We start from the raw sequence: 56367 nt of genomic DNA on the forward strand, positions 1-56367 counted from the left end.
AGCGCGCCAGGTACTGCGATTTCAGCGCCGCCGGATCGCAGCCGCGCGCAATGTCGGCAAAGAGCGCACGCTCGGCCTGACCGTAGAGATCGGCGTAGGCGCCGAGTGCCGCATCCAGCGTCCCATCGGGATCGTCAAGGCGCGTTTGGTAGGTGCGCTGGAGTTTAGCCGGGCGCTTGCTCACGCCTCAACCTCCGGGTCGTTCTGGCACTGTGCGACCAGCCGTTTCGCCCGGTTCGCTGCCGAGCGCCGACCGTAAAGCCGTGCGCAAAAGGACGTCAGCACCGCAATCATGTCGGCAACCAGATCGTCGGTGAGCTCCTCAGCATCGACCACCAGCAACCGCGCCCCGCGCGCGGCCAGAGCCGCCTCGACATACTCCGCACCAAAGCGCATCAGCCTGTCGCGATGCTCCACCACGATCACATCCACCTTGGGATCGGCCAGCAAGGCGAGCAGCTTCTTGCGATGCCCGTTCAACCCCGAGCCGACCTCGGTGACGGTCTGTACCACACTCAGGCCAGCGCCATTGGCAAACGCCAGACAACGGGCAATCTGGCCATCCAGCTGCGGCTTTTGATCGTGGCTGGAGACGCGCGCATAGAGCGCGGCCCGCCCAGTCTGCACCTCGTCGTCCACTTCGACTAGGATGGTGCCCGTGGGCGTTTGATACGCATGCGCCGGCAATCGCCCGGACTTGTACCAGTTCCAAGCCGTGCGGTACGCAATCCCCTTCTGTTTCGCCCACGCGCTTAACTTGGTACTCTTCATGCGGAGAATATTGGCATAGACAAGCATGTTCGTCTATCTATTTTTGCAACTGTTTGAACCCCGATCCTGGCGCTAACGACCGAGAGCCAACAAAGCAAGCGCGACGAGGCCAAAAAACTGGGGGCAACCGGTTGGCTGGTCAAACCGGTCGGCGGTTCGGAACTGGTTAAGGTCATTAAGCAGGTTTTACCGGGGGCCTGACGTGGCGACGACGCACGATGCTAACCTCAGTGAGCGCCGCCGCCGCTTGGCCGAAGCCTCTTGGCGTCAATCACGCCTGCTGCAGCGGAATATGGCGATCGCGACGGTAGCCGGCACCCTCTTTCTCACCCTCTTGATCTACTTTACCCACCACTGGCCGGCCGCCATTGCAGAGTGGCTGGGGTGGCATGAGCCTGCTGTCCAAGCGCTTTTGGTCGGCTTCACCTTGCTGGCGACTAACTTGTCGGCAAGTTTGATCCTGTTTCGCTCCAGTCGTCGCGATACGGGTGCCATCAGCCACTCCATGGCCGAGATGGACCTTGAGCTGATCAGCACGGAGTACCAACTCGAGGCGGGCCGCAGCGCCCTCATGGCCTCGGCCGAACTCGACCAAGCGGTCAGTGAGAATATCGGACGCACCGTCCGCTACAGCGAAGCCTCTTCGCTCCATCTCATTGAACAGGCCGGCGACCTCCACCACGCCGCCGACCGGCTGGTGAACTACCTAAACAACTCCACGGCCAACGCCGACACCATGGCTGACGGGATCAGTGAGAGCGTTCAGGATCTCGATAAAATTGCCGGCTTTATTCTTGAGATGCCCGATAAAATCCGCAAGGACACTCATGTCATCCACGATATTCTCTCAGAAGTCAAACAGCTGGAGGGGTTCGCAGGGGCCATTAAAGAGATCAGCGAGCAGACCAATCTGCTGGCACTCAACGCTGCCATTGAGGCCGCCCGTGCCGGTGAGTTTGGTCGCGGCTTCGCGGTGGTGGCTCAAGAGGTCCGCACCCTAGCAACCCGCGCTAAAGAGACTGCGGATACCATCGAATCAGGGCTTAATAAAGCACTACACGCAGTCGATCGCAGCCTAGCTGACAGTGAGCTGAGCGACTCTCGCCACCATTTGGAAAAGGCCACTCAGGCAGTCGAAGCCTTTCAAAAGGTACAACACAGCTATGAGGATATGCAGCAGTTTTATAAAACGCTGCTGCATGTTGTCACGCGCCACAACGCCGATTTGGCTCAGCAGATCTCTGATATACTCGGCGCCATTCAGTATCAAGATGTCGAGAGTCAACAGCTGACCCGCATTCAGCAACTCATCATGAAGCGCCACGATTGCTGTGCCAACCCGGGCCACGACGACATTCCCGAATTGCAGGCGGCGATGCGCACCCTACTAGCCGATTACCTTGAGGACGAAGCCAAACACCAAATGCCCACTCCGACAGACCAAGCAGTCGACGGCAGCAGTTCGACGGCGGCTAGCAATAACAGCACGACCGGACCACGTATTGAGCTATTCTAAATCGCTGGCTAATCAAGGAGGACCCAAAGTGGCCACTGTATTGGTTGTCGATGACGATGAGACGCTGCGCACCATGCTGGAAGAGATGCTGAGTCGAGACGGTCATCAGGTCGTCACCGCCTGCAACGGCAATGAAGCTTTGGCCATGCTGCAATCTCGCCAGCCGGATTTAATCATCACCGATATCCTGATGCCGGGCGGTGATGGCATCGAGTTAATCAACACGCTCAAGGAGCAGGAGAACACAATCCCGCTGATCGCCATGTCCGGTGGGCGGCGCTCTATCACCTCTGCGTTTAATCTCGAATCGGCCTCACTGATGGGGGCAACGGCTACACTCGTTAAACCCTTTACCCGCGATCAATTGCGCCAAGCCGTTACCGGCTGCTTATCCCGATGACTGCCACCGACGCCAACTCCACCGACGCCACAGCCGACGCCACGTCCAGCCCCACACGCTGCCCCGTCATTGTCGTCAGCAACCGCAAGGGCGGCACCGGCAAGACGACCACCGCGGTCAACCTAGCCGCTGAGTGCGCAGCGGCGGGCAGTACCACCCTGTTGATCGATCTCGACACCCAGAGCCACTGCGCTTTGGGGCTTGGGGTCGCGGTAACCACTGAGCGCCCCGCCGTCCATCGGCTCTTTGACACTCCCGGTACCTTGCTTTCGGCGACGATTCACCCGACCGCTTATGAGGGCCTAGAGATCGCCCCCGGAAGCACCGACTTCCAACACGGTGCGACCCCGGATGATGACCAGATTTTGGCCCGTGCGCTCGCAGATCCGGCGCTTATAGGGCGCTACGATGTGGTGATTATCGACTCGCCGCCGTCGCTCGACCGACTGCTGCTCAACGCCCTCTCCGCCGCCACCCTAGCACTGATCCCCTTTGTTCCCCACCCATTGGCCGGTGAAGGCGTTAAACAGCTGGCGCGGGTCTTTTTCCGGGTAGCCATGAGCAGCAATGCGAATCTGCGCCTACTCGGTCTGGTGCCGATTATGGTCGACCCGCGCATCGGCCAGCACCGCCGGGTCTGCGAACAGGTCGCGCAGCAGTTTGGGGCTGAACGGCTGCTCGGGAGCATCCGCAGCGACATCAAGCTAGCGGAGGCCTTCGCTGCCGGTGAACCGATCCGCACCTACGCTCCCCGTAGCCGCGGCAACCAAGACTACCACGCCCTGAGTGAAACGGTGCGCCAGCGCCTAGCTAAGAGCTAAGAGCTAAGAGCTAAGAGCTAAGAGCTAAGAGCTAAGAGCTAAGAGCTAAGAGCTAAGAGCTAAGAGCTTCTCAGAGCGCTCAACCGAGGAGGAGTCATTGCATGCCTAGCTGGTATAGCGACAACGCGGCAGCGATCGGTAACACGCCTCTGGTGCGCCTCAACCGGCTGACAGAGGGCGCTCATGCCACCGTGCTGGCCAAGATCGAAGGCCGCAATCCGGCCTACTCGGTGAAGTGCCGCGTCGGTGCCGCACTCATCTGGGACGCCGAACAACGCGGGCTGCTCGGCCCCGGTCGAGAGCTGGTCGAACCGACGAGCGGCAACACCGGCATCGCGCTGGCCTTCGTCGCCGCCGCCAAAGGCATCCCGCTGACCCTGACCATGCCGGAGAGCATGAGCCTGGAGCGGCGCAAACTGCTGCTCGCCTTCGGGGCCAAGCTGGTCCTCACCGAGGCCGCCAAGGGGATGGCGGGCGCCGTCGCCAAGGCCGAGGAGATCGCCGCAAGCGAGCCCGATCGCTTCGTGCTGCTGCAACAGTTCGACAACCCGGCCAACTCGGCCATCCACGAACGCACCACCGGACCGGAGATCTGGCAAGCGACCGACGGCAACGTCGATCTTTTGGTCTCGGGCGTCGGCACCGGCGGCACCCTAACCGGCATCGCGCGCTACTTTAAGTACGGTCGCAGCCGCGCCCTCCACAGCATCGCCGTGGAGCCGGCGGAGAGCCCGGTGCTGTCGCAGACCCTCGCCGGAGAGCCGGCGCAGCCTGCGCCGCATCAGATCCAGGGCATCGGTGCCGGCTTCGTCCCCAAGGTGCTCGACCTGTCGCTGGTCGATGCGGTCGAGAGGGTCGAAAGCGGCGAGGCGATCCACTTCGCCCGCCGCCTCGCTCGCGAAGAGGGAATCCTTTCGGGAATCTCTAGCGGTGCCGCCGTCGCCGTCGCTGTAGCACTCGCGCAGCGGGAGGAGAACGCCGGCAAGACGATCGTGACGATTCTGCCCGACTCAGGCGAACGCTATCTGAGCGGCCCGCTCTTCGAAGATCTCTTTGACGCCTCGGGGGCACCGCGCTAGGGGGCCGTCTGTCAGCGCGGCGGCCAACAAGGCAGGCAAGGGTACTGAAGGGAGATTGGTCGGGGCGGCAGGATTTGAACCTGCGACCACCTGCACCCCATGCAGGTGCGCTACCAGACTGCGCTACGCCCCGTGTCGTGGAAGGTTATGCTACCGATTCCCGGCGATGAAGGCAAGGCAGGGGGGTGGTGAGGACTGAGGATCGAGGCGCTGGGTTTTGCAGGTCGAGGTTCAGGGGCAAGTCGCTGCCCAGCAGGTGTACCGCGCATGGCGGGCTGGGCGGGCGGACTGGCTTCGGCTGCTGACTAGCGCTTCAGGATAGCAAGGATACCTTCGAGTTCGGTGCGCAGCTGCCGGATGATCTGCTGACTCTCGCGCGCATCCTCGCGCTCTTCATCGCTCTCGAGTTTCTGCCGCGCCCCGCCGATGGTGAACCCCTCGTCGTAGAGCAGGGTGCGGATGCGACGGATCAAGATGACGTCTTGACGCTGGTAGTAGCGGCGATTGCCGCGCCGCTTCACCGGGCTGAGCTGCGGGAACTCTTGCTCCCAGTATCTCAGGACGTGTGGCTTGACGGCGCAGAGATCGCCGACCTCGCCGATCGTGAAGTAGCGCTTCGCGGGGATCGGCGGGAAGTCATCGCTGCTACTCTTCTCGGGCTCCGACATGACCCTCGACACGGCTCTTTAGCTTTTGACCGGGGCGGAAAGTAACCACGCGCCGGGCGGAGATCGGGATTTCCTCTCCGGTTTTCGGGTTGCGCCCAGGGCGCTCGTTCTTATCACGCAGCTCAAAATTACCGAAGCCGGAGAGTTTGACCGGTTCACCGCTCTCGAGTGCGACACGAATCTCCTCGAAAAAGAGCTCGACCAGCTCCTTCGCTTCGCGCTTATTCAACCCCACTTCAGCAAAAAGCCGCTCTGCCATATCCGCCTTGGTCAAAGACATCCTACTCCCCTCTTAAACTTGCCTGATACGCACTCTGTAGGCAGTCGACGACGCAGCGCATCGCCTGCTCCACGTCCTCGTCCCTCAGCGTGCGTGAATAATCCTGTAATATCAAGCCCATGGCAATACTTTTCGACCCCTCCGGGACCCCTTGGCCGCGATAGACATCGAAGAGCACGGCATCGACGGCGAGCGATCCGGCGGCTGCCTGGGCCGCTTTGAGGAGTTCTCCTGCCGGCACCGTATCGGCAACGACGAGGGCGAGATCACGGCGAATCGCCGGATAGCGCGAGATTGGACGGAACGCCGGCAGTTCGGCCTCGCTCAGCGCCTCAAGAGCGATCTCAAAAAGGACCGGCTGTCCTTGCAGTTCTAAGGCTGCGGCGTGCTCCGGGTGCAAGGTGCCGAGCCAGCCGACCGGCCTCCCGGCGCGCTCGATACGCGCGCACTGCCCCGGGTGGAGCGCCGGATGCCGAGCGCCCTGGAAGGTGAATTCGGACGCGGCACCGGTGCGCGCAATCAAGGCTTCGAGGTCGGCCTTAAGATCGTAGAAATCGACGCCGCGGCGTGAGCCGTCCCACTGCTCCGGGTAGAACGGGCCGCAACAAGCGCCAGCGAGCATGGCCGGCTGCTGCAACTGATCGAGGCTGCCGCGAAAGACACAGCCGTGCTCAAAGAGGCGCACCCGCTCGTGCTGCCGGTGCTGATTGTGCTGCATCGCCTTAAGCAGCCCCGGCCACAGCGAGGTGCGCATCACCGCCAACTCGCTCGACAGCGGATTGGCAAGCGACAGCGGTGGGCACTCGGGATCGAGACGCTGCTGCAGGGCCGGATCGACGAAGGCGTAGGTGATCGCCTCGAAGTAGCCGCGCTCGACCAGAGTTTGGCGCAGATCTTCGCTGCCGAGTTGTTGTTCTGGAGCGCTTGCCACATGCAGCGGCGCCTGCAGCGGGTGCTCAGGGATCGCATCGTAGCCGTAGAGACGGGCGATCTCCTCAATCAGATCGACCTCGCGAGCCAGATCGAAGCGCCAGCTCGGCGGCTGCGCCCGCCAGCCGAAGGGTGTCTCCTCGGGCTCCGTACCAAGTCGCTTGAGCATCGCACTGACCGTGGCTGGCTCTAGCGACCAGCCGAGGAGCCCTTCTAGACGCTCCCGGCGCAGCGTGATCGGTGCACGCTGCGGCAATTCGCTCAGCTCACTGGTCTCTTGCAACGGCCCCGGGACGCCGCCGCAGATCTCTATGATGAGGCTGGTTGCGCGCTCACAGGCGTGGCGGGCGATGGCAAAATCGACGCCGCGCTCGAAACGGTGCGATGCATCCGTATGCAGACCGAAGCGCCGGGCGCGCCCAGCAACGGTAGCCGGGTTGAAAAAGGCCGCCTCAAGAAAGACGTCGCGCGTCTCATCGCTGACCGCAGTCGAAGCCCCGCCCATGACGCCGGCGAAGGCGATCGGACCACTGCGATCGGTAATCACCAAGACCTCCTCATCGAGCGCCACCGACTCACCGCCGAGCAGCGTCAGCGACTCGCCGGAGCGCGCCCGCCGCACCACGACTGGCGGCGCTAAGCGCCCTAAGTCGAAGGCGTGCATCGGTTGCCCGAACTCAAGCAGGACATAGTTGGTGATATCGACCACCGCCGAGACGCAGCGAATCCCCGCCCGACGCAACCGCTCGCGCATCCACAACGGAGTCTCGGCACGGGCGTTAATGGTGCGGATGACACGGCCGCAGTAGTGTGGGCAATCAGGCGCGGCGGCCAATTCAACCGCCACGCGATCCTCGCAGCCAGCGCCAACCGCCGGAGGCCGCTGCACGTTCAGCGGCGCCTCCGTGATCGCTGCGACCTCACGCGCAACCCCGATCATACCGAGACAATCGGCGCGGTTCGGTGTCAGATCGATCTCGAAGACCGTATCCTCAAGCCCCAGGGCTATGTAGAGATCGGTCCCAGGCGGCAGATCGCTCGGCAACTCCAGCAGCCCACTGTGATCGTCGCCGAGCCCCAGCTCAGCCGCCGAGCAGAGCATCCCATGAGAGACGACACCGCGCACGGTCGCAGCCTCGACCCGACGCCCCTCGGCGATCTCCGCTCCCTCTAAGGCGAGCGGCGCGCACAGGCCGAGGCGCGCATTGGGTGCCGCGCAGACGACCTCGACGGGGGGGCCGTCGCCGCCAGCATCGACCTGGCAAATCTGCAGATGATCGCCCGCCGGATGGGGCGCGCAGGCGACGATCTCGCCGACGACGACACCGCGCAAGGGCGGAGCCGCCGGTTCAACGGCGTCGACCTCAAGCCCGGCCATGGTCAAGGCGCTTGCCAGCTCCTGAGTGGTCAGGCCCGGATCGACCCACTCACGCAGCCACTGCTCACTTACACGCATGGGGCTTCCTTACTGCAGGATCAGGGTTAGCGAAATTGGCCAAGGAAGCGCAGATCGTTATCGAAGAAGAGTCGCAGATCGTCGACGCCGTAGCGCAGCATGGCCAGTCGCTCGACGCCCATACCAAAGGCATAGCCCGTCCAGCGCTCGGCATCCAGCCCGGCGTGCTCAAAGACCGCCGGGTGAACCATGCCGCAGCCCAGCACCTCCAGCCAACCGGAGTTTTTACAGACGCGACAGCCGCCGCCACCACAGATCACGCACTCAACATCGACCTCGGCGGAGGGCTCGGTAAAGGGGAAGTAGGAGGGACGAAAGCGGATCGCCACTGCACGCTCGAAAAAGGCGCTGAGAAACTCATGAAGCACGCTCTTAAGATCAGCGAGGCTGACGTTACGATCGATCAGCAGCCCCTCGACCTGGTGAAACATCGGCGTGTGAGTGAGATCGGAGTCGCAGCGATAGACCCGCCCCGGGGCGATGATACGAATCGGCGCACCTTCGCGCTCCATGACACGGATCTGCACCGGCGAGGTGTGGGTGCGTAGCAGCCGCGTGGCATCGAAGTAGAAAGTATCGTGCATCGCCCGCGCTGGGTGGTGAGCGGGGATGTTCAGCGCCTCGAAGTTGTGCCGATCGTCCTCGACCTCGGGGCCTTCCGCGCTGCGGTAGCCGGCACCGGCGAAGATCGTACCGATGCGCTCTAGCGTTCGCGTCACCGGGTGCAGGGCGCCGCGCTCCAGGCCGCGTCCCGGCAAGGTGACATCGATGCGCTCAGCACTGAGGCGCCGCTCCAACTCGGCGCGCTCTAACTCAGTGCGCCGCTCTTCGATGTGCTCAGAGAGCCGCTGTTTGGCGGCGTTGATCGCGGCACCGGCGGCCGGACGCTGCTCAGCAGGCAGCTGACCGAGCCCCTTGAGCAGAGCGGTCAGCTTACCCTTCTTTCCGAGATAAGCAACGCGCGTAGCGTCGAGCTCGGCGAGCTCGGAAGCGGCAGCCACCGCCGCTTCGGCCTTGCGCGTCAGTGCTTCGAGATCGTCTGGATGCTGCTCAGCGCCCATCTTCGCGCGGCCCGCCGTTAGCTGGCGGCAGCCAGGGCGCCCTGCGCCCGCTCCGCCAAGGCGGCGAAAGCCTGCGGCTCGTGCACCGCCAGGTCGGCCAACTGCTTCCGATCGACCTCGATACCAGCTTGGTGCAACCCGTTGATCATGCGGCTGTATGAGAGACCATGCAGGCGCGCCGCGGCATTGATCCGCTGGATCCACAGCCGCCGAAAGTCGCGCTTGCGCTGCCGGCGATCACGGTAGGCGTACTGGCCCGATTTGATGACCTGTTGCCGGGCGATACGAAACGACTTACGGCGCATGCCGTAGTAGCCCTTGGCCGCCTTCAGAACCTTTTTATGCTTGGCGCGACTAACCACGCCCCGCTTGACTCGTGCCATGATGAAGCTCCCTTCACTTCACTTTCATTGATGCCGTGCGCTGCTGCGCGCCCCGCCGGCTTCGCCGGCTCCTTACTCCGCGAGCATGCGCCGCACCATGGCCACATCGCTCGGGTGGACCTCGGTCAACTCGCTGAGCCGGCGCTTCCGCTTCGGATCTTTCTTCGTCAGGATGTGGCTGTGGTTGGAGCGGGCGCGAACGATCCGCCCCGAGGGCTTCACCTTGAAGCGCTTCGCTGCGCCACGGTTGGTCTTGAGCTTGGGCATGATCTGCCTCCCGTAAAACGAAAAAGAAGCGAGCGCGCCGCTGTGGAGCGGTGCGCGCCCGCCGCTGGGTTCATCGTCGCGCTACTACTTGCCCTTGCGAGGGCTCATCATCATCACCATCAACCGCCCCTCCATGCGGGGGCGCTGATCGACGACCGCGATATCTTCAAGTTCCTGCTCAATTCGATCGAGCAGACGCTTGCCGAGCTCTTGGTGAGCCATCTCACGACCGCGGAAGCGGATGGTGACTTTGGCCTTATCGCCATCGTCAAGGAAGCGCCGCAAGTTGCGTAACTTGACCTGGAAGTCGCCCTCGTCGGTCCCCGGTCGGAGTTTGACCTCCTTGACCTGAATCTGCTTTTGCTTCTTGCGCGCTGCCTGTTGCTTCTTGCTCTGCTCGAACTTGAACTTGCCATAGTCCATGGCGCGACAGACCGGCGGATCGGCATTGCCGTCGATCTCGACAAGATCGAGCCCCTCCTCTTCGGCCTGTGCCAGCGCCTGCTCTGTCGGAATAACGCCGACCTGTTCACCATCACCGCCGATCAAGCGGACCTGAGGCGCAATGATCTGTTCATTGATCCGGCGGTCGTTGCTTCCGCCGCTGGTGCGCTGACCGCGTTTCGCTCTAGTTGCGATCCTCTAATCCTCCGTATTACGGCCGGGGTGCGAGATCTCATCCTGCATTCGCACCGCGAACTCCTCAAGGCTCATGGAGCCGAGGTCGGTTCCGTCACGCAGGCGCACGGCAACACTCTCCGTATCCAGTTCTCGGTCTCCAAGCACAAGCATGTAGGGCACCTTCTGCAAGGTATGCTCGCGGATTTTATAGCCGATCTTCTCATTCCTCAAGTCGGCATGGGCGCGAAATCCGCGTTCACGCAACGTTGCGGCAATTTGTTGCGCATACTCACTTTGACGATCGGTGATATTCAGCACGACGGCCTGGGTCGGTGCCAGCCACGTCGGCAGAGCACCGCCGTAGTGCTCGATCAAGATCCCGATAAACCGCTCAAGCGAGCCGAGAATGGCACGATGGAGCATCACCGGCGTGCGCCGCTCGCCCTCCTCGTCGACAAACTGCGCCCCGAGCCGGCCCGGCATCGAGAAGTCGACCTGAATGGTGCCGAGCTGCCAGACGCGCTCCAGGCAATCGCGCAGCGAGAACTCGATCTTCGGGCCGTAGAAGGCGCCCTCGCCCGGCTGTAGCTGGTAATCGAGGCCGTGTTCGTGCAGGGCGTCGGCCAGTGCTTGCTCGGCCTTATCCCAGATCGCATCGTCGCCGACGCGCTCATCGGGGCGGGTCGAGAGGGCCACGATAATGTCATCGAAGCCGAAGTGACGGTAGGCCTGAAAGACCAGGTCGATAAAGGTCCGCACCTCGCTCTGAATCTGCTCTTCGGTGCAGAAGATGTGGGCATCATCCTGGACAAAACCGCGCACGCGCATCAGTCCGTGCAGCGTACCCGAGGGCTCGTTGCGGTGGCAGGCGCCGAACTCGGCGAGCCGCAGCGGCAAGTCGCGGTAGCTCTTAAGCCCCTGTTTGAAGATCTCGACGTGGCAGGGGCAGTTCATCGGCTTCACGGCGTAGTCGCGCGACTCCGACTCGGTAACGAACATGTTCTCGGCGAACATCGCCCAGTGCCCGGAGCGCTCCCACAGGCTGCGATCGACAAGCAGCGGCGTGCGCACCTCGTGATAGCCGTTATCGCGCATCAGGCGGCGGATAAAGCCCTCGACCTCGAGATAGAGGCGCCACCCCGGCGGGTGCCAAAAGACCATCCCCGGCGACTCTTCCTGGACGTGGAAGAGATCGAGCGTGCGGCCGAGGCGCCGGTGATCGCGCTTCTCGGCCTCTTCGAGGCGCTTGAGATAGGCCTTAAGCTGCTTGCGATCGGGCCAAGCGGTGCCGTAGAGGCGCTGCAGCATCTCGTTGTTTTGATCGCCGCGCCAGTAGGCGCCGGCGACCTTCGTCAGCTTAAAGGCCTTGAGCTTGCCGGTGCTCGGGACGTGCGGGCCGCGGCAGAGATCGACAAAATCGCCCTGGCGGTAGAGGCTGATCGTCTCGCCCGCCGGCAGATCGTCGATGATCTGCACCTTGTAGTGCTCGCCCTGCTCCTGAAAGAAGCGCCTCGCCTCATCACGCGCCCAGACCTCGCGCTGCACTGGCTGATCGGCCTCGGCGAGCTCGCCCATGCGCTGCTCGATGGTGGCCAGCTGCTCCTCGGTCAGGGTGTGCTCAGTGCCGAAGTCGTAGTAAAAGCCGTTATCGACCGTCGGACCGATGGTTACCTGCAGCTCCGGGTGGAGCTGCTTAACGGCCTGAGCCATCAGGTGAGCAGTCGAGTGGCGGATCACTTCGAGCCCGTCGGGATCGTTCACGGTGATGATGGCCACCGTGGCGTCGTCGGTTACGGGGTGGCTTAGGTCGACGAGCTGGCCGTTGACGCGGCCGGCGACCGCATCCTTGGCGAGCTTACGGCCGATCGACTCGGCGATCTCGCGAACAGTGACGGGGTGATCGAACGCTCTTTGTGAACCGTCTGGGAGGGTGATACTGGGCATGGGGTGCAACGCTCTCCAACAGTGGTGGCCGATACGAGGGGCCACGTGCAACGCCCGGCGCGCCTAGCCAAGGCCGGCATGAAGGCCGATGGCCACTGCGACGGGGTGCGGTTAGCCTGCTGCGCGGTGATCCATTGGGATCGCTAGGACCGGGGGTCTAGGACCAAGGTAAACTTATCTGCTGCCACAGTGCTGTCGCCACAAAAAAGAAAGGCCGCCTTGCTGTCGCCACGGCCGCCGCGCGGCCGTAAGCGGAGCACTGCGGCGCAGTCTGGTAGGCGCGAGTGGACTCGAACCACCGACCCCCACCATGTCAAGGTGGTGCTCTAACCAGCTGAGCTACGCGCCTGCTTACTGTGCCGCCGCATTGTACAGGCTTCCAGCCTCGTGTCAAGGGCAACAGAGAGCCAAAAGAGAGGGCCAACAAGCGGCCCGCCGCCCCTCTCTCCACTACCCCTGCAGAATCAACTCAAGGACGAACTTCGAGCCGAAGTAGCCGAGCATCAGCGCACCAAAACCGATCAGCGTCCAGCGCACCGCGGTCTGCCCGCGCCACCCCCAGAAGGTGTGCCCGATGAGCAAAACGCCGAAGGCAATCCACGAGGCGATCGATAACGAGGTCTTATGGATCATTCCGCCCTCGACAACCTCCTCGAAGAAGAAGCCGAGCCCGGTCGCCAACGAGATGGTCAAGGCACTGAAGCCGACCGTGACCATCCAAAAGAGCTGCTTTTCCATGGTGCGCAGCGCCGGCAAGCGCCGCACAAAACCAAAGCCGACCGGGCGACGGTGGCGCAACCGGTAGTCGAGCAGCGCGAGCACCAACGCCTGCAGTACGGCGGCGAGCAGTATGGCGTAGGCGGTCATCGAGATGACAATGTGGGTCGTCAGCAGCGGATCGCGCGTAACGGTCGGATCGGGGCTAGAGAAGAGAGTACCCAGCACCGCCCCAGCAGCCAGCGGCCAAAGCAACACCCCAAGGTGCTCGATGCGCTGGCGCAAGCTAACGACCACCACGCCGGCACAGGTGATCCACGAGACCAGCGACAGGGCATTGAAGAAGCAGAGGTTCAGCTCGGCACCGACCCAAGTCGTCTCGGCGACGACCACCGCATGGATACCGACTGCCGCAGCAGCCAGCGCCAAACCGGTCGAACGGGCCGGGCCACGCTCCTCACCGTAGAGGATACGCGCACCGATCGCACCAGCCGCAGCCAGATAGAGCAGTGCCGTAATAGTCGTTAGGGCGAGTTCGTACATAATCCTCGCATCATCGCATACTTCCCGAGCGTCGCAAAGCCTATTGCAATAGCCTATTGCAAAGCTCCGCTTCTGCCGAGGCGCTCTTGACCCGTATAATAGTGGCGATCACTGGTATCCTGACCGGCGTTCCACCGCCGCCAACCACTCAGCGCCCGTTGGCTCTCTGAGAACTCAAAGACTTAGGCAGCGCATATGTTCGATAATCTTAGCGGTCGTCTCGATTCTGTTGCCCAGCGCATGCGCGGGCAGGGCCGGATCACCGAGGAGAACATCCAGGAGACCGTGCGTGAAGTCCGCATGGCCCTGCTCGAGGCCGATGTGGCTCTCCCGGTGGTGCGCAGCTTTACCGAAGAGGTCAAAAAACGCGCCCTGGGGGCGGAGGTCGCCAAGAGCCTGACCCCGGGCCAGGCCTTTATCAAGATCGTGCAGGATGAGTTGGTGCGGGTCATGGGTGAGGCCGCCGTACCACTCAACCTCAACGTCCAACCGCCGGCGGTGATCCTCATGGCCGGCCTGCAAGGCTCCGGTAAGACGACCTCGATCGGCAAGCTGGCGCGCTACTTGACCGAGCGCGAGAAGAAAAAGGTGCTGGTGGTCAGCTGCGACGTCTATCGACCAGCGGCCATCGAGCAACTGGCAACCCTGGCTAAGCAGGTCGGCGTCGAGGCTTTCCCGGTCAGCTCCGGGGGCGATCCACAGCGCATGGCACGGCAAGCGGTCGATCACGCCCGCCGCCACTACTTCGATGTCGTCCTCGTCGATACCGCCGGGCGGCTGACCATCGACGAAGCGATGATGGATGAGGTCAAGCGGCTGCACCGGGCCGTCGATCCAGCCGAGACGCTCTTCGTCGTCGACGCCATGACGGGTCAAGATGCCGCGAAGACAGCGCAGGCTTTCGGCGAAGCGCTGCCGCTGACCGGCGTTATCCTGACCAAGGCCGATGGCGATGCGCGCGGCGGTGCGGCCCTCTCCGTGCGCCAGATCACCGGAGCGCCGATCAAGTTTCTCGGCATCGGCGAGAAGACCGACGCGCTGGAGCCGTTCCACCCCGATCGCATCGCCTCGCGCATCCTCGGCAAAGGGGATGTCGTCAGCCTGGTCGAAGAGGTGGAGCGCTCCGTCGATCAGGAGAAGGCGAAGCGGCTGGAGCAAAAGCTGCGCAAAGGCGGCAAAGGGTTCGATCTGGAGGACTTCCGCGAACAGATGCTGCAGATCAATCAGATGGGCGGATTGGGCAGTCTGGTTGATAAGATGCCTGGGATGGGACAACATGCCGATCAGATTAAAGATCAACTCGATGATCGCTTTGTGCGGCGGCAGCTCGCTATGATCGACTCCATGACCCCGGCCGAACGCACCCGCCCCGACATCATCAACGGCTCGCGCAAGCGGCGGATTGCCGACGGCTCGGGGGTGCCGGTGCAAGATGTCAATCGGCTGCTCAAGCAGTTTAAGCAGATGCAAAAGATGATGAAACAGATCAAGAAGAAGGGGGGCATGCAACGTCTGGCACAGCGGCTGATGGGCGGCGGTGGCGGACCGGGTGCCGGCGGGATGCCTCCGGGGCTCGGGCGCTAGCGGCACCGGGTTGCGCTGACAAACATAAGGCTTAGAGGTGCTTTAATGAAGGGGCTGCTGCGACGTATCCACGACGTGAAGATTTGGATCCGTTTGTTGATCGCGATCTGGGCGATGCTGGTATTGACCTGGACGCTGATGATCGCCTATGCGTCGTGGGAGCAGCGCAATGTCGCGGTCGATCAGGCCGTCGAGTTCACCGACACCATGAACCAGATGACCATGGCCGGCCTCACCGCAATGATGTGGACCGGCACCATCGATCAGCGCGACGCCTTCCTCACACAGATTCGCGAGCTGCCCAACGTCAGCGGGCTGCGCGTTGTCCGCGCCGACGCCACCCGCGAGCTCTACGGCGAAGGGCCGGCGGAGCAACGCGCCCAAGATGAGATTGAGGAGCGGGTGCTGCGCACCGGCGAGCCGCATATCGAGCAAATCGACGGCGGGCAAGCGATTCGGGCGGTGCTGCCGAACTTCAACGAAGAGGACTTTCTCGGCAAGAACTGTGTCGACTGCCACGGCGAGCACCTGCGCGGCGCGGTACTCGGTGCGGTGACCATGGAGATCTCGCTGGAGGACGTCAACACTGCGGTCGTTGGCTTCGGCATGACGATGTGGGGGATCGCTGTGCTGCTCAGCCTCCCCTTCCTGTTGATTGTCTACCTCTTCATTCAGCGTTTTGTGACCTTCCCAATTCGGGAGATGACCGATAGCCTTAACGCCATCGCCGGCGGCTTCGGCGACTTACGCCACCGTATGAACGATCAGCGCAAGGATGAGATCGGCGAGGTCGCGAGCGCCTTCAACTGCTCGATGGCCGTCTTCCACGACTTGATCGCACAGGTGATCGACTCAGCCGATCAGCTTAACACCGCGGCCGAACGGGTCTCACAGGTCACCGAACGCACCGACGATAATATCGAGCGGCAACGCTCGGAGGTCGAACAGGTCGCTACCGCTATGAATCAGCTGACCTCGACAGCACAGGAGGTCGCACGCAACGCTCAGCACGCCGCCGAGGCGACCCGCGCCGGCGAAGAGGCGGCCCAACGCGGCAAAGGAGTGGTCCAGCAGACCGTCTCCGGTATTAACCACTTGGCCGACGATGTCAGCCGGGCGGCCCAGGCGATCCAAAAACTCGCCGATGACAGCGCGCAGATCGGCACCGTCATCGACCTGATTCGTGAGATCGCCGAGCAGACCAATCTGCTCGCCCTCAACGCCGCTATCGAGGCGGCGCGTGCCGGCGATCAGGGCCGTGGCTTCGCTGTCGTCGCCGACGAGGTGCGCAAGCTTGCGACCCGCACCCACGAGTCGACCCAGCAGATCCAGGAGATGATCGTCAGCCTGCAGGAGGAGACCGACAGCGCTCGGCTGGCCATGGAGCAGGGCCACCAGCAGACCGAGGAGACGGTCGAACAGGCCTCGCAAGCCGAAGCCGTGCTCGACGAGATCCAAGAGGCGGTCGGCACCATCACCCAAGTCAACACGGAGATCGCCAGTGCGGCTGAGGAGCAGAGCCAAGTCGTCGAGGAGATCAACCGCAACATGACCACCATCAACGATGTGGCCGAAGAGACCGCGCGCGAGAGCAGCGAGACGCGCCGGGCGGGCGATGAACTGGAGCGGTTGGCACGCGATCTGAAGCGTCTGGTCGGCCAGTTCCGTGTCTAATAACCGCGTCTAAACCGGGGAGGCTGCTGGAGACTGTGGGTTTAGCTGCATGAGCGCATCGCTGCGACGCTGGATCGGTTTAACACTGGGGCCGCTGGTCGCCGTCTCGATGCTGTTAAGCGGCACACCGGAGGGGGTCGACCCGCTCGCTTGGCGGGTCGCCGCTCTGACCGTGCTGATGGCGATATGGTGGGTCACCGAGGCGCTGCCGATCCCGGTGACGGCGCTGCTGCCGGCCGTCTGCCTGCCGCTACTCGGTGTCGCAAGCCCCGAGGAGGCCGCCGCCCCCTACGCCAACCCGATGATCCTGCTCTTTCTCGGCGGCTTTTTGATCGCTATGGCGATCCAGCGCTGGGGGCTGCACCGGCGCATCGCGCTGGTGATTTTGCGTGTCGCCGGGGGGCGCGACGATCTGCTGGTCGCCGGCTTCATGGGGGCGACCGCTCTGCTGTCGATGTGGGTCAGCAATACGGCGACCGCGGCGATGATGCTGCCGATCGGCCTCTCGGTCGTTGCCCTGGTGGAGGATAACTCAGGGGAGAAGAGCCGACGGTTGACCTTGGCACTGCTGCTCGGGATCGCTTTTGGCGCCAATATCGGTGGTCTCGGCACCCTGATTGGCACGCCGCCGAATGCCTTTTTGGCCGGCTACATGGGGGAGCGGTTCGACATTCAGGTGGGCTTTGGCCAGTGGATGTTGATCGGCGTGCCGGTCAGTCTGTTGATGCTCGCCTTTGCCTGGGTGACGTTGACCCGCTGGTCGTTCCCACTACCGCGCCAGCCGATTCCCGGGGTGGCCGACTTGATCGAGCGTGAGCGGCGCCAGATCGGTCGCCTGACGACCCCCGAGCGGCGTGTCGCAGTCATCTTTCTGCTCACCGCAGTAGCGTGGGTTTCGCGACCTTGGCTTGAGGGGATCGTGCCGGAGGGGGTTATTCTCAGCGACGCCGGGATCGCCTTGATCGGCGCCCTCGCCCTCTTTTTGGTCCCCGCAGAGGGGTTAAAGCTGCGCTTTTTGCTCGATTGGGAGGATACGCGGGCACTGCCGTGGGGAGTGCTGGTGCTCGTCGGTGGCGGCTTGAGTCTCGGTGTAGCGATTGAGGGCAGCGGCTTGGCCGGCTACTTGGCCGGTTTGCTGAGCGATTTGGGGGCGTGGCCGATTCCAGCACTGGTCCTGATCATTGCCGGTTTGGCCGCTCTGATGAGCCACGTCACCAGCAATACGGCGACGGCGGCAACGCTCCTGCCACTGGTCACGGCACTGGCGCTGCAGATCGACGTTCACCCGCTGCTGCTGGCGATCCCAGTCGCCTTGGCCGCCTCGGCCGCCTTCATGCTGCCGGTGGCGACCCCGCCAAACGCCATCGTCTTCGGCAGCGAGCGCATTACCGTCCCCGACATGGTCCGGGCCGGCGCCCTCTTGACCCTGGCAGGGGCGATCGTGGCGACCGCCGCCGCCTACTTGATCGCGCCCTGGGTCTTGGGGTTTAGCATCAATTGATGGCAGGTTGACGACGGATCGACGGCGGACGGCGAATACCGACACCCAACCTAAGAGATCGGAGCGAAGGCTGACGCCGACGCCCTAATAGTCAGGCTCGTTCCCTGCCTTCCACTTGATGTTGCAACCAATACTCGGATATTGCGGCTGCGGTGGTGGATCGCCGCGCAGCATCGCCTCAAGCGCCCCGTAGAGGTCGGTACCGGTGATCGGCCGACCGTTCTTCGGTGTGCTCTCATCGAAACGGCCCCGGTAGTAGAGCTTACGCTGGGCATCGAAGAGGAAGAAGTCGGGGGTGCAAGCGGCCCGATACGCCTGTGCCACCCGCTGCTCGCCATCGAAGAGGTAGGGGAAGGGGTAACCGGCGTTGGCCTTCTCTTCGGCCATCTTCTCCGGACTATCGGCTGGATGGGTCTCTGGATTGTTGGCGCTGATCGCCACCATGGCCACGCCGCGCTCGGCGCACTCATGGCCGAGGCGCGCCAACTCCTCGCGCAGATGGAGCACGAAGGGGCAGTGGTTGCAGATAAAGGCAACCAGCAGCCCATGGCGGATCGGCAGATCGTCCGGGGTTACGGTGCGCCCTTCGGTGTCTGGCAGGGCAAAGTCCGGCGCCTCGGTGCCCAACTCCAGCATCGTCGATTCAGTCTGTACCATGCGATCTTCTCCACATTAGCGCGCACTGTTCTGGCACTTCTGGCGCTACTCACAGTGCCAGAAGGTGCCGGGCAATGCCGGGGACTACTCCGCTTCGGCCGCCTCAACGGCGTCAAGCAGCTGGGCCAGCAGACGCTCGGCGCGGCTACCGACATCGGAGGTAAAACGGGCGCGCAACGGGCGCGCCAACTCCTTAAAGACGGCGCGCTCCTCGTCGGTCAACTCGATAAGCTCGGTATCGGAGTTGGCCTGGATCTGCTCAAGCCGTTCGGCATTCACCCGCTGCTGCACCTCATGCGCCCAGGGGACCAGATCAGCGGTGATCTCACGCAGCATCTGCTGCTCTTCTGCGCTGAGGCGATCAAAAAAGAGCGCACTGGCCATAAAACTGGCGATGAATTGCGCCTGGCGCGCCGAGATTAGATAGTCCTGGACTTCGTAAAAGCCCATCTCCTGGTGAGCAAAGAAGGGCTGTATCGCCGCATCAACGACGCCTTGCTGCAAGCCACTGTAGAGCTCGCCGTACTCCATCGGTGTCGGGTCGGCCCCGTAGGCGCGATAGGTCTCACGCAGCAAGCGATTGTCCATGGTGCGAATCTGCACCCCCTCGAAATCGCCCGGGGCACGGATCGGAGTGTTGGCACTCCAGACTTGCCACCCCTCCGGCACTAAAGCGAGCAGTTGCAGACGCCGCTCCCGGTAGGCCTGCTGCAGATCGTCACCCCATAAAAATTCGGGGTCATTGAGGGCGCGGGCATTGATCCACTCATCGTCGCTGAGCACGAAGTTGAGGCTAAAGAGCTGACTCTCCGGCACTGTTGAGCCCAGCAGCCCCGAACCGAAAGCGAAGTGTACAGCGTTGTTCTGCAGCTGCTCGTAGATATCATCGATATCTCCGATGACCCCATAGGGGTAGATCTGCACCTCGACCCGACCGTCGGTGCGCTCTTCGATCTCCTCGGCAAAACGCTTAGCGTATTGGTGCTGGATGCTGCCCTCGACCTCCTCAAGCGCGATGCGCCATTGGCGCGTCTCGTCACTATCGGCACAGCCGGTGAGAGCCAGCGCGCTGAGGGCGACGATCAGCAGACCGCCGAAGAGGGTGGAGCGGGCGCCGCTGGTGCGGAAGACAATGGGCAAGGCTACTCGATGGGCTACTCGATGGGCTACTCGGTGCATGGCTGACACCTCCCCCGCGCTACAGACAGTGGGATCTTTGGAGTTTACCGTACCACAAGGGGGACAGGGGGGGACAGATTTGAAATCTGTCCCCGAAGGCTGCAAGAATGAGCCCCCGAACCTCGCCCAAGGGGGCTGCTGATGGCCGCTACGCGCTACCTTCAGCGCATCGACCGCGGGATCGCCGGGCTCGAATCATTCATTCTAGCCGCCGGTGTACTGGCGCTAGCGGCAGTCTCGATCACCAATACGCTGCTGCGCAACGTGCGCGGCACCACCCTCCCCGGCGCCTCGGAGCTGACCGAGATCTTGATGATCTGGATCACCTTCGGTGGTTTGGCCTACGCCGTGCGCCACGCCCGCCACATCGCCATGACAGCGGTCTACGATCAACTGCGCGGTCGGCTGCGCAAGGGACTATCGCTGCTCGTCAGCAGCGGCACTGCCCTCTTGCTCGGCTATCTGGGCCTCTACGCCACGCTCTACGTGATCGATGTCTACCAGGGCGGGCGGGTCACCACTGCGCTCAATATCCCAGTCTGGATCGGCTACCTCATCGTGCCGATCGGCCTCTGGCTCGCCGCCCTGCAGTACGCCTTGACGACCTGGCGCAATCTGAGTAGTGCTGAACTCTACCGCTCCTTTACCGAGCGTGAGCGCTACGAGGAGGTAACGCCGCGCAGTGGCTGCGACGACGGGGGGCACGACCCGCGCAGTCACGGGGCGAATGGTCGCGGGGTGAATGGTGGCAGCAGCCGGAAGGCACCCCCTGCCGACAGCGACGAGGATCGGCCGCGATGATGACGGCGCTGATTCTAGCGATCATGGTGCTGCTGCTGCTCGCCGGTTTCCCGCTGAAGGTGCCGCTGATTGTCGGCGCGCTGCTGGTCATCGCCATCGAGCTGCCCTTTCTCGATGCCAGCGACTTGATTCGGCAGATGATTACCGGCGTGCAGCCGGTAGTGCTCTCGGCCGTACCGATGTTCATCCTCGCAGCCGATCTAATGACCCGGGGGCGCACCGCCCACACCCTGCTCGATCTGGTCAGCACCACCCTCGGCCACCTGCGCGGCGGTCTGCCGATCACCACCGCCGTCAGCTGTACCCTCTTTGGCGCCGTCTCTGGCTCGACCCAAGCGACCGTGGTGGCGATGGGCTCACCGCTGCGCCCACGACTGCTGCGGGCCGGCTATAAGGACCCCTTCACCCTGGCACTGATCGTCAACGCCAGCGATGTCGCGCTGCTGATCCCGCCGAGTATCGGCATGATCGTCTACGGCGTGGTAGCACGCACCTCGCCGGCTGAGCTCTTTATCGCTGGGATCGGCCCGGGGCTGCTGATCATGCTGCTGATCAGCCTCTGGTGCTACATCTACACCCGCTGGCACGGCATCCCGGCGGAGCCGCGCGCCGCGTGGGGGGCACGCGGGCGGGCGCTGCTGCGCGCGCTGCCGGCTCTTGGGATGCCGGTCATCGTCATCGGCGGGATCTACAGCGGTCTCTTTACCCCGACCGAGGCGGCGGCGATGTCGGTGCTCTATGCGCTGGTGTTGGAGTTCGTGATCTACCGCAGCCTACGGCTTGCTGATCTCTTCGCGGTAGCACGCTCGACCGGCCTGATCACCGCTGTCGTCTTTATCCTGGTGGGGGCGGGACAGGCCTTCGCCTACGCCATCTCGTTTGCGCAGATCCCGCAAGAGCTCGTCACGCCGTTGATCGGCTGGGTCGGCGATCACCCCGAACTGGCGCTGCTGACGATCGCAGCGATCTACTTCGCCGGCTGTATGTTCGTCGACCCGATCGTCGTGATCCTGATCTTTACCCCGATCCTCGCCCCTCTGGTGGCGAGCGCCGGCCTCGATCCGGTGCTCGTCGGGACGGTGGTGGTGCTGCAGGCAGCGATCGGCTCGGCCACCCCGCCCTTCGGGGTCGATCTCTTTACCGCAATGGCGGTCTTTCGACGACCTTACCTGGAGGTGATCCGCGGGACTCCGCCCTTTATCGTCATCATGCTGATCGCGACGATCTTAGTCATCTTCTTCCCGCAGATCGCGCTCTTTTTGCGCGATATTGCCTATATCTAGCGGCCATATGGCCTTTATCTGGCCGGCATCTGGCCTATATCTGGCCGCTAGCAGCCTGTCGGGCTTAGATTGCAACCCCCCTGATCGACAAAGGTTTTTTTTGGCCCGAATCTAAAATTCTTTATGATCAACGATTTTCAAATAAAGACCGACAGGCTGCTAGCCAGCAGGAAGAGATATCTGGCACGAGGAGGCGTAGCGCTCAGCGCAAGCGGAACTCGATCGGCACCGTTAACGCCAACCGGCTCACCCCCTCCTCTTCGGGAATCACCGGGAAGCGGACCGCCTCAATCATCCGCTCGACCTCCTCATCAAGCAGCGCGTGCCCGGAGCCTGACTCGATCTGCCAGCTCGTTACGCGCCCCTCGGCGTCGATCTCGAAGGTCAGCTGCACCACCCCTTCGAGGCGCCGCCGTTCCGCAGCCCGCGGATAGCGCCGCTCCTGCTGCAGGGCACGGTGGATGGCGGCGAGGAAATCGTCGGTGACATCCCCAGCGGTGCCGGGCTCGGCGGCCTGCTCTCCCTCGATGAAGGTATCGGCCTCGGGCAGGTCAGGCAGCGCCGCCGTCTCGGCCAGGGCCTCGGCGGGAAGCACTGGCTCGGCAGCGGTCTCTGGCTGCGGTTCGGGTTCGGGCTCGGGTTCGGGCTCAGGTTCAGGCTCGGGCGTTGGTCCTGGTCCGGGTAAATACTCTTCGATTTGCAAGAGATCGGGGTCGTTTTCCGTATTAAATCCTTGTGACGATGAGGGCGAGCCTGCCTCCGATTCTTCGGTTGGTGGAGGGAGGGCGAATGCCAAAGTGGCCCCACCAGCGGTGGCGGGAGGCGATACTCCTGTGTCGGTCTCCTCGTCGGAGGGAGGGGAGGCACCATTTGCGAAAGCGGCGTCCTCATCCACGTCCTCGGCACTGCTTTCGTCATGCTCAGAAGGGCCGAGAGCCCCTGTGGAGGAGCCATTTTCGTCCTCGTCGAACTCCTCTTCCAAGCCCTCCAACTCTCTAGGTCGCATCGGCAACAAACGAGGCGGGGTGTCGGCATCCGCTATATGGTAATAATCGCTCTCTTCACCTTCACCGACGTTGACACGCTCACCTACCGCGCCCTTGTTTTGCGCCCAGCCGCCACCGCTCGGGGTGCCGCCCATCGTGCCAAAGTCTGAGTCGTGAGCGACATCGGAAGTTGTGCCGCGGATACCGATGATGGCGACCGGTGTCTCGATGGAGTAGTTTTCCTCGCCACTGATGGCCCCAGAGATGGCGCGCATGCCGCCCTCAAGAAGAGATTTTCGGCTCTCGCCTGCACCCTGTTCGGCGTCAAACGAATAGCGCTCAAACCGCAGGCGGGTGTTCTCCCGGAGAGTTAGGCTTTGGTCGTCGTTAAGGCGGATCTGTATACGCCCGTCGGCGCCCGTGATGACCTTATCGCCGACAAAGATTGGATCGCGGCGCAACAATACTCGACTCTCCTCTTCGCGCTTCGCCTCGATCTCGCCGCGGGTCGCTAAAACGATGCCGATTGGGTCGCCAGTGCCGGCGAACAGAGCAGCAGGTGATGAGCAGAGGCCGATCATCAGAAGTGTGGCGGGGCCGTTCAGCGATCGTGTTCTGGTCGGAGAGGGGGCTGTGGTCATGGCTCTGTGGCCTCACTTTATTCCCAATCGTGGCGCAACGAGAGGGTAACCTGGTTGCGATCGAACTCTAGAGGGGTAATATTCGCGCGTTTGCGGAGGTGGGAAGCGGTTGTGTGGACGCTCCAGCCACTCGATGCAAAACTGAAACTATAGCCCGCCGTGGCCCGAATCAGGCGCGAGCGTTCGGTCGATTCATCGCCGCCGCGAGCGATCCAGTGGGATCCATCTTGACGCGTAGCAGCTTGATCGTAAAACTGGTAGCGCAATCCTGCCGAGGCCATTACTGCTTGCGACGGGGTCAGCCTCAGCTGGAGGTGGCTGCTGAGGTCGGCGGCGTTTTGTGAGTAGAGGTCGTAGTTGGCCTGTTCTCGGCTGAGTCCTAGACGGTTGAAGGAGACAATGCCCAGCGGAGAGTCGAAAGCGTGTACTATCCCCCCGGCAGTGCCCAACTTCCACGCGTTGCGGTCTTCATTTTGGGCGTGGTGGGTGTGGCTGAGTGCCGCTTCGATACGAAGTTGGGTGCGTGCGCCGAGGCGTCGGTGGAGCCGAGGCGAGAGGCCAAAGCGGGACAAGAAATTGTCGCCGTCGAGGCGAACATGCTGCACCTCACCGCCGAAGAGGTAAAGGCTGCGTTCTGAGGCATTCACAACGCGAGAGCCGTGTAGTTGGAGAAAAGTTTGGTCGTAATCGGTGAAATCGCGGTAGCGGCGGTGCTGAAAGTGGCTACGAAGTCGCCATTGTCGATCAGCAACCCACGGAGTGTGGTAGGCGCCGCCGGCATGTCCGGCATAGAAGTAGTCCGATTCGGCCTTGTCGAGGATGCCGATAGGACCGAGCACGGTAAAGAGCTGGATTAAATCGTCACTGGCGGCAGTAACGTTGCTGTCGTAGCCGACTTGACCCTCTACCCAGAAACGGGTCGTCGGACTCCGCGCCGCCAAGCGTCGATCGATCGCTGCAATGAATTGCTGAGCTCGCTCTGCTACCTGAGGCGGTGGTGAGCGGTCGATCACGCTGCTGAATTGGGTTCGTGCGGCGGTGAGTTCGCCGCTCAAAAAGAGGGCACGTCCTAGCTCCAAGCGGGCACGGTCGTGAGTCGGTTCGACGATGACTATCCGCTCAAAGGCGCGCGCCGCAAGCTGTGGATCGCCGGCGTTTAGATGGGCCAGTCCGGCGGCGAGATCGAATGCAGGAATGCCGGCAAAATCGTCCGTAGCCGCGCGTGCTAACTCATTCGCTGCAGCGTAATCGCCGCGTTGCTGTTTGTCGTAGAGCCGCTCAATGGTCTGCTCTAGGTGGTCTTGCGGTTCATGGGCGAGGAGGGGGGCGACAAAAAGAGACCCCAGCAGTATCAGCACTGCTAGTATCAACGAGCGTACCTTAAGGGGGCTGGAGGCACTGAGTTGGGACAAGGTGCTGGTCTCGGTAATATCTATCGCACGGATCCGCTGAGAAGTTTCACACTGTTTGCAGCCCCTCCCAATGAGAGAAAAGGCAACATTCGCAGCGGGTTTCGCTGTCTCCTCCGGGTCTCTGGTGCTGTCCTGGTCTCTGGTGCCTTATAGGGCGTGCTCCGCCGGCACTGGTTAAGTGACAGAGTCGTAGTTGGTTGCCCTGAAACTTGGGAACAGCGGCCTTTTCCGCTCCTTCAGGCGCCAGTACAGACCGGCTGCCAGTATAGACCGACTTGCCTCACACGGCATCGGGAGTCGTCCATGGCGTTGCCAGCAGTCGTCGCGAGGAGCGCCTGTTTTTGTTGGTTACTCATTGAAAATCAAGCTCAGAGATATGTGCGTGGGGTGTGCAGCCACGGCCAAAGTGCAGCTTTTCGCCGCAGCGCAGGTAGCGGATGCGCTCCGTAGGCAGAACTTCCGCCAACTCGAAGGCGATTTGTTGCGCTTCACTCGGTTTGAGGTGGCTAATCCAGACGGGGATCTCCGGTGCGAGATGTTGTCGTAAATCTTTTGCCAGCAAGCGCGGTGTGTAATGGCCGATCTGTACGGCTAAACGCTCCAATCTATCTGGCAGGGCGCACTCAATGATCAGGCCGTCGAGGTGTTCGAATTGCTGCAGTGCGGTCCAAAGTTCCGGACATGGGCCGGTGTCACCACTAAAAGCGACGCAGGTCTCGGCGGTGCTGATCGCAACCCCCATCGCCGGGATGGCGTGTTGGGCTGGTAGGGGGGTGATGTGGTGAGTGCCCAGGGTCAATCCTTCTGTCCGGGCGACGGGGTGTAGCGACAAAACGGGGGCCGTGGGAGAGGGCAAGGCTGTAAAGTCAGGCCACAGCGCGTCATTAAAGAGGTGCTCGCGCAGCACCTGTATGGTCTCGGGCAAGGCATGGACGCGCAGCGTCGGGGCGACGGTGCCAATTCGAGCATCGGCCATGAGCGCCAGGAAGCCTACGTGATCGAGGTGGGCGTGGGTCAAAACGACATCCGTGATCGCGCAGAGCGCGTTCAGGGACAAATCGCCAACGCCGCTACCGGCATCAATCAGCAGTGTGTCGTCGATCAGCAGGGCGGTCGTCCGCATCCCTGCACTAATGCTGCCGCTGGCTCCGAGCGCTCGTAGTTCCATGCCGTTTGCTTCTCTCCTTCGGATGCGATCTTTGTGGTGTAGTATTGCTGTCGATGCAGATCAACTCCACTCGGGGTCTTCCGTCATGTCGCACTCGCCCGATTCGTCGTCCGCAAAGTCGATGCCCGTATGTAACGGGGATGAAGGCGACGACCGCCTTGAGCGACTGCTCGAGATCGGTACCGCGCTCTCCGCTGAGACCGATCTCGATGCGCTCTTAGAACGCATCCTCGACGGTGCGCGTTATCTGACCGGCGCCGATGCCGGTACGGTCTACCGCGTCGCCGGCGATCAGCTCCGCTTTGCTACAGTTCACAACACTACCTTAGGTTTGCGACTTGGCGGACGCAGCGGCGTTCCGGTTACCTTTCCCGATCTGCCCCTCTATCTGGAGGACGGCAGCCCCAATCGTAAAAACGTCGCCGCTTACGTCGCCGTCTTCGGTGAGACGGTGCGCCTTGAGGATGCCTATTGCGCCGAGGGCTTCGACTTCTCCGGCACCCGACGCATCGACAGTCAGACCGGTTATCGCTCGCGCTCCTTTTTGACCATACCGATGCGCGATCATGAGGATACGGTCATCGGTGTGTTGCAGCTCATCAACGCGATCGACCCAGCAACGAAAGAGACCATCTCCTTCTCGGAGCGCGATGCACGCATCGCCGGTGCCCTAGCTTCGCAGGCAGCTACCGCCCTAACTAAACAAACTCTGATTGATGCCCAGCGCGAACTCTTCGCCGCGTTTACCCGGGTCATCGCCAAAAGCATCGACCGCAAAAACCCCGTGACCGGCAAGCACTGCGAGCGGGTTCCGGAGCTCACCCTGATGATCGCCGACGCAGCTTGCGCCACCTGCCAAGGACCGCTGGCCGAGTATCAGCTGAACCGCGACCAGTACGATGAGCTTCGGCTTGCTGCTTGGCTCCACGACTGCGGGAAGATTACCACACCTGAAGCTGTGGTTAATAAATCGACTAAATTGGAACGTCAGAGCGACGCCATTGCCGAGATCGCAACGCGCGCCGTAGTCGTCTGTCGTGAGTACGAGCTGCAGTGGCTCAAGGATCCGTTAGCGGCTGTGGCGGCTGGTGGACAGAGATGCAGTACGCCGCTGGAGGAGCATATACCTGGAGCGGCCGACGGTGCAGCGGATGTTGCATTCGCCGCGCAGCTGCGCGCCTTCCATGGCCAGTTGGAGGCCGATTTGGCCTTTTTGCGCAGAGCGAATCTCGGCGGCGAGTTTATGGCAGACGATCTATGCGAGCGTGTCGATGCAATCGCGACCCGTTACACGTGGACCGATCTCAACGGTGAACGACGCCCGCTGTTGAGCGCCGAGGAGGCCGAGCTGCTCAAGATTCGACGCGGGACGCTGAGTGCAGACGAGATGAAGATTATGCGCCAGCACGTCGAGGTCACGCGCGAGATGTTAGAGCAACTGCCTTTTCCTAAGCACTTAGCGCGTGTTCCCGAGATCGCTGTACAACACCATGAGCGCATCGATGGGGCCGGTTATCCAGACGGTATTCCGGGGAAGCAGATGTCGATGCGGGCGCGCATGATGGCAATTGCCGATGTGTTCGAGGCGCTGACGGCGGCCGATCGCCCCTATAAGTCGGCTAAGAAACTCAGTGAGGCGGTACGGATCATGGGGTTTATGACCAAGGAGGGGCACCTTGACCCGCAGCTCTTCGATCTCTTTATCCGCGAAGGCGTCTATCGGCGCTATGCCGAGCAGTTTATGCGCTCGGAACTGATCGATACGGTCGATGAGCGTGACATCCCTGGCTATCAGCCGTAAGTGAAGAGCGTTGCTGCAGGTCTTGGGGAGGGCTTGGGGCGCAGGCCGAGTGACTGGGATCCACGGGGCGGTCCCCTGTGGATGGTTGTGCGTTGTGCGGTTCCCTGAAACTGCTTACTGATCAAAGGGAGAACTCAGGCAGATGCTCGCACGCCTCCGTGCCCGCCTCACCCCATTGAGCCTTGGTATGGTGGTGTTGGCCGTCACCCTCGTCGCAATCCACACCGAGCGCGAGCCGCTCTATAGCGCCGTTGTTGCCGCGCAAAACTTCTTCTACGATCAGCGTTTAAACTGGACGCAGCCGGGGCCACCGGATGACCCGCAGGTAGTGATCGTCGATATCGATGAGCGGAGCCTGAGTGCCGTCGGTCGCTGGCCGTGGCCGCGTGAGCGGGTCGCCGATTTGGTCGCAGCTATTCAGGAGGCGGGAGCGGCCGTCGTCGCCTTTGACGTCGTCTTTGCCGAGGCAGAGCGGAACATCGCCGAGCGTGTTGCGCAGGCCGTTGGGGACGATGCCGACGCCGCGATGCGACAGCGAATCGAGTCGCTGATGCCGGCTTTTGACGGTGATCGGCGCCTTGCAGAGCAGCTCGCTCGCGGCGATAGCGTGCTCGGTTATATCCTCCATAGCGATGTCACTGGCGAGCACGACGGGGTCTTACCGGAGCCGCTGCACCCTTCGCTGACGATCGACGGCCTGCCACTGAGCGTCCTGCAAATGCCGGCCTACACCGGCAATCGGCGTCAGTTTCAGGAGGCAGCGCACGGCGCCGGTTTCTTCACGGTGCTCGCAGATGGCGACGGTGTGGTTCGGCGAGTGCCGATGGTTCTTGCCTACAACGGCGCGCTCTATAGCGCGTTGTCGGTCGAGGCGGTGCGTGAACTCCACCTGTTGCCGGCGCTGCAGCTTGATACCGCGCCGCTGGGGCAGCGCCTGACGCTTGAAGGGGTGCGTCTCGGCAGCCTCTATATCCCAACCGATCACCAAGGGCAGGTGCTGGTGCCCTTTCAAGGACCGCGTGGCAGTTTCCCCTATATCAGTGCTGCCGATCTGCTCTCACCCGAGGTCGATTCGCCGCGCTCGCTCGAGGGCTCGATTGCGCTTTTAGGGACCAGTGCGCTAGGGCTTTACGACATTCGCCCGACGCCTCTCGATCGTGCCATGCCGGGGGTCGAGGTCCATGCCAATATCATCCACGCCATGCTAGAGGGCTCCTTTCCGCGGCGTCCTGCATGGGTCGAGGGGGCCGATTTGGTCAGTGCTATAGCGCTCGGCGCGGTCGCCGTGTTGGCGTTGCCTTTCCTCTCGCCGTGGCTGGGTTTGATTTTGGCCGCTCTCCTGATCGCCGGCTTTACCGCTTGGAATCTGTGGGCGTGGGTTGAGTTGGAGTTGGCCCTTGGCTATGTGTCGGTTGTCGCTGGGGTGGTAGCGGTGACGGCAACGAATTTCATCTGGGGGTTTGCCTTCGAGCATCGGCGCCGCAACCAACTCCGGCAGCGCTTTGGCGAGTACGTGCCGCCACAGTTGGTCGAGCAGATGGCCGAGAACCCGGCGGCCTACAGCCAAGAGGGCGAAAACCGCGAGATCACGCTGCTCTTTTGCGATATTCGTGGCTTTACAACGCTCTCTGAAAAGCTCGATGCAGCCGATGTCAAGGCGGTTCTCAATCGCTTCTTTACGCCGATGACCCGGATCATCTTTGAGCACCACGGCACCATCGATAAGTACGTCGGCGATATGATCATGGCCTTTTGGGGGGCGCCGATGGACGATCCCGATCAGCGGCGCCACGCCGTACAGGCGGCGTTGGCGATGCTCGAGGAGGTCGATCGTCTGAAAGTGGTCTTTCGTGCCGAAGGACTGCCTGAGATCGATATCGGTATCGGCCTGAATACCGGTTTGGCCAATGTCGGCGACATGGGCTCCGACTATAGGCGCGCCTATACGGCAATCGGCGATGCGGTCAACCTGGCGGCGCGAATCGAGTCGCTGACCAAAGAGTACGGCTCGCGGCTCCTGATCAGCGAGCACACCCGGGCCGGAATCGAGACCGAGTGGCCGCTGATCGAGGTCGACCGGGTCCAGGTGAAGGGGCGTAAGGAGCCGGTCACGCTCTATCGGGTCGATCTGTGAGGCTTCGATCCTTCCTTAGCCGTGTGAACGCCGCCATGCTTCAGCCGTATGACAGAGTCCCGGAGGCCAACGGTCAGAGCTCCCGGCTGATCGCCATCGCGCAGAAGCGCGGCCCGCACATGGAGCAGAAGGCCGCCTCCTTGTGCGTCTCCTTCGGCAGCGTCTCGTCGTGGTAGGCGCGAGCCCGTTCCGGATCGAGCGAGAGGTTGAATTGATCCTCCCAGCGAAACTCGTAGCGGGCCTTCGAGAGGGCATCGTCGCGCGCGCGCGCGCCGGGTAGGCCGCGGGCCAAATCAGCGGCGTGTGCAGCGGCCTTGTAGGTGACGATGCCGGTGCGCACATCGTCGGCGTTCGGCAGTCCAAGGTGCTCTTTCGGGGTGACGTAGCAGAGCATCGCGGTGCCGTGCCAGCCGATCTGAGCCGCGCCGATCGCCGAGGTGATGTGATCGTACCCAGGGGCGATGTCGGTGACGATCGGCCCGAGGGTGTAGAAGGGGGCCTCGAAACAGGCCTCGCGCTGGGCGCGCATGTTTGCCTCGATCTGATCCATCGGGATGTGTCCCGGTCCCTCGACAATCACCTGTACATCGCGATCCCAGGCGCGCTGGGTCAACTCTCCGAGGGTGCGCAGCTCGGCCATTTGGGCGGCATCAGAGGCGTCGGCAACGGAGCCGGGGCGCAGCCCATCGCCGAGCGAGATGGTAACGTCGTAGCGCGCTAAGATTTCGCAGATCTCATCGAAGTGTTCGTAGAGGAAGCTCTCGCGCCCGTGCGCCTGGCACCAGCGGGCCATGATCGAGCCGCCGCGCGAGACGATCCCGGTCAGTCGCTGGCGAGCCAGCGAGACGTGCTGCTGGCGGACTCCGGCGTGGATGGTGAAGTAGTCGACCCCCTGTTCGGCCTGCTCAATGAGGGTGTCGCGGAAGCGCTCCCAGCTTAGCGCCTCGGGGCTGCCGACCTCCTCCAGCGTTTGGTAGAGCGGCACGGTACCGATCGGCACCGGTGAGTTGCGCAGCAGGCAGTCACGGGTGGCATGGATTGCCTCGCCGGTGGAGAGATCCATGACGGTATCGGCCCCCCAACGCACCGCGTGGATGAGCTTTTCGAGCTCATCGGGGATATCGGAGCCCAGCGGCGAGTTGCCGATATTGGCGTTGACCTTGACCTTAAAGTGTCGGCCGATTGCCATCGGCTCGGCCTCGGGGTGGTGGGGGTTGGCCGGAATGACCGCGCGCCCGCGGGCGATCTCATCGCGGACAAAGTCGCTGCTGAGCCCCTCGCGCAGGGCGACGTACTCCATCTCCGGCGTGGTGATGCCGGCACGCGCATAGCTGAGCTGCGTCGGGGCGTTGGCGCCGCGCTCAGCGATCCACGGCGCTCGGATCGGCGCAATACCGCGAATCGGATCGAGCTCGGCTGCGGCGTCGGTGTAGGGGCCGCCGGTATCGTAGAGTCGCAGCGGCGAGTTCGGGCGCGGCCCTTGCGGCGTCGCCGTTGCGGTCAACTCGACTTCGCGCGCTGCTACACGCAGATCGGGGCGGCTGCCCTCGATGTAGATCTTGCGTGAGGCAGGGAAAGGGCCGGCGGCCGCAGCAGCGCGTTGGCGCAAGGCCTCGGCGAGCAGGCAGTCGTCGGTTGCGGCTTCAGCTGCAGCGGCTTGAGTGGTTGTTGCGACCGCGGTTGCGGCATTGCTAGTGCTGTGATCGGTACGCTCAGTCATCTTTCAAGATTCGGCCGTTAAAAATGCACTACTGGTGGCAGTCAGGTTGGCATCGAGTTCGTAGACCAACGGGACCCCGGTCGGGATCTCGACCTGCATGATGGCCTCATCGGAGAGCCCGTCGAGGTGTTTGACCAGGGCGCGTAGGCTGTTGCCGTGGGCGGCGATCAGCACGCGCTCATGACGCTGCACTGTTGGGGCGATCTCTTGCTCCCAGTAGGGCAAGACGCGCTCTAGGGTGAGCTTGAGCGACTCGGTCGCCGGCAGCTGCTCGGGGCTGAGCTCACTATAGCGCGGATCGAAGCGCGGGTGGCGCGGGTCGTCTTCGGCAAGTGGCGGTGGTGGCGTATCGTAGCTGCGCCGCCAAATGTGGACCTGCTCATCGCCGTGCTGGGCAGCGGTCTCGGCCTTATTCAGACCGGTCAAACCGCCGTAGTGGCGCTCGTTCAGCCGCCAGCTCTTGATCTCGGGGATCCACATCCGGTCAAGCGGCTCAAGGGCCAGCCAGAGCGTGCGGATCGCTCGCTTGAGCACCGAGGTGAAGGCGATCTCGGGCGCTAGATCGTGTTGCCGCAGCAACTCGCCAGCAGCGCGTGCCTCGCGCACCCCCTGCTCGCTAAGGTCAACGTCTTGCCAGCCGGTAAAACGGTTCTCGAGGTTCCACTCACTCTGCCCGTGGCGCAGTAGAATCAACTTCGGCATAGGGGCCTCTCCAATGGCATCTTCGGTGCGGTGAGCGCGATAGTGTACGGTCTTTTGCGCTGCGAATGTAACCGGTCTGCTGGTGGTGCAGCGGAGCGCGGTTCGACTACCGCTAGGGGGTGTGTTTGACGGGCATTCGCCCAGCTCGATACCATGAGCCGCTTGGTCTTCGGATATAAACTCGCTGGAGGATCAAACACTCAGCTCATGATGATCAGACCGATCGGCGCGACGGGCTATGCCCTCTTGGGTGCAGGGCTCATCGCCATCGCCTACGGGCTCGCCCGCTACGCCTACGGGCTCTTCGTCCCCGCCATGCGCACGGAGCTTGGCCTCTCGGCCGATGCAATCGGCGTCGTCGGTGCGATGGCCTTTGTCAGTTTCTGTCTAGCCAGCGTGGTCGCACCGCTGATCGTCGATCGGCTCGGGCCGCGCGGCTCAGCGGCCCTCTCCGGAGGCTTCGCCTTCGCTGGTCTCGGTCTGATCAGCCAGGCCGGGGACGCCGTCACGCTGGGGACCGGGGTCTTCGCCTGTGGGATTTCAACCGGTTTGATGATGCCAGCGCTCTCTGCCGGCGCGCAACGGGCGGTTCGCGCCGATCTCCGCGGGCGTGTCAACGCCGTGATGAACGCCGGGACGAGCTTCGGTCTGATCGTCTGTGTGCCGGCTGTGCTGCTGCTTAGCGGGGCGTGGCGCCTTGCTTACGGCTCGTTCGCAGCGCTCGCTGCCCTCGGGGTGATCGCCGCGCTGTTGCTGATCCCGAGGTCTGCAAAGAAGCGCGGCGAGCAACGCGATCAGGGGAAGAAAAAACCCGCTGCCGCGCCACTCGACTCCGCTCGGCGCTTAAACGTCTTGAGCTTGACGCTCTTTAGCTTTGCGATGGGGCTGAGCGCTACGGCCTACTGGATCTTCGCCCCCGATCTGGTCGTCGAGCTCGGCGGAGTGTCGGAGCGGCTGACGGGCATGTTGTGGCTCACTGTTGGCGTTGCCGGCTTGGCGGGGGCGTGGGCAAGCGATCTCGGCGATCGCATCGGTGCACCCGCTACTCAAGCGCTGGCCCTCGTGGCCCTGGGCGTGGCCACGCTGCTGATCGCGATTGCCCCCGGGCAGCTGGAGGTCGCGCTTCTCTCGGCCGCCATCTTCGGCTGGGCCTTTATGACCCTGACCGGCCTCTATTTGGTGACCGGCATTCGCGTGCTGCGCGATCGTCCCGCGATGGGGCCGGTTGTTCCCTTTCTGGCGATCACGGTCGGGCAGGCGGTCGGCTCGCCGCTGGTCGGCTGGACGATCACCGCGACAGGCTATATGGAAGCCTTCGCCGTCTTTGCGACGTTGGCCGTGCTGATCGCGTCGGCCTCGTTTCTTTTCCCTCGAACAACCAGTGACGCCGTCGCTGCAGCGGCTGCGACTGAAGCGGCATCCACACCGCCGTCGCCGAACCCTGAGCCAGCGCCTCCCCCTAAGGTGGAGAGACGGTAGGGAGTGTGCTAAGGCTGCTCATCCTCGGCGGCACGACCGAGGCAATGGCTCTGGCTCGGGCGTTAGAAGGCGATCGCCGCTTTGCACCGACATACTCTGTGGCCGGACGAACCGGTACCCCGCGCTTGCCCGGTGTGCCCTGTCGCAGCGGCGGGTTCGGCGGAATCGACGGTCTGGTCGAGTGGCTGCAACGGCACGCGTGCCAAGTGGTTGTCGATGCAACGCATCCCTTTGCGGCGCAGATCTCGGCCCATGCGGCTGCCGCCGCCGAGCGCAGTGGAGCCAGGCTGCTGGTTTTGCGCCGCCCGGCTTGGAACGCCGGACCGCACGATTGTTGGTACAGAGTGGCTGATATGGCGGCTGCCGCTGCAGCGCTCGGCGAGGCGCCGCAGCGCGTCTTGTTGACCATCGGTAGATTGGAACTCTCTGCCTTCTGCAGCGCTCCACAGCACCACTACATTGCCCGTTTGATCGAGCTGCCGGAGCAGCGCCCCCCACGCTGCGATTTGCTGCAGCAGCGCGGCCCCTTTCGCCTCGAAGATGAACTGGCGCTGTTCGATACCCAGCGGATCGATCTTCTGGTGACCAAGAACGCCGGCGGAACAGCCTCCCAGCCGAAGCTTGAGGCGGCGCGCCGGCGTCGGGTACCGGTCATTATGGTCGAGCGTCCGCCCGTTGCCGCGGTCGCCGAGCAGGTCAACACGGTTGAAGAGGCGCTGTGCTGGCTGGGTGAACCACTCCCGCCGAGCTTGCGCAGCCCGCTGGTCGGGAGTGGTTGATTGCGGGTGCAGCCTTGGCACGAGCGCTAGTCCAGCGTAGTTGGTCCTATCGAGATTCGGCTTACGGCATAACGGCTTAAAAGGTTCTCAGTGATGATGGTGATGATGGTGATGATGGCCATGCCCTGCGGCCGCCTTGCGATGTGGGCAGCCGTCGCACTCAAGCATTGCTGAGCCGTCCCAGGCCTGCTGCACTCGTTCATCGATCACTGCATAGATCTCCGGCTCAAAGCCGATGTAATCGCCCAGCGCAAAGGCCATCTGTGGATACTGCCGGCGCAGTCGCTCAACCTGACTGTTGATGCGCTCGATCAGCCTGCCCGTAAAGAGGTAGAAGGGGAGAACGACCTGCTGTGTCATGCCGAGTTGCCAGTGGCGCTGTACAACACGCTCCAGACGAGGGTGGGTGACTCCGGTAAAGGCCACGTCAATCAGCTCATGGTCACTGCCTTCATAGAGCAGACGAGCGATGCGGGCGACTTCGCTATTCGCGACTCGATCAGATGAGCCGCGCCCGAGCACAATGACTCCGGTAGTGCGTGGATCGGGCACATCGAGCATCAGCATCGCCTCGCGCAGGCGCCGCTCTAGGATTCGCAGTACCGGTTCGCTGGCACCGATGTGCCGGGCGCAGCGAAACTCAGTATGGGGATTGCGGGCACGAGCAGCCGCAATGTGGGCAGGAATCTCCAGCTTCACGTGGCCGGCCGCGTTGAGAATAAGGGGGACTGCGGTGACTCGCTCTGCTCGCGCCGCTGCCCGGTCCAGCCCGGTGTCGAGTAGTGCCTCATCGAATTCGATAAAACAGGTCTCGATCTGCCAGTCAGGGTGCTTCTGTTGCCAGCTCTCCGCAAAGCGGCGAATCTCTTCGTTGCCCTCTTTTTGTCGAGAGCCGTGTCCGATCAAAAGTATGCAGTGATCCATAAGAACTCATTGCTCTCGTTTGCTGGATAAGGCGTTGATGGTGGCTACAGCCATGGCACTGCCGCCCTGGCGGCCGTGCACGATGATCGACTCTAGTTCAGGGCGCGCGGCTAGAGCCACTTTAGACTCAGCCGCGCCGACAAAGCCGACCGCCATGCCGATGACTAGGGCAGGTCGAGGTGCGCCTGCATCGATGAGTTCAAGCAGGCGGAATAGTGCAGTCGGGGCGTTGCCTATGGCAACAACGGCGCCGTCGAGTCGATCGCCCCACAGCTCCAGGGCGGCTGCGGAACGGGTGGTGCCGATCTCCCGGGCAAGTTCCGGAACGTGCGGGTCGCTGAGGGTGCAGATGATATCATTGGCAGCCGGTAGGCGATCGCGAATGATGCCGTGGGCGACCATCTTGCTATCGCACAGAATCGGTTTGCCGGCGCGTAGCGCATCCTCGCCAGCCCGTGTCGCAGCGGTGGTGAATGCGAGTTGATCGGCGATCTCAACCATGCCGCAGGAGTGGATGACTCGGAGCGCAACGCGGCTCTCGTCTACGCTGAACCGGTCGAGTTCTGCCTCCTCACGGATGGTCGCGAACGATTTGGCATAGATGGCTGCGCCGTCTTTGAGATAGTCGCCGTCAGGGGGCATAGGGTGCAATCTCCAGGGGTCTAATGTTCATTCTCTATCCGGTAGCCGATCACGAAAGGCAGCCCGGCGTGGCTTGTCATGTTGACTTCGACTGCGTAAGCGGCACGAATATGATCGTGGGTGATCACCTTATCAGGTGGGCCCTCAGCGACTATTCGGCCACCCTCCAAGAGGGCGATGCGGTCGGCTAGCTGGACTGCTAGGTTGATCTCGTGGAGCACGATGAGTATCCCTTGATTGTGCCCGCGGCTATGCCGGCGCAGGATTTGGATGGTGTCGCGCTTGTGTTTCATGTCAAGGTGGTTTGTTGGTTCATCAAGCAATAGAAAGGGCGTCTCGCGGACTAGCGCCCGGGCGATCGCTGCCTTCTGCCGTTGGCCGCCACTGAGTTCAGTGAGCAGCTTATGACTCATCGAATCGAGCCCAAGCTGTTCCAGCGTGCTGGCTACTTTGGCCATGTCGCGTGCCGAGTAGTGCCAGCTGCCCCGGCGCAGCCCCAGCATCACACTCTCGAATACGGTCATTGGATAGACGATGTCGGCTGCTTGGGGGACGTAGGAGACCCGCTCGGCAATCTGCCATTGCCGCAACCGACGCAGGTCGTCGCCGGCGATATCAATGGTGCCGTTACGGGTGCGCAGCAACCGATTGGCGCACTTGAGCAGCGTGGTCTTGCCCGAGCCATTGGGGCCGATAAGCGCGACGATCTCACCACGGTTAATCTGCAGGCTGACTTCATCGAGGACCTTTGCTTTGCCGTAAGCGAAGGAGAGATTGCTGATGCTGAGCTTGCCACGCTCAGCCTCATCGCCACCATTCCGGCTATTGGCACCCGCCTTAGGCATACCGTGTCCCCTTACGCTCACGTCGCAGCCCCCTCGCGACGACGCAGAATCAAGTAGATGAATAGTGGTGAGCCGATGAATGCGGTAACCACGCCCACTGGCAGGATCACCGAGCCGAAGGCGTGGAGTGATACCAGATCGGCCAGTGCGAGCAGCAGCCCACCCATCAGTGCCGTAGCCGGGATTAAGAAGCGGTGATCGGTGCCAATCAGCAATCTTGCCAAGTGGGGGGCAACCAGGCCAAGGAAGCCGATGCCGCCGGTGAATGCGACCACCACAGCAACCAGAAACGCGACCAACAGCATGAAGGCGATCCGTAGCCTCTCCACAGCCATCCCGAGGCTCTTAGCGGTATCGTCGCCAAGGAGGAGACGGTTCAGGTCGTTGGCGCGCCAGAGAAAGGCCGGTAATGTGAGCAGCAAGGCTATGCCGATAAAGGCCAGACTCTCCCAGTTGGCGCGGCTGAGGCTGCCGACAGTCCAGAACATGACCTCGCGCGTGGCGTAAGCGTCGGAGAAATAAACGATCAGGGTGGTGGTGGCGCCGAAAAAATACATCTTTTGAGGGTGTTTTCAATGCCGTCAAAGGCGCGTGCCTCGATGGTCTTGTCCTCGGAGAAGCGCGAACCGAACATGTCACTGGGGATGCCGACGAGTTTTTCGTCGGCATCAAGGTGGAGTGTCATGCGAAAGGCATCGACGTTGACGGTGGCAACCCGTTCGATCTCTGCGGGGATCTCGACGTTGCGTCCGAGCATGTCTTCAACGGTTTGGGTTTCAGACGGTGACGCTACGTCCCCGGTGGCTTGCTCAGTGGGCTGGAAATTATCGCAGCCGGTGTTTGCCCAGAGCAAGAGTAGGGTGCCAACCGGTATGGCTATCCAGCTCGGAAGTCGGCGTTGTTTAGGCTGCATAGGTTGATCTCACTGTGCTGTTAATCTGGCGACGCTGGGGCATCGCCGGGGCATTGCTGGGGCGTCGCCGGGGTCCGGCGAGCGGGCTTTTAACCCGCTAAAAGCGCAGTTCGGCGGTGATTCGCACATCTCTGCCAGGCTCGCTGCGGATGTGATAATGGCCATTATCATCTGCCCAAGCTAAGGATGTGTGCTCGGCATAACGGGTGTCGAAGAGGTTGTTGATGGCTAAGCCCAGCTTTAGCTCTTCGCCGCCGCCCGGGAGTCCAGAGGGGCCACACGGCAGCCACTCAACTTGGATGTCGTGCAGATCGTAGCCGTCGCGCTCTGGCTCGTCATCCGGGACGTCCGCATGGTTGCCGACCCAGGTCAGCGTATAGCCTAATGTGATTTGCTCGGATGCCGCCCAGCGGTTATCCCATACCAGGCGATCCCCGCCGATGCCGCCGCGGCGTCTGGATACTCCCTGCGGGTCGCCGTCCTCGTTGACCGTTTCGGCGCTCATGAAGCTAAGTTGCGTGTCGTAAGTGGCGTAGCCCCAGGCAGCGCGGATCTCGAAACCGCGGGTGATTAGGGTGTCGTCGCGGTTGATGATCCCCTGCAGGCCATTTGCAGGAACCGATCCTCCTCCTTGGCGATCGATGCTGTTGTCGATGTGGGTTGCGAATAGGGTGGTCTTGAACTCGAGACTGTCGTGCTCGCGGAGCACATCGCGGGCATCGAAGCTCAGACCGCCCTCCCAGCGTGTGGATTCCTCGGCCTTGAAGGGCTCGCCATCGTTTAGGTTGGTGTCGACCGGTTCCCCAGCCCGGGGGCCAATCTCGATAGCCCGATCAATCCACGCCATCCAGCCAATCGGGATAATCCCGCTGCCGCTCACCGCCTCGCCATAGCCGGCGAAGGCTGTCCAGCTTTCGCTCAAGTCGAACTCAGCGCTTAGATTGGGGGATAGGGCGTTACCTGATACGTCCTGATCTGCGAAGTCGCTGTAGTAGTCATCAAAACGTGCCCCTAGCGATACCCCCAAGCGTCCGTAACGCATCCGGTTTTGTAAGAAGAGACCGAGATTGCGTGATTCGTGGCTGAGATCAGGCCTATCAGGGTGGTTGTTTTGGCCATCCTCCAGGTAGTAGTCAGCCCCCGCGGTCAACCGATGTTCGCTATCCCCGAGGTGAAAAGTGAAGGTATTGCGCAGATTGGCGCCGTGCTCCAGGGCACGGGTCTCGCTCTCATCATCGAGGCGTTTGAGGCGGTTGTCATTGCGGTAGATGTTGAACCGCCACTCTATATGGTTAGCATCCGGGTCGTAGTGATGCGCGAAGGTCCAGGTGTCACGCTCGCGCTCTTGTCGAACCTCGTCCTGCCGGGTGTAGAGTTCGGGATCGCCAAAATCACTGCCTATGGAGCCGTAGGCGTGGTCGCCGACGAAGGTATTGCGCTGGGCGCTCAAGCGCAGCTCGTGGTCGTTGAAGCGCGACTCGCCGCCGTTTCTCTCCGGTATCCGGCTGAGCTTAAGCATGTAGTCGCGGTCCCGTCCCCCCGAACCGGGCATAGTGCCGCCTTCGCCCATGCGATAATCGTCGCGGTTTGCGGCGCTGATGTGAGAGAGGATGCCGGTGTTGTGGCTCAGCATGGCGTAGGCGGTGGCCGAGCCGCGATACGATTGATCAGCACTGGCGGAGCCGGTTTTGGCCCGAGCCCCATGATTTTGATCGGGCAGCAGTAGATCCTGAGCATCTTTGGTGGTAAAGCGAATGCTCCCGCCAAGTGCGCCTGCGCCTTGGTCGGCGGCGGGGCTTGGGTCAATGTCGACCGCTTTAAGAAGGTCCGGGTCGATGCCACTCAGACCACCGCGGTGCTGGTGCAGATCGCGCCCCTCGCGTGCCCCATCGATCGTCACGTTTAAATTGTTGGCCTCAATGCCCCGCAGATAGAGGCGTTGCGCGTTGCGGCTGCCGCCGCCGACGCTCGCCGCTGCCTCGCCGCGAAAGATCTCGCCGCTATGGGATGCCTGACGACGTTGCAGTAGCTCACTGCTGATACTGCTAGCACCGCCCGCAGCGCCGGCTTCGATGGTGACCGGTGAGAGCAAGGTTGTGCCGGTGGCTGAGCTGGTGGCGATGGCTGAGCTGGCGGCGATGGCTTGGCTATCCTGGTGCCCGGCCAGCAGGGTCTGGGGGTAGAGGGCCGATAGGGACAGTAAGCCTAACGATCCGAGTGAAAATCGTCTTAAATGATGGGAATCAAACCTTAACATTCAGCGCTCCTCATCCTCTGATGGGCGCTGGCGACAGTTACTGGGGGAAGGGCGGTGTGCTGGCGATACAACAGCGCGCGGATACGCTACTGTACGATTACAGACAGGCCTGCGCCCCCAGGCGCGCCGCCCGCACGCCGTTACATGGGTTGTGGTGGGACGGTCTCCGGGCTCGTGGGTCAGCCAGATCGACACCAACTCTGTCTGCTGTCGACCTGCTGAACGGATCGCCTTCCCACGGAGGCCGCCTGAGCGACGGCTGTTCCGCAGTGGCCTTTCTGCCTGCTCCGTATGGGGTTGCCTTAGCTACGCCCGTATGGGAGCACGCTGATCCGCTATACCCACCTACCGTTGCGGGGGCAGCGCCGGCTTCACTGCCAATTGCAGCTGTACCGGACTTCCCGTTTCCCAACCAGTGGTTACAAGACTCAAGGGATATCCCTTTGAGGCGGGGCATGCTAGCAGTGGTTGAGAAGTAAAAGCAAATTGCCGTCGCTAGCCGCTCTGTTTCGCCTTTCGACGCTTTACGGCGAAAGGTGGTGCGAGTTCGATGATGCTAGCGAGGCGCCGACTTGCTGGCCTTGGCGGTCGAAGATCAGCACTTCAAGCTCCGGCTGATCGGCGCCGAGCATCGCCCGAGCTTGCTCGTGAGCGCGCGCGGCGATCGCATCCCCCAATGGAAGGGCGGCTCGACGGGCGCGGCCGAAGGCCTCGGCGACCGTGTTGGCCGCGCTGATCTCCTGCTGGCACTCGGGCGAGGCGCCGATTTCGGCGGCCACGGCTGCTAACTGCGCTAGATCGGCTTGGCCGCAGCGCGAGTGCAGATCCATAAAGCCCTGGGCCAGTTTGGTGATCTTGGCGACGCCGCCGGCGATGGTCAAAAAGGGCACCGGGTGGCGGCGTAGATACTTCAGCACGCCGCCGACGAAATCGCCCATATCGATCAGCGCTGCATCGCTCAATCCGTAGTGAGCCTGCACGGCTTGCTCGGAGGTGCGCCCGGTGCTGGCGGCGATGTGGCGGATGCCGGCAGCGCGAGCGACATCGATACCGCGCTGGATGCTGTGAATCCAGGCTGCACAGGAGAACGGGATCAGGACACCAGTGGTCCCGAGCACCGAGAGGCCGCCGACAATCCCCAGGCGCGGATTGAGTGTGTGGGCGGCGAGGGAGGCGCCGCCACGAATCGCGATGTGGACCGTTAAGTCGCTCCCTGGGGGGGCAATGTCGTTGACTGCCTGGGTGATGTAGCGGCGCGGTTCGGGGTTGATCGCAGGCTCGCCGATGGCAACGGGCAGGCCGGGACGCTCGACCGTGCCGACCCCCTCGCCGGCGCACAGCCGGAGGCCGGTATTCGGTTGGCCGTGTGCGACGGTGGCGATGATTGCCGCGCCGTTGGTGATATCGGGATCGTCGCCCGAGTCTTTGATGACCGCTGCTTGGGCCCACTGGCCTTGCGCGTCGCGGCCGACCTGCTGCTGGGCGAGGGCAAAGGCAGGCTGGCGGTCGCGGGGCAGTCTGATCTGCACGGGGTCGGGGAAGTGGCCGGTGAGCAGGGCCGAGCAAGCGGCCTTGGCCGCCGCCGCTGCGCAGGCACCGGTCGTCCAGCCGCGACGCAGGCGGTCGCCCTGTTCGCCGCCGTCGCTATCCGAGTCGATTTCGGTTGTTGCCATGACCGCCATCGCTATCGCCAGTGCTGTCGCTGTCGCTGTCGTTGCTATGCTGGTTATCGATCTCTGAGGCGGACTGAGGTGTCAGCCGCAGCAGCAAATCGCCGTGGAGATCGCAGAGTTCCAGGCTGCTCAGGCCCCCGGGGCGACGAAGCAGAAAGCCGTCGGTGATCCGCTGCGTATCGATAACGAGTTGTGACTGTGCGGCTGCCAGTGTGAGTCGTCCCCCCTCAAGTCGGACGCGGTCGGGGTCGACCTCCAGCTGCAGCAAGACGCCCTCCGGCGTGGCAGTAGTGGCCGACAGGCGCGGGCTGCGGCAGTGCTCGGTAAGGACTGCAGCGAGATCGTGCGGTGCGATCGGCCGGCTGGAGAAGGGATCGTCCGCGTCGGTCAAGCGCTCCTCGACGGCGGTGACAATTTCGGCCCACGGCACGTCGAAGTGGTGCATAGCCGCTTCGAGCTGGGTGGCCGCTTCGATGTTTGGATCGTGGTGTGACCGAAGCCACGCCCTGACTTCTGCATGCCAGCCTTCGAGACCGAGCGGCAGCGACTGTCCCCGCTTGACCGGTGTCGTCTGGGTCGTTGCGGAGCGACTTGGCGGTGCCTGCTGCTCACCACGCCCACCACGGCCATCACGCTCAACGAGTTCGCCATACTCGCTGTTCTGTCCATGCTGGTCTTGCTGTCCGTGCTGGTTGTATTTCGTGCGATAACCGCGCGGGGTGATCATGCAGCCGGCTTGCTGATAAGTGGCCGAATTGCCGATCAACACGGTACTGAGCATGTCGAGTTCGCTCTCGTGCAGCGCTGCCAGGGTGGTCAGTTCGCTGCGTTGCCCTTCACGGTAGGCGGCCCGGACGATGGCAACCGGTGTCTGCGGGTGGCGATAGCGCAGCAGGATCTGTTGGGCCGCAACGATGTGCCGCGTCCGCTTACGGCTCGCTGGATTGTAGAGGGCAACGACAAAGTCGCCACGTCCGGCGCTGGCAAGACGGCGGGCAATGACCGGCCACGGGGTGAGCAGGTCGGAGAGCGAGACGGCGCAAAAATCGTGCGAGAGCGGGGCGCCGACTAAGCTGGCACTGGCACTCAGGGCGGTGACCCCAGGGATGACCTCGACGGCAACCGCATGGCCACGCTCCATCAGCAGTTCGTAGATCGGTGCGGCCATGCCGTAGACCCCGGCGTCGCCAGAGGAGATCAGTGCTACGCGTTTGCCCTGGGCGGCGTGGGCGTAGGCCTGCTCGGCGCGTTCAAGCTCCTCGGTCATGCCGCGGCTGATCACCTGCTGCGTGGTGATGAGATCGGCGATGATGGCCAGGTAGGTCTTATAGCCGACAACGATCTCGGCACTGCGGATGGCTTGTTCGGCGCGCGGGCAGAGTAAGCTGCGATCTCCCGGCCCGATGCCGACGACACTGATCTTGCCGCCGTCCTTGAGCGGCGCTTGTCCCGGCTCGTGGAGCAGGGCGACAGCGACAGTGACGTTCTTGCCATCGCCGCCGCGCCGGCGCCGCTTTTCGATCAGCAGGGCGCGGCTGTCGGTATCGGCGAAGCGTAGGGCTGCGGCCTCGGCGACTGCCGGCGTGCCGGTGTAGCGGGCGACGGTGGCCGACGGGTGAGGAACGGGGATGGCGGCGAGCTCCGCGGCGCTGTAGCAGACCAGAGGCCATCCTTGTTCAGCGGCGAGGGCGTTGAGCGCCGGTTCATCCTGTTTGAGCGTGATCGTGGCGAGCGCGGCGACCGCAGCAAAGTCGAGACCGGCGTCGGCCAAAGCGATGCGGATCGTCTGCTCCAGGGTCGTCTGCGCAGCTCCGCGATCGCAGCCGACGCCGACGACCACACGAACGGCCGGAGGGGTGTCGTGATCGTAGTCTGCGCAGGGAGGGTTGAGGTGGGACGACATAGGTTCTCTGGTGCTCTGGTGCTCTGAAAAGGTGCTAGAATCTCGCGCGGATGGTGCCCGGCGTGTGCCGGGAGAATAGGGAAACCGGTGCGGAGCGCTTCTCCTAACCCGGTGCTGCCCCCGCAACTGTAATCGGAGAGTGCCCTTCATCGCCACCGGCTAGCCCCTACTTGGGGGCGGACGGGAAGGCGGAGGGTGCCGCGACCCGTAAGCCAGGAGACCTGCCATCCAGCGCAAGCCGCCAGACCGGACGGGGTGTCCGGCGGAGGGATCGCCAGTGGCGATATGTCTCAGCCTCGGGCTGTGGGACATCTCCTTTCGAAGACGCGCACTCCACCGGGACGGCTGTGGTAAACCCACGCTGCACGCCTTCCACCGGGGGTGTCGCCGCGTTTCTAACCGAAAGGATCCGATCGTGACTCGATTTTCACCGTCCCACGTTTTGCTTTGCTTTGGAGATTGTCATGACGGCCCGCTCTAACGGCGGTGTCATGAGGATGCCCCGGGTGGGTGCTGGGGTGATGAGTGCAGTGACTGCTGGGGGGATTGCTGGGTTGCTGGCACTGGCGCCATCGGTCGCCCTGGGCCACGCCGCATTGCTCGATGCCGAGGCCACTACGGCCGTCCGTCTGCACGCTCACTACGATACCGGAGACCCGATGGCCGAGGCGCAGGTCATCATCTACGCCCCCGACGATCCGGCAAGTGCCTGGAGCCGCGGCACGACCGACGCCGAGGGACGCTATCTCTTTGCCCCCGACCCGGAGTTGCCGGGGCGTTGGACCGTGCAGGTGCGCCAGGCCGGACACGGAGCCGTCGCCCATGTGGAGATCGGCCCTGCCGGTGGTGGTGACGACACCGCCGGTGCTGAAGGCGCCGATGCCGCCGGCGATTCCGCTCCCGCTGTTGTAGCGGTGACGGGCGACTCGACGGAGTCTGGAGCGTTGCAGCGCGTGGTGATGGTCGCGCTGGTGGCCTGGGGTGCGCTGGGCACGGCGCTCTTCTTCTGGCGTCGGAGGCGTGGCGATGCATCTGCCTGACGGGCTGCTACCGGTTGGCATGGCCATCGGCGGCTACGTCGGCAGCGCCGCGCTGCTTGGGTTCAGTCTCGCCCGGATTGCGCGCCTGCCCGATCCGGGCGCGGCCATGCCGAGGGCGGCAATGCTGACGGCCATCTTTTTCGCCGTCTCTTCCCTCGCCGTACCGGTGCCGCCAACGACGGTGCATCCGTTGCTGGCTGGGCTGATGGGTGTGCTGCTGGGCTGGTATGCGGTACCGGCGATCTTGGTCGGGCTCTTCCTGCAGGCGGTCCTCTTCGGCCATGGCGGGCTGACTACGCTGGGACTAAACGGCCTGATCTTGGCCCCGGCGGCGTTGATTGCCTGGGGGGCTTGGCGCGCCCTGGAACCACGACTGCCTACCCTCGCAGCGGTGATCGCCGGCAGTGGGGGGGTCGTGCTGTCGCTGGCGGTCTTCGCCGCCTTCGTGCTGCTGGGGCTCCCAGCCGAGGTCGATGCGGCGGCGGAACGGGCCGCGCTGGCCCTCTTTCTGCTCGCCCATTTGCCACTGGTGTTGGCCGAAGGGGTGCTCGTCGTCGTCGTGCTGCGAGTGCTGGCCAGGGTGGAGCCGGGACTGCTGCCCCGTGCCTAACGGAGTGCGCCCAGTGCCTGACGGCGATACCCTCGATACCTTGGCTCGTCCAGAGCGGGCGGGTCTGTTGCCGTATGATCCACGGGCGCGCCTGGCGATGGCACTGTTTCTGGCCTTCGGTTTTGCGGCGGTGGAGCAGGTGACGACCCTGCCGCTGCTGCTGGTACTGGCGCTACTGCTGGCGTGTGCTTCGGGGCAGCTGTGGTCTCTCCTGCGTAGGCTGCGGGCGCCGCTCGTACTGGCGGGTGCCCTGTTGTTGGTCTTTCCGCTCGTGGCTGGGCCGACGGTGCTGTGGCAGGCTGGTCCGCTCCGGCTGCACGTCGAAGGGCTGCAGTTCGGCTTGCTGTTTGCCGGTCGGCTGTTGGCGATCGTCACCGTGACGCTGGCGCTGCTGGCAACGTTACCACCGCACCGGCTGGCAGCCGGGCTGCGTGGTCTCAAGGTGCCAGGTGTGCTGGCCGACTTGCTGCTGCTGACGCTGCGCTACCTTGAGGAGTTGCGGGGCGAGATCGTGCGCGCCTGCCTGGCGCGGCGCTTGCGCGGTGGTCGGTCGCGGTGGCGCGACCTCCCGGGGTACGGTCTGCTGCTGGCTGCTGCGCTGATCCGTGGTCAGCGCCGTGCCGCGACCGTCTGGGCGGCGATGCGGCTGCGCGGCCACTCCGGCGCTCTCGCAGCACCGCTGGCGCCGATGGTGGCGCGTGACTGGGCCGGGGTTGCGTTGGCTGCTGGGCTGGCCCTCTTGGTGCTCCTTGGGGATCGACTCGGATGACCGCGCGGTTGCAGGCGCAAGGGCTGGCGGTGGCCTGGGCGGGTCAGACGCCGTTGCTCACCGGCCTCGATATCGCATTGACACCGGGTGAGCGGGTGGGGCTGGTTGGTCCGAACGGCTCCGGCAAGTCGAGCCTCTTTCTGACGCTGGCGGGCGTGTTGCCGGCGGCGGCTGGCGGGGTGGAGATCGATGGTGTGCCGGTTCGCCCCGGCACCTTTAACCCCTCGGTTGGCCTTGTCTTCCAGCAGGCCGAGGATCAACTCTTCTGCCCCACCCTGGCTGAGGATGTCGCCTTCGGTCCGCGTAACCTCGGCCTCACCGGCGCGGCCCTTGAGGCGCGTGTCGCCGAGGCGCTCGCCCTCTGTGGGCTGACCGATCTAGCAGCACGCCCCGTTCACCACCTCTCGGGCGGCGAAAAACGGCGCGCTTGTATCGCCGGTGTGCTGGCCTTGCGACCGCGGCTGCTGCTTCTTGATGAGCCTTCCGCTGCGCTCGATCTGCGCAGCCGCCGTCGGCTGATCACGCTCCTCTCCGGTATGGAGCAGACCCTCGTGGTGGCGAGCCACGACCTGGAAATGATCCTCGACCTCTGTTCCCGCGTGATCGTGATCGACGCTGGCTGCATACGCGCCGACGGCCCGAGCGCAGAGATTCTCGGCGACCGCGCCCTGATGGAGGCGCATGGCCAAGAGGTACCGGCTAGTCTCGCACCTTATGGGGACCGCACCTTATGCACACCTTATGGGGACAGATTTATTAATCTGTCCCCATAAGATGGGAGTTGGGGACGGGAGTGGGGGACAGATTAATAAATCTGTCCCCTTTTACTGCTTTTACTGGGGGAGTCAGCCGGCCGATAGATCACAAGCCGGCTGTCGATCTCTGGGTCGATCCCGACCCCCGAAGCAGTCACCCAGAGCAGCGCTGCGTAGTTGTGCGGATCGATCGCCTGCCAGCTGCGGACGCGGATTAGGTGCGCCGGCGGCACGTGTGACGGTTGCCAGACGGCGTCCTCCTCGATTAGCGCCAGCGGCTCGCCGTTGACCATCGCCGCGGCGGCCCGACGGAGTGCATCCGGGCTCGCGACCACCCGCCACCCCTGGGTGCTGCCGAGCAAGTCGACCGCCGGCAGCCCGGCGCTGTCGGAAGCGGTCGTGATCACGGCCTGAGCATCGAGTTGTGCAGCAGCCCATGCAGCGAGGGCATTGGCGCCACCCCGGTGGCCGCCGACGACCGGCACAACAAAGCGTGCCGACTCATCAATGGCGATCACCGCTGGATCGGTCGCCTTATCACGCAGCTGCGGCGCGATCAGGCGGACCACTGCGCCGACCGATAGGCAGCAGATCAGTGCGCATCCAGCCTGAAAGCGGGCAGCGATGAGGGGGGCGAGGGCACCGCGTGGGTAGCGGGTGATGCGTCCCTCCAGGCCCTCCAGGCGGTCTAGATCCTGTTGCGGTGTTGTCGAGGTTGGGCGGTTCGGGAGGGAGTCGGCAAAGCGCAGCGGTACGATCAACTCGGCCTGCGGCAGCAGCCGAGCCAGTGTTGCGGCGCGACGGACGCCGTTGCGTGTGGTGGCGATTATGGCGATCGCCAGCTGCGGAGGCTCGTTGGCAGAGAGATTCGTCACCCAACTGATCCGCGATTCTGACCCTGAGCTTTGCCCTGACCCTGACCCTGACCCTGATCGTTGCCCGATCCGAGATCGGTCGTGCGCTGGTGCTGGTGCTGGTGTTGTTGGTGGTGCTGGCGGTTACGGATCAACAGCAGCGATAGGTAGTGTGGCTTCAGGGTGCGCAGCTGCGCCAAATCGGTGACGATCCGCTCGTGCTGTGTGCCGGCGCGCTCGACAAAGGCGCACTGCCCCTCGAGCCCGGAGCGCTGCAGCAGCTCGACGAGTTCAGCGAGCAGCGGTTTGACCTTCAGTAGCACCAAGGTATCGAGTGCCGGCAGCAGCCGCTCGACCGTGGCGATATCGTAACCGGCTGGTAGTACAGCGAAGCGCTCGTGGGTCTGAGCGAGCGGCCAGCCGAGGCGTGCCGCGGCGGCGTTAAATGACGTGACCCCAGGGATCGTCTCAACGGCTACGGTGGGAAGGTTGGCCTGCACGGTGCGGCTTAGATGGCTGAAGGTGGCGTAGGTCGAGGCGTCGCCCTCGACCAAAAAGGCGACATCCTCCCCGGCGCTGAGCCGGTCGCCGACCGTTGTCGCGGCGCGTGCCCAAGCGCTGGCCAAGGTCGCAGTGTCGTGGGTCATCGGGAAGAGCAGTGCCGAGTGATCGGCAGGCAGGGCCAGTCCGGCGCGCTCCACGATCTCCAGAGCGTAGCTCGCCTGTCCCGGAGCGCTAATCGGGTAGGCCCAGTGCGCCGGCCCGGTCAGGACTTCCCAGGCTCGGCGGGTAATCCAGCCGGGGTCGCCGGGACCAAGGGAGACGCCGATCAACCGGCCCGTTGCGGTGGTGGTCATATCGCTTTAACCGTTTGTCGCCTGCCGAAAGGCGTGGCTGAAGCTTGGATCGTAGAGGCGTGACTGCGCCCGCTCGGTGCGCTGCCGGGCGCCTAGCGTCGGTCCGGCGATCACCATCGCCTGCGATTGGATCTGCGCCTCACGGCACGCCTCGGCGAGGTGGGCGAGATCGGTGCGTAAGATGCGCTCCTCGCCCGGCCACGAGGCCTTGTGCACGACAACGACCGGGGCCGTCTTACTCCATCCGGCCGTCTGCAAGGCGGAGCTGATCTTATCAAGCAGGGTGGCCGAGAGGTAGATACAGAGTGTTGTGCCGTGCTTGGCCAGCTCGCTCAGCTGCTCGCTAGCGGGAACCGGAGTCAGCCCCTCGACGCGGGTAAAGATCACCGTCTGCGTGCTCTCCGGCAAGGTCAACGACTCGCCGGCGGCGGCCGCTGCGGCCATCGCCGAAGTGACCCCGGGGATGATGCGCACAGTGATGCCGGCCTCATCGAGGGGTTGGGCAATCTCCGGCAGGGCGCCGTAGAGCGAGGGGTCGCCTGGCTGCAGGCGCACGACCTGAAGCCCCTGCAGCGCCCGCTGCAACAACCAGTCGCGCAGCTGCTCAAGATCCATCCCCTTAGAGTCGGCAAGCTCGCAATCGGCCCGCGCCCAACTCAAGACCTCGGGGGCAACCAGTGAGCCGGCGTAGAGGATCGCATCGGCACGGCTTACGCAGTCGCGACCGCGCACGGTGATCAAGTCGGCGGCTCCCGGACCGGCACCGACGAAGCAGACCGAACGCTCGGTAGCGGATTGGGGGCGGTGGCTCACTAGCGCTCTCCTATTGCCTTCTTTGCAACCGCATGGGTGATCACGGAGTATGGCGGCATTCGGGGGTGCATTCGCCAGTTGTATGGGTCGCGCTGGCCGGTTGTCTCGGTCGGCCGGATCGGCAACACTGCGCCTCACCGTCCACGAGCAGAGAGTTGGAGCGAGCGTGAAGAGAGAGCATCGACCATCGGACCCTCCACAACCGGCAACCGCCGCCGCCATCTTACTCTCCGCGCCCGCATCCGGACAGGGCAAGTCGATGCTCACCGCGGCTATGGCGCGCATGCACCGCAACCTCGGTCGGCGGGTGCGGCTCTTCAAGCACGGCCCCGACTATCTCGATCCGATGCTCTTGGAGGTCGCCTCTGGGGCACCAGTCTATCAGCTCCACCCGTGGATGACTGGCGTCGAGGAGTGCCGTCATCGGGTTGCTGCGGCTGCGCAGCAGGCCGACGTTATTTTGATCGAGGGGGCAATGGGCCTCTACGACGGCTCGCCCTCAAGCGCCGATTTGGCAGTGATGCTCGGCGTGCCGGTGGCGGTGGTGATCGATGCGCGAGCCATGGCCGAGACTTTCGCCGCCGTTGTCTCGGGGCTGGCGCGCTATCGCGACGATCTGAGCTTCTACGGCGCGATTGCCAACCGGGTCGGCAGCCCTAGCCACGCCGCGAAGCTGCGTGCGAGCATGCCCGACGATCTACCCTGGCTGGGGGCGGTGCCGCGGCATGCGGCGCTGACCGTTCCCGATCGCCATCTCGGTCTGATGCAGGCCGGCGAGCTGGCCGATCTTGAGCAGCAGCTCGATGCGGCGGCCACGGTCTTGGCCGAGGCCGGTTTCGATGCCTTACCGCCGATGCGCCAGTGGGCTGCCCCGGTGCCGTTGACGCCGCCACCGCAGCGGCTCGCCGGGATGCGTGTTGCGGTCGCTCGGGATGGCGCCTTCGCCTTTATCTACCGCGGCAATATCGAGCTGCTGGAGGCGATGGGTGCCCAGGTCGTCTTTTTCTCACCCTTGCACGATCACGAACTGCCGGCGGCCGATGCGATCTGGCTACCCGGTGGTTACCCCGAGCTGCACGCCGCTGCACTGGCGGCCAACCGGCCCATGCTGGAGGCGTTGCGTCGTCATCACCAGGAGGGTAGGGCGATCTTGGCCGAGTGCGGTGGCCTGATGTACTGCGCCTCGGAGTTGCGCGATCTGCACGGGGCGTGTCACCCGATGCTGGGCCTTCTGCCCGGTCAGGCGGCGATGGCCGATCGTCTGGTGGGGCTCGGCTTACAAGCCTGGGAGGCAGAGGGTGGAACGTTGCGCGGACATACCTTTCACCACTCGCACTTTGCCACCGAGCTGAACCCGTGGATGCAGGCGCGGCGGTGTCGTGGTGGGGTCGGTGAGTCGATCTATCGCCAAGGCTCGTTGACAGCGACCTATTTCCATGGCTACTTTCCTTCCGCGCCGGAGTTGGTGAGTCGGCTCTTGGGCGCGGGTGACTGATCTCGCCTCCCGTCTCCTGCCGCCATCACGATCACCCGCCACTATTAAGCCACCATCTCAAGCCACCATCTCATGAATGAAGAGCCAGAGCGGTCCACAAGCGCCCCTACAACCGCCTCACCTTGGTTGACGCTGATTGGTCTCGGTGCGGACGGTGCCGCCGGGCTGACCGAAGCGGTGCGCGCGTTGATCGCCGACGCCGAGTGGGTGGTCGGCGGGGCGCGTCACTTGCAGCTGGTGGAGTCGTTGATCACCGGTCAGAGCTTGGCGTGGTCGTCGCCACTGACCTCAACCCTGCCGGAGCTGTTGGCGCTGCGCGGACGGCGAGTGGTCGTTCTGGCCTCGGGCGATCCCTTCTTCTACGGGGTCGGCACTTTGCTGCGCCGCCACCTGTCAGCCGCGGAGATCCACTGCATCCCGCACCCTTCGAGTGTGGCCTTGGCAGCCGCGCGCCTCGGCTGGACGCAGCAGGCGTGTGCAACCGTCTCGCTCGCCGGTCGCCCGCTGACGAGCCTACGCCCAGCGCTGCACCCAGGACGCGGGCTCTTCGTCTTGAGCGCTGATGCCAAGACCCCCGGTGAGGTGGCCCAAGCGCTCATAGAGTGGGGCTTCGGGGCGAGCGAGATCACCATCCTTGAGAGGCTGGGCGGACCGGATGAGGCGATGAAACGCTATTCGGCTGCGGCTTTGGCGAACGCCGCTCCGGCGCCCGATTTTGCCCCGCTCAACCTGATGGCCATAGCGGTCGAGGCCGAGCGGAGCGCCCGGATCTTGGCGTCCGCCCCGGGACTCCCGGATGACTGGTTCGAGCACGACGGCCAGATCACCAAGCGCGAAGTCCGTGCGGTGACGCTATCGAGCCTGCGCCCGCAGCACGGTCAGGTGTTGTGGGATATTGGCTGCGGCTCCGGCTCGATCGCCATCGAGTGGCTGCTGGCTCACCCCTCGACGCAAGCCGTGGCGTTTGAGCGTGACCCCGAGCGAGCCGCTCGTGCGCAGCGCAATGCCGTCGAGTTGGGGGTGCCGCGGCTCGTGGTGCGGACGGGGAGCGCACCGCAGTGCCTGGACGATTTCCTGGACCATTTCCTGGCCGATTCGGCGTCTGCGGCGTCTTCTGCGCCCTCTGCCTCCAGTGCGTCGTCCAATTCGTCGACTGTTTGGTCCACTGGGTCGGCTGCGTTTACCGCGTCGACCGCAGCGACCGGTTTGTCCAACACGCCTACCGATTTGTCGATCGAGTCGCCCGTCGGTGGGCCTGTCGGTTGGCCGCTGCCGGATGCGATCTTCTTGGGGGGCGGCCTGCGCGATCTAACACTCATCGAGAAGAGCTGGGAGTTGCTGCCAGTGGGCGGCCGGCTGGTCGCCAACGCCGTTGTACTGGAGACCGAACAGCTGCTCTTTGCCGCCTGGCAACGCTACGGTGGCCAGCTGACCCGGTTCGGCTGCGAGCGACTCGACCGTGTCGGTACCCTGCACGCCTTTCGCCCGACCATGCGGGTGCTGCAGTGGGTGGCCGAGAAGAACAGTGGCTTGCCGACAGTGCCAGGACCATCAGCTGGAGGCAAGAGAAAGGCATGATCGCCAAAAGTCACTCCAAGATTCCGTCGGCGCTGATGCTGCAAGGGACCTGTTCAGGGGCCGGTAAGACCGCGCTGGTGGCTGGCCTGTGCCGTCTGTTGGCCCGCCGTGGAGTGCGGGTGGCGCCGTTTAAGCCGCAAAACATGAGCAACAACGCCGCGGTCACGGTCGATGGCGGTGAGATCGGCCGCGGGCAGTGGCTGCAGGCCGTCGCAGCCGGAGTCGAGCCGCACAGCGACATGAACCCGGTGCTGCTCAAGCCCGAAGCCGAGCGCACCGCGCAGGTCATCGTCCAGGGGCGAGTGGTGGGGCGGTTGCAGGCGAGCGCCTTTCGCGAAGCGCGCGCACCGCTGTTGCCGCAGGTCATGGCGTCGTTTGAGCGGCTGCGTCGTGCGTACGATGTGGTGCTGATTGAAGGGGCCGGCTCACCGGCCGAGCCCAATCTGCGCTCCGGCGATATCGCCAATATGGGCTTTGCGCAAGCTGCCGATGTGCCGGTCTGGCTCATCGGTGACATCGACCGCGGTGGCGTCTTCGCCTCTTTGCTGGGCACGCTGGAGTGGCTCGATGCGGCGGATCGGGCGCGCATCAAGGGGTTCGTCATCAACCGCTTTCGCGGCGCCCTGGAACTGCTCGGCGAGGCCCCCGCGCAACTCGAGCAACGCACCGGGGTGCCGGTGCTTGGGGTAGTGCCCTCTCTGCCCGATCTGCACCTGCCCGAGGAGGATGCGCCGTATCGCATGGCCGGACCGCGCGGATCGGGCGGTGCCCTGCAAGTGGCGGTGGTGGCCTATCCACGGCTCAGCAACCACGACGACTTCGACGCCCTCGATGCCGAGCACGGCGTACAGGTCCGTTTTGTGCGAACACCCGCCGAGCTTGATGGCGCCGACTTGGTGGTGCTGCCGGGCTCCAAGCAGGTCTTCAGCGATCTGCAGTGGTTGCAGGAGAGCGGCGTGGCCGAGGCCCTGCTGCGCCATGTGCGCTACGGTGGCCGGGTCATCGGTATCTGCGGCGGTCTGCAGATGCTCGGTGAGTGGATCGACGACCCGAGCGGTGTCGAGGCGGCGGAGGGGAGCCGGGTTGCGGGGCTCGGGTTGCTTCCGGTGACGACCCGTCTAGCGGAGCGTAAGCAGCTGCGCGAGGTCTCAGGCACGGCCGCTTGGCCGGCACCGGTGGCGGTCAGCGGCTACGAGATCCACTACGGCGTCACCGACAGCAGCGCGACTGACAGCAGGGTGGCTGACCGTGCCCTTGGTGCCCTTGAGGACGCCGGCGCGACTGGCCCTGCCCCAGAGGGGGAGTGCTTTCCCTTTATTGCACGTTCTGCCGATGGGCGGGTGCTCGGTAGCTACCTGCATCGTCTCTTCGATAGCGGCCCCTTTCGCCGTGCACTGCTTGCAGAGCTCTTTGCCCTGGATAGCAGTGAAGGCGATGAACGGCAGCGCATTTGCAGCGAGCTCGATCGTCTTGCCGATGCGCTCGAGGCGGCGCTGGCGCTCTAGTCGTTTCAGCCGCTTCAGCCGCGACTCTCGCCGACCACCGGATGTGGGGCCCGCACACCGGGTGGGGTGGCGCAGGCGCCGAGCCAACATCGGCTGGCGCCGTGCCACGAAATCGCTCCAATCACTGAGCCGTCATTCCCGCATCAATCATATAACTCGCTCCAGTGATACCGGATGCGGAGTCGGAGAGCAGAAACGAAGCGGTGGCTGCGACCTCTTCGTTGGTGACGTAACGTCCGAGCGGTATGCGACCCAAAAAGCCTTCTTTCACCGCATCGCCCTGGCCGGGCTGAATTTGATCTTCGATCGATCGCATCATCCGATTGTCGACCGGCCCCGGGTTGATCGTATTCACGCGGATCCCCTCCGGTCCGAGCTCCGCTGCTGCGGTGCGCATCAGCCCCATGACCGCATGTTTGCTGGCTACATAGGGGCTTAGGCCGGGGGAGCCGCGGACTCCGGCTACACTGGCGGTAATCAGGATGGAACCGCCACCGCCGCGACGCAACGAGGGTAGTGCCGCCTGGATGCCGTAGCGGACGCCGTGAACATTGACCGCGAAGACCTGATCCCAGACCGCATCGTCCGTGGCTTCAAGGGGGCCGATCCGGCCCTCGGTGCCGGCGTTCAGAAAGAGGCCGTGAATGGGTCCAAAGCGCGCTTCGGCAGCTTCGATCATGGCTTGATTGTCGGCTTGGCTCGAGACGTCGACCGCCATCGCTGCAGCCCTCTCGCCCAAGCTGTTGGCAAGCGCTTGTACACCGTCCAGTTCGCGGTCAGTTAGTACCAGGTGAGCACCGTGGGCATAGAGCAGCCGGGCGGTTGCCTCGCCAATGCCGCCTGCCGCTCCAGTGATGACGATGTGACGACCGTTTAGATGAGCCATTTCCCTCTCCTTACCAGGCTGCGTGTGAGCTGCATAAGCACATAGGCTGATGGGTCTTTAACGGCGTGCAACCCCGGCGCCGCCTTACCACCGCCACCCCGAACCGTCTCCGCTGCACGGTTACCAGGCGGACACGATTAGCATGCGGAGTGTCGCAGCGCGTTTGGGTCGTTTACACCTTAGCTTGGCTTACGCCCTCCGTCCAATCAGACTCCTGCCGGCTGGCTACGTGTTCGCCAATGGGCACATAAGGCACACAATGTGCTACGCTCCAACCCATGAAGCCGATCACGTGGAACCCAGAGAAGAACAAGCTTCTGCAAGAGAAGCGAGGCATCGCGTTCGAGGATGTGGTTTTTCACATCGTGGTCGGAGGCATTCTGGATACATTCGAACATCCGAATCAAGAGCGGTATCCTGGCCAACAGGTACATGTGATTGAGATAGAGGGGTATGCCTATCTGGTGCCCTTCATAGAGTCGGAAGATGAGGTCTTTCTCAAAACAATAATTCCGAGCCGGAAAGCGAGCAAAACCTATTTGAGAGGTTGGAAATGAGTAGGCTGGATAAAGAAGAGCAGGAAATTCTGGATGCATTTGATGCGGGTGGGCTCCGGCGAGCACCGGATTTTGAAGAGAGGAAAGCACGGCATCAGCAGTACGCGGAAGCCATGTTTAGGAAGGATGCCCGGATCAACATCAGGCTTTCTTCCAAGGATCTTCGGGGCCTCCAGAAGAAAGCCCTGGCAGAGGGTATCCCTTACCAGACACTTATTTCCAGCATCCTCCATAAGTATGTGGAAGGCCGCTTGCGTGAGGATCGGTAGCGACTAACCTTACAACTGGAGAGTGAATGTTCGAACAAACCTTCCGTAACATCGACGACGTGCTCTGGAAAGAGGCCGGCTGCGCCACCGAGCTGGACTATACAGAGCAGACGTCTTGGATGCTGTTTCTCAAGTACCTAGACGATCTGGAGCATGAGCGCGCGCAGGAGGCGGAGCTGGTGGGCAAGTCCTACCGCTACATCATCGATGAGCCTTACCGCTGGTCGGCGTGGGCCGCGCCGAAGACGGCGGACGGCGCGTTTG

The 56367-nt window shown here is 63.4% G+C and carries 53 protein-coding genes, 2 tRNA genes and 2 riboswitches (1 of these 57 only partly in view); of the genes, 23 read left to right on the top strand and 32 right to left on the bottom strand.

The window, feature by feature from the left end; all coding sequences use genetic code 11:
- Both CKO15_RS03845 and CKO15_RS03850 read right to left on the bottom strand, forming a co-directional pair.
- On the bottom strand, nucleotides 1–184 hold a 184-nt coding region (locus CKO15_RS03845; protein ID WP_200192704.1), incomplete at its 3' end, for a hypothetical protein.
- Nucleotides 181–771 (bottom strand): IS607 family transposase, encoded by a 591-nt coding sequence (locus CKO15_RS03850; protein ID WP_200192806.1) that lies wholly within the window; start codon nucleotides 769–771, stop codon nucleotides 181–183. The genes CKO15_RS03850 and CKO15_RS03845, both read right to left, overlap by 4 nt.
- A gap of 202 nt (nucleotides 772–973) precedes the next feature.
- On the opposite strand from CKO15_RS03850, the gene CKO15_RS14495 reads away from it, so the two are divergent.
- The 4 genes from CKO15_RS14495 to cysK all read left to right on the top strand — a co-directional run bounded on the left by CKO15_RS14495 (nucleotide 974) and on the right by cysK (nucleotide 4587).
- On the top strand, nucleotides 974–2287 hold the full coding sequence (locus tag CKO15_RS14495) for a methyl-accepting chemotaxis protein (protein WP_200192706.1): 1314 nt from the start codon (nucleotides 974–976) through the stop codon (nucleotides 2285–2287).
- Nucleotides 2288–2315: 28 nt separating this feature from the next.
- Nucleotides 2316–2687 (top strand): response regulator, encoded by a 372-nt coding sequence (locus CKO15_RS03860; protein ID WP_200192708.1) that lies wholly within the window; start codon nucleotides 2316–2318, stop codon nucleotides 2685–2687.
- A complete protein-coding gene (locus CKO15_RS03865; RefSeq protein ID WP_200192710.1) occupies nucleotides 2684–3508 on the top strand; it encodes a ParA family protein in 825 nt (274 codons plus the stop codon). The genes CKO15_RS03860 and CKO15_RS03865 overlap by 4 nt, the downstream gene beginning before the upstream one ends.
- Nucleotides 3509–3609: 101 nt before the next feature.
- Entirely contained in the window at nucleotides 3610–4587 is a 978-nt protein-coding gene (gene cysK, locus CKO15_RS03870; RefSeq protein ID WP_200192712.1) for a cysteine synthase A, read from the top strand.
- Between the two features lie 56 nt (nucleotides 4588–4643).
- Here cysK and CKO15_RS03875 read toward each other — a convergent pair.
- The 11 genes from CKO15_RS03875 to CKO15_RS03925 all read right to left on the bottom strand — a co-directional run bounded on the left by CKO15_RS03875 (nucleotide 4644) and on the right by CKO15_RS03925 (nucleotide 13457).
- Nucleotides 4644–4720 (bottom strand) — tRNA-Pro (locus CKO15_RS03875).
- 172 nt (nucleotides 4721–4892) lie between these two features.
- The gene (locus CKO15_RS03880; RefSeq protein WP_200192714.1) at nucleotides 4893–5255 is read right to left on the bottom strand and encodes a MerR family transcriptional regulator; all 363 of its coding nucleotides are present in this window, start codon (nucleotides 5253–5255) and stop codon (nucleotides 4893–4895) included.
- Complete coding sequence (gene ihfA / locus CKO15_RS03885; RefSeq protein WP_200192716.1) at nucleotides 5233–5535, bottom strand: integration host factor subunit alpha; 303 nt, start codon at nucleotides 5533–5535, stop codon at nucleotides 5233–5235. The genes CKO15_RS03880 and ihfA overlap by 23 nt, the downstream gene beginning before the upstream one ends.
- Nucleotide 5536: 1 nt before the next feature.
- Complete coding sequence (gene pheT / locus CKO15_RS03890) at nucleotides 5537–7921, bottom strand: phenylalanine--tRNA ligase subunit beta (protein ID WP_200192717.1); 2385 nt, start codon at nucleotides 7919–7921, stop codon at nucleotides 5537–5539.
- 26 nt (nucleotides 7922–7947) lie between these two features.
- Nucleotides 7948–8982, bottom strand: coding sequence for a phenylalanine--tRNA ligase subunit alpha (pheS, locus tag CKO15_RS03895; protein WP_200192719.1), 1035 nt, complete (start codon nucleotides 8980–8982; stop codon nucleotides 7948–7950).
- A gap of 17 nt (nucleotides 8983–8999) precedes the next feature.
- Entirely contained in the window at nucleotides 9000–9365 is a 366-nt protein-coding gene (gene rplT / locus CKO15_RS03900) for a 50S ribosomal protein L20 (RefSeq protein ID WP_200192721.1), read from the bottom strand.
- A 72-nt stretch (nucleotides 9366–9437) separates the two neighbouring features.
- Nucleotides 9438–9632 carry a 50S ribosomal protein L35 gene (gene rpmI / locus CKO15_RS03905; RefSeq protein WP_200192723.1) on the bottom strand — a complete coding sequence of 65 codons (195 nt, stop codon included), beginning with the start codon at nucleotides 9630–9632 and terminating at the stop codon, nucleotides 9438–9440.
- An 84-nt stretch (nucleotides 9633–9716) separates the two neighbouring features.
- On the bottom strand, nucleotides 9717–10271 hold the full coding sequence (gene infC / locus CKO15_RS03910; RefSeq protein ID WP_200192808.1) for a translation initiation factor IF-3: 555 nt from the start codon (nucleotides 10269–10271) through the stop codon (nucleotides 9717–9719).
- A 3-nt stretch (nucleotides 10272–10274) separates the two neighbouring features.
- Entirely contained in the window at nucleotides 10275–12197 is a 1923-nt protein-coding gene (thrS, locus tag CKO15_RS03915; protein WP_200192725.1) for a threonine--tRNA ligase, read from the bottom strand.
- A 272-nt stretch (nucleotides 12198–12469) separates the two neighbouring features.
- Nucleotides 12470–12546: transfer RNA gene (locus CKO15_RS03920), tRNA-Val, on the bottom strand.
- Nucleotides 12547–12647: 101 nt separating this feature from the next.
- The gene (locus CKO15_RS03925; protein ID WP_200192726.1) at nucleotides 12648–13457 is read right to left on the bottom strand and encodes a cytochrome C assembly family protein; all 810 of its coding nucleotides are present in this window, start codon (nucleotides 13455–13457) and stop codon (nucleotides 12648–12650) included.
- A gap of 195 nt (nucleotides 13458–13652) precedes the next feature.
- Between CKO15_RS03925 and ffh the strand changes: the two genes are divergently transcribed.
- Genes ffh through CKO15_RS03940 form a run of 3 tightly spaced genes read left to right on the top strand, consistent with a single transcriptional unit; the run spans nucleotide 13653 to nucleotide 18216 of the window.
- The gene (gene ffh, locus CKO15_RS03930; protein WP_200192728.1) at nucleotides 13653–15041 is read left to right on the top strand and encodes a signal recognition particle protein; all 1389 of its coding nucleotides are present in this window, start codon (nucleotides 13653–13655) and stop codon (nucleotides 15039–15041) included.
- Between the two features lie 45 nt (nucleotides 15042–15086).
- The gene (locus CKO15_RS03935) at nucleotides 15087–16715 is read left to right on the top strand and encodes a methyl-accepting chemotaxis protein (RefSeq protein ID WP_200192730.1); all 1629 of its coding nucleotides are present in this window, start codon (nucleotides 15087–15089) and stop codon (nucleotides 16713–16715) included.
- Between the two features lie 49 nt (nucleotides 16716–16764).
- A complete protein-coding gene (locus CKO15_RS03940; RefSeq protein WP_200192732.1) occupies nucleotides 16765–18216 on the top strand; it encodes an SLC13 family permease in 1452 nt (483 codons plus the stop codon).
- Nucleotides 18217–18300: 84 nt separating this feature from the next.
- Here the strand turns inward: CKO15_RS03940 and CKO15_RS03945 are convergent, their stop codons facing one another.
- Nucleotides 18301–18873 carry a thioredoxin family protein gene (locus CKO15_RS03945; RefSeq protein ID WP_200192734.1) on the bottom strand — a complete coding sequence of 191 codons (573 nt, stop codon included), beginning with the start codon at nucleotides 18871–18873 and terminating at the stop codon, nucleotides 18301–18303.
- A gap of 84 nt (nucleotides 18874–18957) precedes the next feature.
- Nucleotides 18958–20052, bottom strand: a complete 1095-nt coding sequence (locus tag CKO15_RS03950) for a TRAP transporter substrate-binding protein (RefSeq protein WP_200192736.1) — start codon at nucleotides 20050–20052, stop codon at nucleotides 18958–18960.
- A 141-nt stretch (nucleotides 20053–20193) separates the two neighbouring features.
- Between CKO15_RS03950 and CKO15_RS03955 the strand changes: the two genes are divergently transcribed.
- Together CKO15_RS03955 and CKO15_RS03960 are read left to right on the top strand one after the other, a co-directional pair.
- A complete protein-coding gene (locus CKO15_RS03955; RefSeq protein ID WP_200192738.1) occupies nucleotides 20194–20853 on the top strand; it encodes a TRAP transporter small permease in 660 nt (219 codons plus the stop codon).
- Nucleotides 20850–22136, top strand: coding sequence for a TRAP transporter large permease (locus CKO15_RS03960; RefSeq protein WP_242464548.1), 1287 nt, complete (start codon nucleotides 20850–20852; stop codon nucleotides 22134–22136). Before CKO15_RS03955 ends, CKO15_RS03960 begins: the two co-directional genes overlap by 4 nt.
- 202 nt (nucleotides 22137–22338) lie before the next feature.
- Here the strand turns inward: CKO15_RS03960 and CKO15_RS03965 are convergent, their stop codons facing one another.
- From CKO15_RS03965 to CKO15_RS03975, 3 genes are all read right to left on the bottom strand, one after another.
- Complete coding sequence (locus tag CKO15_RS03965; RefSeq protein WP_200192741.1) at nucleotides 22339–23763, bottom strand: TonB family protein; 1425 nt, start codon at nucleotides 23761–23763, stop codon at nucleotides 22339–22341.
- Between the two features lie 17 nt (nucleotides 23764–23780).
- The gene (locus CKO15_RS03970; protein ID WP_200192743.1) at nucleotides 23781–25121 is read right to left on the bottom strand and encodes a tetratricopeptide repeat protein; all 1341 of its coding nucleotides are present in this window, start codon (nucleotides 25119–25121) and stop codon (nucleotides 23781–23783) included.
- Between the two features lie 406 nt (nucleotides 25122–25527).
- Complete coding sequence (locus tag CKO15_RS03975; RefSeq protein WP_200192745.1) at nucleotides 25528–26343, bottom strand: 3',5'-cyclic-nucleotide phosphodiesterase; 816 nt, start codon at nucleotides 26341–26343, stop codon at nucleotides 25528–25530.
- 121 nt (nucleotides 26344–26464) lie between these two features.
- On the opposite strand from CKO15_RS03975, the gene CKO15_RS03980 reads away from it, so the two are divergent.
- Together CKO15_RS03980 and CKO15_RS03985 are read left to right on the top strand one after the other, a co-directional pair.
- Entirely contained in the window at nucleotides 26465–28144 is a 1680-nt protein-coding gene (locus CKO15_RS03980) for an HD domain-containing phosphohydrolase (protein WP_200192747.1), read from the top strand.
- A gap of 142 nt (nucleotides 28145–28286) precedes the next feature.
- The gene (locus CKO15_RS03985) at nucleotides 28287–30278 is read left to right on the top strand and encodes a CHASE2 domain-containing protein (protein WP_200192749.1); all 1992 of its coding nucleotides are present in this window, start codon (nucleotides 28287–28289) and stop codon (nucleotides 30276–30278) included.
- A gap of 73 nt (nucleotides 30279–30351) precedes the next feature.
- Here CKO15_RS03985 and thiC read toward each other — a convergent pair whose 3' ends face one another.
- Together thiC and gpmA are read right to left on the bottom strand one after the other, a co-directional pair.
- Entirely contained in the window at nucleotides 30352–31998 is a 1647-nt protein-coding gene (gene thiC, locus CKO15_RS03990) for a phosphomethylpyrimidine synthase ThiC (RefSeq protein ID WP_200192751.1), read from the bottom strand.
- Nucleotides 31999–32001: 3 nt separating this feature from the next.
- Nucleotides 32002–32691, bottom strand: coding sequence for a 2,3-diphosphoglycerate-dependent phosphoglycerate mutase (gene gpmA, locus CKO15_RS03995; RefSeq protein ID WP_338035990.1), 690 nt, complete (start codon nucleotides 32689–32691; stop codon nucleotides 32002–32004).
- Nucleotides 32692–32907: 216 nt separating this feature from the next.
- Between gpmA and CKO15_RS04000 the strand changes: the two genes are divergently transcribed.
- Both CKO15_RS04000 and CKO15_RS04005 read left to right on the top strand, forming a co-directional pair.
- Entirely contained in the window at nucleotides 32908–34179 is a 1272-nt protein-coding gene (locus tag CKO15_RS04000; protein WP_242464549.1) for an MFS transporter, read from the top strand.
- Nucleotides 34180–34184: 5 nt separating this feature from the next.
- Nucleotides 34185–34958 (top strand): cobalt-precorrin-6A reductase, encoded by a 774-nt coding sequence (locus tag CKO15_RS04005; RefSeq protein WP_338035988.1) that lies wholly within the window; start codon nucleotides 34185–34187, stop codon nucleotides 34956–34958.
- A gap of 87 nt (nucleotides 34959–35045) precedes the next feature.
- Here CKO15_RS04005 and CKO15_RS04010 read toward each other — a convergent pair whose 3' ends face one another.
- From CKO15_RS04010 to cobJ, 8 genes are all read right to left on the bottom strand, one after another.
- Nucleotides 35046–35882, bottom strand: coding sequence for a sirohydrochlorin chelatase (locus CKO15_RS04010; RefSeq protein WP_200192755.1), 837 nt, complete (start codon nucleotides 35880–35882; stop codon nucleotides 35046–35048).
- A 6-nt stretch (nucleotides 35883–35888) separates the two neighbouring features.
- Nucleotides 35889–36524, bottom strand: coding sequence for a precorrin-8X methylmutase (locus CKO15_RS04015; RefSeq protein ID WP_200192757.1), 636 nt, complete (start codon nucleotides 36522–36524; stop codon nucleotides 35889–35891).
- A 20-nt stretch (nucleotides 36525–36544) separates the two neighbouring features.
- Nucleotides 36545–37369 (bottom strand): ABC transporter ATP-binding protein, encoded by an 825-nt coding sequence (locus CKO15_RS04020; RefSeq protein ID WP_200192759.1) that lies wholly within the window; start codon nucleotides 37367–37369, stop codon nucleotides 36545–36547.
- A gap of 17 nt (nucleotides 37370–37386) precedes the next feature.
- On the bottom strand, nucleotides 37387–37926 hold the full coding sequence (locus CKO15_RS04025) for a FecCD family ABC transporter permease (protein ID WP_242464550.1): 540 nt from the start codon (nucleotides 37924–37926) through the stop codon (nucleotides 37387–37389).
- Nucleotides 37896–38282 (bottom strand): ABC transporter substrate-binding protein, encoded by a 387-nt coding sequence (locus tag CKO15_RS04030; RefSeq protein ID WP_200192761.1) that lies wholly within the window; start codon nucleotides 38280–38282, stop codon nucleotides 37896–37898. Before CKO15_RS04030 ends, CKO15_RS04025 begins: the two co-directional genes overlap by 31 nt.
- Nucleotides 38283–38379: 97 nt before the next feature.
- Nucleotides 38380–40539, bottom strand: a complete 2160-nt coding sequence (locus CKO15_RS04035; protein WP_200192763.1) for a TonB-dependent receptor domain-containing protein — start codon at nucleotides 40537–40539, stop codon at nucleotides 38380–38382.
- 139 nt (nucleotides 40540–40678) lie between these two features.
- A riboswitch (cobalamin riboswitch) is annotated at nucleotides 40679–40977 on the bottom strand.
- 86 nt (nucleotides 40978–41063) lie between these two features.
- A complete protein-coding gene (locus tag CKO15_RS04040) occupies nucleotides 41064–42212 on the bottom strand; it encodes a cobalt-precorrin-5B (C(1))-methyltransferase (RefSeq protein ID WP_200192765.1) in 1149 nt (382 codons plus the stop codon).
- Nucleotides 42184–44115 (bottom strand): precorrin-3B C(17)-methyltransferase, encoded by a 1932-nt coding sequence (gene cobJ / locus CKO15_RS04045; protein WP_200192767.1) that lies wholly within the window; start codon nucleotides 44113–44115, stop codon nucleotides 42184–42186. The genes CKO15_RS04040 and cobJ overlap by 29 nt, the downstream gene beginning before the upstream one ends.
- 34 nt (nucleotides 44116–44149) lie before the next feature.
- A riboswitch (cobalamin riboswitch) is annotated at nucleotides 44150–44358 on the top strand.
- A 221-nt stretch (nucleotides 44359–44579) separates the two neighbouring features.
- Between cobJ and CKO15_RS04050 the strand changes: the two genes are divergently transcribed.
- From CKO15_RS04050 to CKO15_RS04065, 4 genes are read left to right on the top strand one after another with little or no spacing between them, the layout of a single operon-like run.
- Complete coding sequence (locus tag CKO15_RS04050) at nucleotides 44580–45155, top strand: carboxypeptidase-like regulatory domain-containing protein (protein ID WP_200192769.1); 576 nt, start codon at nucleotides 44580–44582, stop codon at nucleotides 45153–45155.
- Nucleotides 45142–45765, top strand: a complete 624-nt coding sequence (gene cbiM, locus CKO15_RS04055) for a cobalt transporter CbiM (RefSeq protein WP_200192771.1) — start codon at nucleotides 45142–45144, stop codon at nucleotides 45763–45765. Before CKO15_RS04050 ends, cbiM begins: the two co-directional genes overlap by 14 nt.
- Nucleotides 45766–45778: 13 nt before the next feature.
- Nucleotides 45779–46534, top strand: coding sequence for a CbiQ family ECF transporter T component (locus CKO15_RS04060; RefSeq protein ID WP_200192773.1), 756 nt, complete (start codon nucleotides 45779–45781; stop codon nucleotides 46532–46534).
- Entirely contained in the window at nucleotides 46531–47307 is a 777-nt protein-coding gene (locus CKO15_RS04065; protein WP_200192775.1) for an energy-coupling factor ABC transporter ATP-binding protein, read from the top strand. Before CKO15_RS04060 ends, CKO15_RS04065 begins: the two co-directional genes overlap by 4 nt.
- 32 nt (nucleotides 47308–47339) lie before the next feature.
- On the opposite strand, the gene CKO15_RS04070 is transcribed toward CKO15_RS04065, so the two are convergent.
- The 3 genes from CKO15_RS04070 to cobM are packed head-to-tail and all read right to left on the bottom strand — an operon-like array spanning nucleotide 47340 to nucleotide 49813.
- Nucleotides 47340–48164 carry a cobalamin biosynthesis central domain-containing protein gene (locus CKO15_RS04070; RefSeq protein ID WP_200192777.1) on the bottom strand — a complete coding sequence of 275 codons (825 nt, stop codon included), beginning with the start codon at nucleotides 48162–48164 and terminating at the stop codon, nucleotides 47340–47342.
- Nucleotides 48161–49000 carry a precorrin-2 C(20)-methyltransferase gene (cobI, locus tag CKO15_RS04075; protein WP_200192779.1) on the bottom strand — a complete coding sequence of 280 codons (840 nt, stop codon included), beginning with the start codon at nucleotides 48998–49000 and terminating at the stop codon, nucleotides 48161–48163. Before cobI ends, CKO15_RS04070 begins: the two co-directional genes overlap by 4 nt.
- 6 nt (nucleotides 49001–49006) lie before the next feature.
- Nucleotides 49007–49813, bottom strand: coding sequence for a precorrin-4 C(11)-methyltransferase (gene cobM / locus CKO15_RS04080; protein ID WP_338035989.1), 807 nt, complete (start codon nucleotides 49811–49813; stop codon nucleotides 49007–49009).
- A gap of 166 nt (nucleotides 49814–49979) precedes the next feature.
- On the opposite strand from cobM, the gene CKO15_RS04085 reads away from it, so the two are divergent.
- From CKO15_RS04085 to CKO15_RS04095, 3 genes are all read left to right on the top strand, one after another.
- Nucleotides 49980–51308 carry a cobyrinic acid a,c-diamide synthase CobB gene (locus tag CKO15_RS04085; RefSeq protein ID WP_200192819.1) on the top strand — a complete coding sequence of 443 codons (1329 nt, stop codon included), beginning with the start codon at nucleotides 49980–49982 and terminating at the stop codon, nucleotides 51306–51308.
- A gap of 72 nt (nucleotides 51309–51380) precedes the next feature.
- On the top strand, nucleotides 51381–52886 hold the full coding sequence (gene cbiE / locus CKO15_RS04090; protein WP_242464551.1) for a precorrin-6y C5,15-methyltransferase (decarboxylating) subunit CbiE: 1506 nt from the start codon (nucleotides 51381–51383) through the stop codon (nucleotides 52884–52886).
- A complete protein-coding gene (locus tag CKO15_RS04095) occupies nucleotides 52883–54391 on the top strand; it encodes a cobyric acid synthase (protein ID WP_242464552.1) in 1509 nt (502 codons plus the stop codon). The genes cbiE and CKO15_RS04095 overlap by 4 nt, the downstream gene beginning before the upstream one ends.
- A 121-nt stretch (nucleotides 54392–54512) precedes the next feature.
- Here CKO15_RS04095 and CKO15_RS04100 read toward each other — a convergent pair whose 3' ends face one another.
- Nucleotides 54513–55277, bottom strand: coding sequence for an SDR family NAD(P)-dependent oxidoreductase (locus CKO15_RS04100; RefSeq protein WP_200192783.1), 765 nt, complete (start codon nucleotides 55275–55277; stop codon nucleotides 54513–54515).
- 278 nt (nucleotides 55278–55555) lie between these two features.
- Here CKO15_RS04100 and CKO15_RS04105 point away from each other — a divergent pair, with 278 nt between their 5' ends.
- The 3 genes in view from CKO15_RS04105 to CKO15_RS04115 are tightly spaced (at most 26 nt apart) and all read left to right on the top strand, a layout consistent with a single transcriptional unit that may run on beyond the window.
- Nucleotides 55556–55834 carry a BrnT family toxin gene (locus CKO15_RS04105; protein ID WP_200192785.1) on the top strand — a complete coding sequence of 93 codons (279 nt, stop codon included), beginning with the start codon at nucleotides 55556–55558 and terminating at the stop codon, nucleotides 55832–55834.
- On the top strand, nucleotides 55831–56103 hold the full coding sequence (locus tag CKO15_RS04110) for an antitoxin (RefSeq protein ID WP_200192787.1): 273 nt from the start codon (nucleotides 55831–55833) through the stop codon (nucleotides 56101–56103). Before CKO15_RS04105 ends, CKO15_RS04110 begins: the two co-directional genes overlap by 4 nt.
- Nucleotides 56104–56129: 26 nt before the next feature.
- Nucleotides 56130–56367, top strand: partial view of a class I SAM-dependent DNA methyltransferase gene (locus CKO15_RS04115; RefSeq protein ID WP_200192789.1) — the beginning only. It continues 1265 nt past the right edge of the window; 238 of the gene's 1503 nt are visible here — the first part of the coding sequence; the start codon lies at nucleotides 56130–56132; its stop codon lies beyond the right edge, outside the window.

The organism is Halorhodospira abdelmalekii (genome assembly GCF_016583625.1).
GTDB classification, from domain to species: Bacteria; Pseudomonadota; Gammaproteobacteria; order Nitrococcales; family Halorhodospiraceae; genus Halorhodospira; species Halorhodospira abdelmalekii.

Coding starts and splice junctions, on each gene's coding strand:
- CKO15_RS03865 (WP_200192710.1), top strand. CDS start 2,684: ATGACTGCCACCGACGCCAACTCCACCGACGCCACAGCCGACGCCACG.
- CKO15_RS04030 (WP_200192761.1), bottom strand. CDS start 38,282: ATGCAGCCTAAACAACGCCGACTTCCGAGCTGGATAGCCATACCGGTT.
- rplT (WP_200192721.1), bottom strand. CDS start 9,365: ATGGCACGAGTCAAGCGGGGCGTGGTTAGTCGCGCCAAGCATAAAAAG.
- CKO15_RS04000 (WP_242464549.1), top strand. CDS start 32,908: ATGATGATCAGACCGATCGGCGCGACGGGCTATGCCCTCTTGGGTGCA.
- ihfA (WP_200192716.1), bottom strand. CDS start 5,535: ATGTCTTTGACCAAGGCGGATATGGCAGAGCGGCTTTTTGCTGAAGTG.
- CKO15_RS03965 (WP_200192741.1), bottom strand. CDS start 23,763: ATGACCACAGCCCCCTCTCCGACCAGAACACGATCGCTGAACGGCCCC.
- CKO15_RS04095 (WP_242464552.1), top strand. CDS start 52,883: ATGATCGCCAAAAGTCACTCCAAGATTCCGTCGGCGCTGATGCTGCAA.
- ffh (WP_200192728.1), top strand. CDS start 13,653: ATGTTCGATAATCTTAGCGGTCGTCTCGATTCTGTTGCCCAGCGCATG.
- CKO15_RS03950 (WP_200192736.1), bottom strand. CDS start 20,052: ATGCACCGAGTAGCCCATCGAGTAGCCCATCGAGTAGCCTTGCCCATT.
- CKO15_RS03960 (WP_242464548.1), top strand. CDS start 20,850: ATGATGACGGCGCTGATTCTAGCGATCATGGTGCTGCTGCTGCTCGCC.
- CKO15_RS04020 (WP_200192759.1), bottom strand. CDS start 37,369: ATGCCTAAGGCGGGTGCCAATAGCCGGAATGGTGGCGATGAGGCTGAG.
- CKO15_RS03955 (WP_200192738.1), top strand. CDS start 20,194: ATGGCCGCTACGCGCTACCTTCAGCGCATCGACCGCGGGATCGCCGGG.
- CKO15_RS04105 (WP_200192785.1), top strand. CDS start 55,556: ATGAAGCCGATCACGTGGAACCCAGAGAAGAACAAGCTTCTGCAAGAG.
- CKO15_RS03935 (WP_200192730.1), top strand. CDS start 15,087: ATGAAGGGGCTGCTGCGACGTATCCACGACGTGAAGATTTGGATCCGT.
- CKO15_RS04010 (WP_200192755.1), bottom strand. CDS start 35,882: ATGGATCACTGCATACTTTTGATCGGACACGGCTCTCGACAAAAAGAG.
- CKO15_RS03940 (WP_200192732.1), top strand. CDS start 16,765: ATGAGCGCATCGCTGCGACGCTGGATCGGTTTAACACTGGGGCCGCTG.
- CKO15_RS03945 (WP_200192734.1), bottom strand. CDS start 18,873: ATGGTACAGACTGAATCGACGATGCTGGAGTTGGGCACCGAGGCGCCG.
- CKO15_RS04050 (WP_200192769.1), top strand. CDS start 44,580: ATGACGGCCCGCTCTAACGGCGGTGTCATGAGGATGCCCCGGGTGGGT.
- thiC (WP_200192751.1), bottom strand. CDS start 31,998: ATGACTGAGCGTACCGATCACAGCACTAGCAATGCCGCAACCGCGGTC.
- CKO15_RS03980 (WP_200192747.1), top strand. CDS start 26,465: ATGCCCGTATGTAACGGGGATGAAGGCGACGACCGCCTTGAGCGACTG.
- rpmI (WP_200192723.1), bottom strand. CDS start 9,632: ATGCCCAAGCTCAAGACCAACCGTGGCGCAGCGAAGCGCTTCAAGGTG.
- pheT (WP_200192717.1), bottom strand. CDS start 7,921: ATGCGTGTAAGTGAGCAGTGGCTGCGTGAGTGGGTCGATCCGGGCCTG.
- cbiM (WP_200192771.1), top strand. CDS start 45,142: ATGCATCTGCCTGACGGGCTGCTACCGGTTGGCATGGCCATCGGCGGC.
- CKO15_RS04100 (WP_200192783.1), bottom strand. CDS start 55,277: ATGGCTCATCTAAACGGTCGTCACATCGTCATCACTGGAGCGGCAGGC.
- CKO15_RS04110 (WP_200192787.1), top strand. CDS start 55,831: ATGAGTAGGCTGGATAAAGAAGAGCAGGAAATTCTGGATGCATTTGAT.
- cobI (WP_200192779.1), bottom strand. CDS start 49,000: ATGACCACCACCGCAACGGGCCGGTTGATCGGCGTCTCCCTTGGTCCC.
- thrS (WP_200192725.1), bottom strand. CDS start 12,197: ATGCCCAGTATCACCCTCCCAGACGGTTCACAAAGAGCGTTCGATCAC.
- CKO15_RS04065 (WP_200192775.1), top strand. CDS start 46,531: ATGACCGCGCGGTTGCAGGCGCAAGGGCTGGCGGTGGCCTGGGCGGGT.
- cobJ (WP_200192767.1), bottom strand. CDS start 44,115: ATGTCGTCCCACCTCAACCCTCCCTGCGCAGACTACGATCACGACACC.
- CKO15_RS04025 (WP_242464550.1), bottom strand. CDS start 37,926: ATGTATTTTTTCGGCGCCACCACCACCCTGATCGTTTATTTCTCCGAC.
- CKO15_RS03975 (WP_200192745.1), bottom strand. CDS start 26,343: ATGGAACTACGAGCGCTCGGAGCCAGCGGCAGCATTAGTGCAGGGATG.
- CKO15_RS04015 (WP_200192757.1), bottom strand. CDS start 36,524: ATGCCCCCTGACGGCGACTATCTCAAAGACGGCGCAGCCATCTATGCC.
- cbiE (WP_242464551.1), top strand. CDS start 51,381: ATGAATGAAGAGCCAGAGCGGTCCACAAGCGCCCCTACAACCGCCTCA.
- pheS (WP_200192719.1), bottom strand. CDS start 8,982: ATGGGCGCTGAGCAGCATCCAGACGATCTCGAAGCACTGACGCGCAAG.
- cysK (WP_200192712.1), top strand. CDS start 3,610: ATGCCTAGCTGGTATAGCGACAACGCGGCAGCGATCGGTAACACGCCT.
- CKO15_RS04040 (WP_200192765.1), bottom strand. CDS start 42,212: ATGGCAACAACCGAAATCGACTCGGATAGCGACGGCGGCGAACAGGGC.
- CKO15_RS04035 (WP_200192763.1), bottom strand. CDS start 40,539: ATGTTAAGGTTTGATTCCCATCATTTAAGACGATTTTCACTCGGATCG.
- CKO15_RS03850 (WP_200192806.1), bottom strand. CDS start 771: ATGAAGAGTACCAAGTTAAGCGCGTGGGCGAAACAGAAGGGGATTGCG.
- CKO15_RS03925 (WP_200192726.1), bottom strand. CDS start 13,457: ATGTACGAACTCGCCCTAACGACTATTACGGCACTGCTCTATCTGGCT.
- CKO15_RS03985 (WP_200192749.1), top strand. CDS start 28,287: ATGCTCGCACGCCTCCGTGCCCGCCTCACCCCATTGAGCCTTGGTATG.
- CKO15_RS03880 (WP_200192714.1), bottom strand. CDS start 5,255: ATGTCGGAGCCCGAGAAGAGTAGCAGCGATGACTTCCCGCCGATCCCC.